Source organism: Rhodococcus sp. NPDC055112 (genome assembly GCF_053607505.1).
In genome coordinates this window covers 1-56,202 of record NZ_JBSGTR010000034.1, presented here as the reverse complement: position 1 = coordinate 56,202, position 56,202 = coordinate 1, and the positions used below count along the sequence as shown (strand labels likewise).

Here is a 56,202-nt window from a genome sequence, read left to right as displayed (position 1 = left end):
GCCTGGAGGCGCTCGTGCGCGCCGCCTTCGCGGACGCCGCGCTGCCTGACCCGCTGTGGTTCGAGACGACGGTCGAGGACCCGGGCGTCGGGCAGACCCGCGCCGCGCTCGCACGGGGCGCGGACGTCGTCGTCGCCGTGGGCGGGGACGCGGTCGGCGCGAGGATCAGGCCAATGCGGACGCGTGGTTGGACTCCCAGAGCTCGATCACCGGTCCGAACTCGGCCAGGAACGCGGCGACGTGCGGTGTGGAGCCGTGGTCGTCGAGCGCCTGACGCGACTGCCAGTGCTCGAAGCACAGGAACAGCGACGGATCGTCGTGATCGCGATAGAACTCGTAGGTGAGGCAACCGGGCTCGGCGAGCGTCGGCTCGACCAGCGCGAGCATGGCGAGCGCGGCGCGGTCGGCCGCGGCCGGGGCGACCTTCACGCGGATGAAAGCGGTGTGCACGGTGTGCCTTTCGGGTCGTCGGGCTGATCTCACGCGGAGACGTGGACCATCTGCACGTACTTGCGGGGCAGGTCCTCGAAGGCGATCTTCGTGACGCTCACCGGGCCGGATTGGTAGGAATCCTCGCCGCCGATGAGCCCGTCGGCGTCCACCGGCCACAGGATCAGCTGTCGGTTCACCACCAGGTAGTCGGCGCTCTCGTCGTCGACCTCGATGCCGACCGATGCGGCATACGCGCCGGGATAGATCTGCTTGAGGAAGCCCTCGGTGACCACACAGTGGTCGTCCACGACGAGCCGATCGAGCGCAAACTCGAGCACGTTCGTCTTGGTCCCGATGAACCAGCTGTAGTACGTCCGAACGGCGTCCGTGCCCTTGGGACCGACGTCCTTTCCTCCGTTCCAGAAGTGGTAGTCGGGGTCAGGGGCGAGGGTGCCGATCAACCGGTCGAGGTCGGGCTCCTCCTCGGCCTGCATGTGCTCCAGGACTGCGCCGAGTACCACGCGATGTCGCGGGTTGGTCGTGTCGGCCAGTCGGGTCTGCAACATCTCCCAGGTGCGGGTCGGGTCGATGATCGCCATGCGGGTCTCCAATCGTCGGGTCGATCGAATACTGCCCCGGACACCCGCCGCGGCAGGCGGAGTTCGCGCGGACCTCCCGCTGCGCGGGAGAGCTGCTGTCAGCCCTGCGGAGTGCCCCCTTAGCGTCGGCTGCAGACGTGGAAGGAGACACCGATGTCTCGTATGGCGGGCAAGGTCGCGCTCATCACCGGCGCAGGCAACGGAATGGGGCGCAGCCATGCGGTCCGTCTCGCCGAGGAGGGCGCGGACATCATCGCGATGGACCTCCCCGGTGCGGCGGCCGACCTGGCCGAGACCGCCCGGCTCGTGGGTGAGACGGGACGGCGCGCGGCGGTCGCAGGGGCGGACGTGCGCGATCTCGCCGCGGTGCAGGCGGGCGTGGACGCGGGTGTGGCCGAGCTGGGCCGGCTCGATGTCGTCGTCGCCAACGCGGGTGTCTGCGACAACCCGGGCCCGGCGTGGACCATCGACGCCCCGGTGTGGCAGCGCTCCCTTGACATCAACCTGACCGGCGTCTGGCACACGGTGAAGGCCGCGGCCCCGTCGATCGGCGCCGACGGCGGGTCGGTCGTCATCGTCAGCTCGACCGCGGGCATGAAGGCCGTCGCGGGCGCCGCCCACTACTCGGCGAGCAAGCACGCTGTGATCGGGCTGATGCGGACACTCGCAAACGAGCTGGGGCCGAAGTCGATTCGCGTCAATGCCCTGCTGCCAGGCGCGGTCGGTACCGCGATGACGCTGAACCCCGCCACCTTCGCCCGGCTGCGGCCCGACCTGGCGGACCCCACCGTGGAGGACGTGATGGAGGTCCTGGCGCGCAACCATCTGCTGCCGGTGCCGTGGGTGGAATCCGCCGACGTCAGCAACGCCCTGCTCTTCCTGGTATCCGACGAAGCCCGGTACATCACCGGAACCGAGCTGGTGGTCGACGCCGGCCTGACGCAGAAGGTGTGACGATGACGCGAGCGGGGACTACTCCGAGCGGGCGGGTGGCGGGCAAGGTCGCGCTGGTGACCGGCGCGGCCCGCGGCATCGGACGGGCGCAGGCACTGCGGTTCGCGCAGGAGGGGGCCGACGTGATCGCCGTCGACCTGTGCGGGCCGATCGACACGGTGGTCACGCCGCCGTCGAGCGCGGCGGACCTCGCCGAGACCGCGGCGCTGGTGCGCGAAACGGGCGGGCGGATAGAGACTTTCGAGGTCGACGTGCGCGATCGGGCGGCGCTGTCGTCCGCGGTGGACGCCGGGGTCGCGGCGTTCGGCGGCCTCGACATCGTCTGCGCCACCGCGGGGATCACCTCCTCGGCCCCGGCGCTCGATCTCGACGAGCAGACCTGGAACACCATGCTCGACGTCAACCTGACCGGGGTGTGGCAGACGTGCGCGGTGGCGGCGCCGCACCTGATCGAGCGGGGCGGCGGGTCGATGATCCTCACCAGTTCGATCGCCGGGCTGCGCGGCCTGGTCGGCGTCGCCCACTACACCGCCGCCAAGCACGGCGTCGTCGGGCTGATGCGTTCGATGGCAAAGGAATTGGCGCCGCACCAGGTCCGGGTCAACACCGTGCACCCCACCAACGTGGACACCCCGATGATCCAGAACGACGCGGTGCGCACGAAGTTCCGCCCCGATCTCGACCGGCCGCCGACGCGCGAGGAGTTCGCCGAGTCGGCCGCGACGATGAACATGCTCGCGATCCCGTGGATCGAACCGGTGGACGTCGCGAACGCCGCGCTCTTCCTGGCGTCCGACGAGGCGCGCTACATCACCTCGGTGTCCCTCCCGGTCGACGCGGGCAGCACCAGGCGCTAGGCGGCTGCGCCGCGGTCGTGCGCGGTTGAGGGGTCCCTGGACTCGTCAACCGCGCACGGGCGCGGAGCGCCTATTCGAACTGGATGGCGCCCGCGGGGGTTCCGCTGTCGATGAGCGCGCGCAGGGTGAAGCGCACCATCGCGGGGGAGCCGCAGACCAGCACCTGGTGGTCGGTGTAGGCGCCGTACGAGCTGACGACCTCGGCGAGGGTGCCCGCGATGATGTCGTCGGGGCCGAAGCCGATGTCGACCCGGGTGCTCTCGTGCCATTCGTCGGCCCACTCGGGGTCGTGCACGCTCTCGACGACGGGGACCACGGTCAGCCAGTCCAGTTGCTGGGCCAGGATCCACAACATGTCCGAGCCGTAGAGGTCGCGGGGGTGACGGCCGCCGATGAACAGGTACACCCGTGGCGGCCTCGGGCGCCGCGCGAGCTCCAGGATGATCGAGCGGAACGGGGCGAGCCCGGTGCCGCCCGCGACCATCACGATGTCCCGGCCGGAATCGTCCACCGAGAGGCGCCCGCTGGGCTCGCTGATCTGCCACTGGTCGCCGGGGGCGGTGTCGCCGACGATCGCGCCGCTGATCCAGCCGGCGGGCACCGTCCGGACGTGGAACTCGAGCTTGCCGTCGAGCGAGGGCGGGAGGGCGGGGGAGTAGCGCCGCGAGACCCGCGGGTTCTGCGGCACGGTCACCGAGACCGACTGCCCCGCGGTGAACGGGACGAACTCGCCCTCCAACCGGACGACCGCGAGATCGGTTCGTAGCCGGTGGTGCTCCACCACCGTCGCGGTCCAGACCTGCTGTTCGACACCCGTGTTCTGCATGCCCAGAGGGTATCGCGACGGCATTGACACCTGCACAAATGCAATTGCCACTAGAACATGTGTCAGTTTGCGTTCTAATGTGAGGCGTGCCACGCGCACGGCCGCGGCCCGCCAGCCGTGACCCCCAGTCAGAGCGGAGAAGAAATGACCACCGACGAGCTCGCCGACCTGCACCGCCCGCAGTACACCGCGGACCTGCTGATCACTGCGCTGGAGCGCAACGCGGACCGCCCCGCCCTCTACCTCGGGGACGTGGTGCTCACCGGTGGGCAGATGCGCGACCAGATCAGCTGCTTCGTGCAGGCTCTGCGGTCCCTCGGCATCGACACGGGCTCCACGGTCGCGATGCTCTCGAAGAACCGTCCCGAGGTGCTCATCAGCGTCGGGTCCACGATGATCCTCGGCTGCCGCAACACCGCGCTCGCGCCGATGGGATCGCTCGACGATCACCGCTACATCCTCGAGGACTCCGAGATCGAGACGCTGATCTTCGATCCCACTGCGTTCGAGGGGCGCGCGGCGGAGCTCAAGGCCTCGGTGCCGTCGCTGAAGAACCTCTTCTCGCTCGGCCCGTCCGAGGTGGGAGTCGACTTGCTCGCCCTGGTAGGGGATTTCGTCCCCGAGCGGCTGGTCGCCGCGAAGGTGGCCGGGTCCGACCCGAGCAGCATCGTCTACACCGGAGGCACCACCGGCAAGCCGAAGGGCGTGATCAACACCTTCCAGTCGGGCGTGACGCTGCCGCAGATCCAGATGGCCGAGTGGCAGTGGCCGGACGAGATGCGCTTCCTCGCCTGCACCCCGCTCTCGCACGCGGGCATGGCGTTCTTCGTGCCGACGCTGATGCGCGGCGGCGCGCTCGTGGTGCTGCCCGCCTTCGAGCCGGGCGCCGTCCTCGAGGCGATCGAGAAGCACAAGATCACCGTGACGATGCTCGTGCCGACGATGATCTACATGCTGCTCGACCACCCGGACCTGGCCAAGCGGGACCTGTCCAGCCTGCAGACGCTGTACTACGGCGCGGCGGCCATGTCGCCCGCGCGCCTGGTCGAGGGCATCGAGAAGCTGGGCCCGATCTTCTTCCAGTACTTCGGTCAGTCCGAGTGCGGCATGACCATCACCGTGATGCGCAAGGAGGAGCACGACCCCGCCAACCTCGAGCGGCTGGCCTCCTGTGGGCGTCCGGTGCCGTGGCTGGACGTGCGCCTGCTCGACGACGACCTGAACGAGGTGCCCCGCGGCGAGCTCGGCGAGATCTGCGTGCGCGGCCCGCTGGTGATGCAGGGTTACTGGAAGAAGCCGGCGGAGACCGCGGAGGCGCTGCGCGGCGGCTGGCTGCACACCGGTGACGTCGCCCGCGCGGACAAGGACGGCTTCCTGTACATCGTCGACCGCAAGAAGGACATGATCATCACCGGCGGCTTCAACGTCTTCCCCAGGGAGATCGAGGACGTCATCTCCGGTCATCCCGCGGTCGCCTCGGTCGCCGTCGTCGGTGTGCCGGACGAGAAGTGGGGAGAGGCCGTCAAGGCCTGCGTGGTGCTGCGCGAGGGCGCGACGGTGGAGGTCGCCGAGTTGGTCGAGCGGGTGAAGGCGGCGAAGGGTGCGGTGCACGCGCCCAAGACGATCGACTTCGTCGACGCGCTCCCGCTGACCCCGCTCGGCAAGCTGGACAAGAAGGCGCTGCGGGCGCGCTACTGGGAGGGCGCGGCGCGCGCGGTGTAGCGGCGATCGCGGGCGTAGCGTCGGCCCATGGCCACCTACGTCCTGATCCCCGGAGCCGGATCCGACTCGTCGTACTGGCAGTTCGTGACGCCGCCGCTGCGCGCGGCCGGGCACGACGTGGTGACGCCGGACCTGCCGTGCGACGACGATTCGGCCGGGCTCGCGGAGTACACCGACGTGGTGGTCGACGCGATCGGCGACCGCACCGGGCTGATCCTGGTGGCGCAGTCGATGGCCGGGTTCACCGCGCCGCTGGTCTGCGAGCGGGTGCCGGTGTCGCTGATGGTGCTGGTCGCGGCGATGGTCCCGGTTCCGGGGGAGGCGCCGGGCGACTGGTGGGCGAACACCGGGCAGAGGGCCGCCCGTCGCGCGCAGGACGTGGCGGACGGCCGTGACCCCGACGCCGAGTTCGATCCGGTCACGGTCTTTCTGCACGACGTGCCGCCGGAGCTGATCCCGGCGGTGATGGCGGGCGGGGCGCGGGAACAGTCCGAGACGCCGTTCCGGGCGCCCTGGCCGCTGCCGGCCTGGCCGGACGTGCCGACGCGGTTCCTGCTCTGCCGTCAGGACCGCATCTTCCCCGCGGAGTTCCAGCGCCGGGTGGTGCGGGACCGGCTGGGGATCACGCCCGACGAGATGGACAGCGGTCACCTGCCCGCGCTCGCGCACCCGGCGGAGTTGGTGGAGCGGCTCGAGCGGTACCGCGTCGGCCTCGGGCTGTGACCAGCGGCACCACGTCAGCCCCAAGATTCCCAAACTTGAGCGGAACAGACTCAACCTTTGGAGCGTTGGAACATGTGACAACGCCGAGTGGCCCTGCATAGGCTCGACGGCGACGACCGACGTCTTCCGAAGGGGTGACCAGTGGACTCGTTTTCTCCGACCACCAAGACTCAGGCGGCACTGACCGCCGCTTTGCAGTCTGCTTCCGCCGCGGGCAACCCGGACATCCGTCCGGCGCACCTGCTCGCCGCGCTGCTCGACCAGACCGACGGCATCGCCGCCCCGCTGCTCAAGGCGGTTGGCGTCGACCCGACCGCAGTGCACCGCGAGGCCCAGGCGATGGTGGACCGGCTGCCGCAGACGACCGGCGCGACCACCACGCCACAGCTCGGCCGCGAGGCGCTCGCCGCGCTCACCGCCGCCCAGCACCTGGCCACCGAGCTCGACGACGAGTACGTCTCCACCGAGCACGTCCTGGTCGGGTTGGCCTCCGGTGACTCCGACGTCGCGAAACTCCTTGTCGGGCACGGGGCCACCCCGGAGGCGCTGCGTGAGGCCTTCACCACCGTGCGCGGCAGCGCGCGCGTGACCAGCCCCGACCCCGAGGGCACCTATCAGGCGCTGGAGAAGTACAGCACCGACCTCACCGCGGCCGCGCGCGCAGGCAAGCTCGACCCGGTGATCGGCCGGGATACCGAGATCCGGCGCGTCGTACAGGTTCTCAGCCGCCGCACCAAGAACAACCCGGTGCTCATCGGCGAGCCCGGCGTCGGCAAGACGGCGATCGTCGAGGGTCTCGCCCAGCGCATCGTGGCGGGTGACGTCCCGGAGTCGTTGCGCGGTAAGACCGTCGTCTCGCTCGACCTCGGTTCGATGGTCGCGGGAGCCAAGTTCCGCGGCGAGTTCGAGGAGCGGCTCAAGGCCGTTCTCGACGACATCAAGAACTCGGCCGGTCAGGTGATCACCTTCATCGACGAGCTGCACACGATCGTCGGCGCGGGTGCGACCGGCGAGTCCGCCATGGACGCAGGCAACATGATCAAGCCGATGCTCGCCCGCGGTGAGCTGCGGATGGTCGGTGCCACCACCCTCGAGGAGTACCGCAAGTACATCGAGAAGGACGCCGCCCTCGAGCGCCGCTTCCAGCAGGTGCTGGTCGGGGAGCCGTCGGTGGAGGACACCGTCGGCATCCTGCGCGGCCTGAAGGAGCGCTACGAGGTGCACCACGGCGTGCGCATCACCGACTCGGCTCTCGTTGCGGCCGCGACACTCTCGGACCGCTACATCACCTCCAGGTTCCTGCCGGACAAGGCGATCGACCTGGTCGACGAGGCGGCGTCGCGGCTGCGCATGGAGATCGACTCACGGCCCGTCGAGATCGACGAGGTCGAGCGCACGGTGCGGCGGCTCGAGATCGAGGAGATGGCGCTCGAGAAGGAGACCGACGAGGCGTCCAAGGCCCGGCTGGTCAAGCTGCGCCAGGAGCTCGCCGACGACCGCGAGAAGCTGGGGCAGCTGAGCACCAGGTGGCAGAACGAGAAGCAGGCCATCGATTCCGTCCGCGAGATCAAGGAACAGCTCGAAGCGCTTCGCGGCGAGTCGGATCGGGCCGAGCGCGACGGCGACCTGGGCAAGGCGGCCGAGCTGCGGTACGGCCGGATCCCGGAGCTGGAGCGCAAGCTCGAGGCCGCGGTCGAGGCGTCCGGTGGCGCCAGCGACGGCGACGTGATGCTCAAGGAGGAGGTCGGGCCCGACGACGTCGCCGATGTCGTGTCGGCGTGGACCGGTATCCCCGCGGGCCGGATGATGGAGGGCGAGACCGCCAAGCTGCTCCGGATGGAGTCGGAGCTGGGCAAGCGGGTCGTCGGCCAGGACGAAGCGGTGATCGCGGTGTCCGATGCGGTCCGTCGCGCACGGGCAGGGGTCGCCGACCCGAACCGGCCGACCGGCTCGTTCCTGTTCCTCGGCCCGACCGGCGTCGGCAAGACCGAACTGGCGAAGGCGTTGGCGGACTTCCTGTTCGACGACGAGCGGGCGATGGTCCGGATCGACATGTCGGAGTACAGCGAGAAGCACTCGGTGGCGCGGCTGGTCGGTGCGCCTCCGGGGTACGTCGGCTATGACCAGGGCGGTCAGCTCACCGAGGCGGTCCGCAGGCGGCCGTACACGGTGGTGCTGTTCGACGAGGTCGAGAAGGCGCACCCGGACGTGTTCGACATCCTGCTGGCGGTGCTCGACGAGGGGCGCCTGACCGACGGTCAGGGCCGAACGGTTGACTTCCGCAACACCATCCTGATCCTCACCTCGAACCTCGGCGCCGGTGGCACCAGGGAGCAGGTGATGGACGCGGTGCGGCACGCGTTCAAGCCGGAATTCATCAACCGGCTCGACGACGTGGTGATCTTCGATCCGCTCTCGGAGCAGCAGCTGGAGTCGATCGTCGACATCCAGCTCGGGCAGCTGGCGAAGCGGCTCGCGGCGCGCAGGTTGAGCCTGGAGGTGTCGGGGCCCGCGAAGGAATGGCTGGCGCACCGCGGATACGACCCGCTGTACGGGGCGCGGCCGCTACGCCGGTTGATCCAGCAGGCGATCGGCGACCAGCTCGCGAAGCTGTTGCTGGCCGGGGACATCCACGACGGAGACACGGTGCCGGTGAACGTCTCGGTCGACGGTGATTCGCTGGTCCTGGGGTAGGTGTCCGACACACGACTGTGCGCGAGGTTCGTGGAGAACCTCGCGCACAGTCGCGTTGTGGCCGGGGTCGGGGTGCCGCGATTCATGGGCCGGGGGGCAGACCAGGAGCCGCGGCGCCGTCGAGCTCGGCGCCCACCCGGGTTCGGTCGCGTGAGGGGCGCGGCCGAGGGGACCGGGTGCGTTGGGGGTGGGATCAGCCGATGCTGAAGGGCTGGCCCCAGAGGGTGACGTTGCCGGTGACGTTGGCCGTGTTGACGGTGACCTTGACGTAGGAGCGGGCCTGCGCGTAGCCGGCGCAGCCGCTGACTCCGAGTGTGGAGTCGGCCCAGGTGACGCTGCCCTTGCCCTTGTAGGGGTTGGCGGCGCGGTGCTGTTCGGCGCCGAAGGGGTCGGCGAGCTCGAGGTCGAGGATCTTGTAGTCCACGGCCTGGCCGGGTCCGATCGAGACGTTGCCTGCGCTCTTGGCGGTCTGCTTGGCGGCGCCGTCGGGGTCGGCCCAGGTGGTGCTCATGCCGCCGTCGGTGCCGGTCTTGCCGCCGAGGGTGAGCTGGCAGGCGACGATGTAGCCGGGCTGGATGGTGCCGCTGCCGCCATTGGAGACCTCGACCTTGGTCGAGCCGGAGACCCACACGTTGCGGTGCAGCGGGGTCGAGCCCATCGACGGCGAGATGTTGGCGGTCTCGCCGGTGCGGGTGATGGTGACGACGGTGCCGTCGACGAGGGTCTCGGTGATCGAGCCGTCGGGCAGCGGGACGAGGGTGTCGGCGCTGGCGGCGCCCGCGGACAGGAAGCCGAGGGTGATGGCGGCGGCGCTGCCGACCGCGGCGGTCTTGAGCCCGCGACGCAGGCCGTTGGTGGTGACGTTCATGAATTCCCCTCTGAGGGTTCAGGTATCGAGTTCAGGTGCACGGGCGGCGGAGCCGCTATCCGATGCTGAAGGGCTGGCCGTACAGGGTGGTCTTGGAGTAGTCGTTGCCGACGATCTCGACCACGGTGTAGGAACGGGCCTGGGCGAACCCGCCGCAGTTCTGGATCTCGAGCTGGGTGTCCTGGTACTGGACGGAGTACTTGCCGTTCTTCTTGATGTCCTTGCCCGCGACGCCGACGAACTTGACCTGGCCTGCGGAGACCGGGACGGTCAGTGACCCCGACATCGAGGGGCCGGTCAGGTCCATCGAGGCGCCGATGGAGCCGCCGAGGCCGGTGATGTCGACCTGGCAGCCGACGATGTAGCCGGTGTTGATCCGGGAGATCCCGTGGGTGGAGGAGTTGTTGGTGCCGGAGGTGTTGGCGGCGCCGTTGAACGGTCCGGCCTCGCCTTCCTTGGTGATGCCGGTGACGTCGGCGGTGACGGTCCCGGAGACCCAGGCGGTGCGGCCTGCGCCGTTGGCGGCCAGCGACGGGGAGATCAGGGCGCTCTCTCCGGTGCGGGAGACGACCGCTCCCGGTCCGGCCTTCTGCCCGTCGGGCAGCGGCACGAAGGTGTCGGCATGGGCCGCACCGGTCGACATCAGGCCGATCGCCAGTGCGGCGGCGGCGCCTGCCATACGGGCGCCACGGCGCAGGCCTGACTTGCGGATCTCGCTCATTCGTTCCCCTCTAGAGGTGGTCAGTGGTGGTCGGAAGCGGTGCACGGGACCGGAGGCTGGTCAGATCGTGAGCCATGCTTCCGAACGCTGCGCACGAAACTATCCGCATCATTCGATTGAATGCAATGGACCACACCGAGACGGAAATGAGACTCATCTCACACCGGGTGGTTGGGTCGGGCGAGGCTCGTACAGTGCAGGACGGTTGTCCAGATTGGCCCCCCAACCCTGCGAATCATCTGTAGGATTCGGCCCCTGGGGGTTTTGTGCGGAATTGGCGGTTGTGCAGGGGGCGGAGCGATGGTGATGGACAGGGCGGATCGTCCGCAGAAGACGGCGATGATCATCGCCAGGCGGATCATTGCGGATATCGAGCGAGACGGCCTGCGGCCCGGTGACCGGTTGCCGCCGGAGCGGGTGATGCTCGAGCAGTATCAGGTCGGCAGGGGCACGCTCCGTGAATCGCTGCGATATCTCGAGCTGTCGGGTGCGCTCTCGATCAAGCCGGGGCCGGGCGGGGGTCCGACGGTGCAGAAGCCCGACGGCTCCCATCTGATGACCGGCCTCGGTCTGTTGCTGCAGTTCGAGGAGTCGCCCTTCGGCACGATCGCCGAGGCGCGCGTCGGCCTCGAGCCGTTGATGGCGCGGATGGCTGCCGAGCACCGAACCGAGGAGCATCGTCGTGTCCTCGCCGAGTCGGTTCGTGCGATGGAGGAGCACCTCGACGATCTCGATGCGTTCCTTGCGGCGAACCGCCGATTCCACAACACCATCGCGTGGGCGTCGGGCAACGCGCTGTTCGGCTATCTGGTCGATGCCATGGACGGGGTCTTCGTCGGGGCTGGGGTCGGGGTCGCCTATTCGGAGCGGTTGCGGTCCAGGGTGCTCGCGGACGACGTCGCCATTTTCACCGCGATCGCAGAAGGCGACCCTGACGCGGCGGAGACGGCGATGCGGGCGCATGTCGCGCAGTGGACGGCCTACCTGAAGGACAACTTCCCAGGCGAGCTGTCGCGGCCGATCGCCTGGAATGTGATGCGCTAGCCACCGTCGTCTTCAGCGCGGTCTCAGGTTCCGCCTCTATCCTGACGGGTCGGACTGAATTGACCAGCGGCGGGACCCACGATCGCCCGCGCAGAGAGCAGGCCCGAGACATGAACAACACGGACGATCCGCGCACACCGCAGGAGCGAACCGGCGACGGTACCGAGCCGTTCGACGCCGGCCCCGACCCCACCGCGGAGTGGGCTGCTGCGGCCGAGGGTGCCGCTCCGGACCAGCCGACCGAGGTCTGGGCCCGCGGCGCCGATCAGCCAACGCAGCAGTTCGACCGCTCGGCCGGGCCGGTGACGCCGCAATACACCACCGACCCGCACCAGGCCTACGGTCAGGTCCCGCCGAACGCGACGCAGGCGTACCCGACGTATCAGGGGTACGACCCGAACCAGGCGCCGAACGCGACGCAGGCGTACCCGACGTATCAGGGGTACGACCCGAATCAGCCGCCGAACGCGACGCAGGCGTACCCGACCTATCAGGGGTACGACCCGAACCAGGCGCCGAACGCGACGCAGGCGTACCCGACCTATCAGGGGTACGACCCGAACCAGCCGCCGACGCCACCGCCGACCGGCGGGTCCCCCTACCTCGACGGTGACCAGAAGAAGGGGCCGAGCAAGGGTGTGCTGGCGGTCGCCCTGGTCGTGGCGGGGCTGCTCCTCCTTGCGGTCGTCGGTCTCGGCGTCATGCTCATCGGCGGCGGCGGAGCGGACTCCCCGAGCAGCGCCTCGGCCCCGGTGACGAGCACCCTGCCCAGGGCCAGCACCGCGCCGCCGCGGACCTCCGAACCGCCGGCCACCAGTGCCCCCGACCTGTCGCAGATCCCGGGCGGTGTCGGCGAGGCGATCGGCGCGGCCGGTGCGGCCGTCGGGACCATCACCTCCAACGACGGATCCACGCTGATCCTCGACGGAATCGGCGGCTCCGCGGTCACGGTCGTCACCAACGGGTCCACCAAGATCATCTCGCTCAGCGGCGCGAAGGTCGGCGATCTCAAGCCCGGTGACACCGTCGTGGTCCAGGGTGAGAAGGGCGATGACGGGTCGGTCATCGCCAAGGTGATCGTGAACACCACGCTCCCGGATCTCGGGAACTTCGGGAACTGACGGCGGATCGAAGCAGATGATTTCGGTCCCCGTGCGAGCCGAGTGCCGCGCGGGGACCGTTCAGTCGATATTGTGACTGGCGATGACGCTTATCTGGTTCGGACTCTCAGCGATCGCGCTCGTGGGCGCGATCGTGCTCCTGTCCATCGATCGCAGCAGGCGCGACCAGTTCGGTCGCGTCAGGCAGATCTGGGCGAAGGCGCAGGGCTACACCTACAACGAGTCGGATGAGCACCTGCCGTCGCGTTGGCACCGGGCCGCGCTGGCCAAGCAGGAGTACCTCGGGGCCGTCGACGTGGTGCACGGCATCCGTCGCGGCGAGAACTTCGTGCTGTTCGACCTCGAGGAGACGACGACGATCGTCGCGGTCCAGCGCACGGTCGGCTCCGATGTCGACATCGATCTCCGGCTCCGGTCGACGCCGCCGCCGAAGGATGCGGACATGAACCTGCTCGGCTCGATCGGGCCGCGGGTGGTGTTCGCCACCGACCTGGAGATCGCCCGACGGGTCTGTGATCAGCGCATGGTGCATTTCACGGAGTCGGTTCCGCCGCATGTCCAGATGTTGTGGAGCGAGGGGGAGTGGACGCTCGGTTCGCTGCCGGTCACCAGCAACGGCCGTGAGTGGGACGCCGCGATCGACGCGGTCGCCCGGCTCTCCGGCATCCTGCACGTGCTGCCCCCCGTTCTCGACTCGGCACCTGAGGCGCCGCCGATGGCCGCCCCGGCCGCCCCCGCCCCCCGCGAGCTGCCGGACTGGGAGCGCTCGCCGTACCCGGCGCCGGGCGCGGACCAAGCCGCGCCGCCGAACGTTGTTCCGCTGGCGCGCACCGTAAATCACGATCCGGGACGTCCGTACCCGCACGAGGGTGACGTCGACCAGGACCCGCGCGGCTGAATCAGGCCCGGCGTACGGCCAGTGGGTGGACCCGGTGTGCGAGCGCCCCGGGGTGTGAGTAGATTGCACGCCTGTGACTCTTGTGACGGTTGTGGCGGTCGTTGCTGTTGTTCTTCTTGTGGCGTGGGCGGTGTCCGTGGTTCGACGCTTGCGTCGATTCGAGGGAAACCTCACCGCGAGCCGAGCCCTACTCGATGTGGAACTCGAACGACGGTGCGATCAGGCACCTGAGCTGATCGCCGCTGCCCGGGCCGCGGCGATGCCGTCCGAGATCCTGGCCCCGTTGGTCGGTGCACGGTCGCTGGCCGTCGCGCTGCGCGAGCAGGGCATGAGCCTCGGCGAGCAGGCCGGCTCCGAGAACGCGCTGTCCGTCGCGTTGCACCGGCTGATGTTCGAGGTGGAGTGCAACCCGAATGTCAAGCACGACTGGGCGATTCAGCGCCCCGCGCTCGAGCTCAAGGTGACCGAGCAGCGGATCATCGGAGCGGCCCGGGTGTACAACGACAGTGCCGCCGCGGTGAACCGGCTGGTGCGCTCGGTTCCCGCCGGGGTCGTGGCGCGGCTGGTGGGCGGGCAGCAGGTACCGCTGTTCGAGGCGACGGTCGTCGAATTGCCGATCGGTTCCGACGAGGCCGAGGCGCCCGCCCTGCAGGCTCCCCTGCACGACGACGCGGTCGCCATGACGGACCGGGACGCGGGCGTGCCCGGGGCCCTCCTCTAGGCGACTACGCTGGGGCGTCGAAACTGGACGCGAAGAGGAGCGGTCGAATGACGGAGAAGGCGGAGCTCGCAGGGCTCGTACGCGAGCTGGCTGTGGTGCACGGGAAGGTGACCCTGTCCTCGGGCAAGGAAGCCGACTACTACGTCGACCTGCGTCGCGCGACGCTGCACCACCGTGCCGCACCGCTGATCGGGAAGCTGCTGCGCGAGCTCGTCGCGGACTGGGACTTCGACGCAGTCGGAGGCCTGACCATGGGCGCGGACCCGGTGGCCATGGCCGTCATGCACGCAGAGGGCCGACCGATCGACGCCTTCGTGGTGCGCAAGGCAGCGAAGGCGCACGGCATGCAGCGCCAGATCGAGGGCCCCGACGTGGTGGGGAAGCGGGTGTTGGTCGTCGAGGACACCACCACGACCGGCAACTCCCCGCTGACCGCCGTGCGCGCGCTGCGCGAGGCAGGCGCGATCGTCGTCGGCGTGGCGACCGTGGTGGACCGCGCGACCGGAGCCGATGCCGTCATCGCCGCCGAGGGCGTGGAGTACCGCTCACTGCTCGGCCTCGAGGACCTGGGCCTGTAGCGCTTCGCCTCACGACGCCTGGCGCAGCACCATGCCGCCCATCGTGATGACGTACTCGTCCGCGGCGTCGTCGAACGTGACGGCGACGGTGGTGGGGTAGTAGCCGCTGCGCTGATAGGCCTGTGGCTGTTTGATGCTCCGCACGGTGTTCGGCTTGGTCAGCAACCACTCGCGGGTCGCCATCGGTTCCATGAAGGTGTAGTCGCCGTCCCAGGTTCCGTTGAGGAAGGCCAGCGTGAACTGGTAGGGGCCAGGGATCACCCCGTCGGTGACATCGAACCAGTGCACCCCCATCGCGGGGGATGCCTGCGGCACGAGCTTCGGCCCGAGCATCGGGAAGTAGTCGGGCGGGAGGTAGCGCGGGTCCGGCAGTCGCAGACCCTTCGCCTCGAAATCCGGCCTCGCCGGGTCGATCTCGGCCACCGCGGCCTCGTCGGCCATGTAGAAGTGGGTGTCGAAATGCGGCTTGTCGAACATGCCGCTGGGACCGTGACCGTGGTCGTTCCAGTCGAGGGTGGTGTGGTCGAAGACCGTCGCTGCGGCCTCGTCGGGTAGGTCGAGTTCGAAGGTCGCCACGTCGTGGGTCGCGGGCAGGTCGTACATCGCGCCCTCGGACAGCCGCATGCCCACCTCGGTGGGATTGCCCGCGGCGTCGAGGGTGACGAAGCTGTGGGCGGTCCCATCACCGACCCGAACCGCCGGGCCGTCGAACACGCCCGTGCCGTCGGGGACGCCCGCTCCACCGGTGGTGGGCTGGCCCGCCGGCGCGTGGGTACCCCCGGCCATGGTCAGCGCCGCACACGCGACGATCAGTCCGGCGGACAGGAACCTGCGGCGTGGACGCATCGTGCACCTCGGCTTCCGTGGTGATTCGCGTACCCGTCGATGCTAGTGCCGATGCACCGGGGCGGCGGCCCCTTTGGTGCCGCCTAGTCCGAACCGGCGGTGATGGCCGCGGCCTCGTCCACGCTGTGCGGCGCCGGGTCGTGGTCGTCGACGTGCGCGAGCACCCTGCGCCCGGTGGACAGCACCACGATGGCGGCGGCCGTGCAGAGCGCGCCGACCCAGAACGGCAGGTGCACGTTGCTCTCGCCGAGCTTGCCCGCCACCCACGGTGCGGCGGCGCCCCCGACGAACCTGACGAAGCTGTACGCGGCGGATGCGGTGGAGCGCTCGACCGGCGCGGAGATCATCACGGTCTCGGTGATCAGGGTGTTGTTCACGCCGAGGAAGAGGCCCGCAAGGACCACGCAGACGATCAGGACCGTCTTGTTCTCGGTGAACAGCGCCATCACCGCGAGGTCGACCGCGAACAGGGCCAGCGCGAGCATCATCATCGGCAGCGTGCCGAACGCCCGCTGCAGCCGCGGTGCCAGGAACACCGACGAGACCGCGAGCATCAGGCCCCAGCCGAAGAAGATGAAACCGATTGCGTAGGTTCCCATGTCGAGCGGGAACGGGGTGTACGCGAGCAGGGTGAAGAACCCGTAGTTGTACAGCAGCGAGGTGATCGCGACGGTGAGCAGGCCCCGATGCCGCAGCGCGAGGAACGGGGCGGACAGCGAAGTCCGGCCGGATTTCGGTGCGGGCGTGGCGGGCAACATCACCACGATCAGGATGAAGGCGGCGGCCATCAGTGCGGCGACGCCGAAGAAGGGGGCGCGCCAGCTGACGCTGCCGAGGACGCCGCCGACCAACGGCCCCACCGCGATACCGATGCCGAGCGCGGCCTCGTACAGGATGATCGCCTTCGCGACGCCACCGCTTGCCGCGCCGACGATCGTCGCCAGCGCGGTCGCGATGAACAGCGCGTTGCCAAGGCCCCAGCCGGCACGGAATCCGACGATCTGTCCTACGGTGCCCGACATCCCGGCCAGCGCGGCGAACACCACGATGATCGCCAGGCCCCAGAGCAGCGTCTTCTTCGGGCCGATCCGGCTCGACACCACGCCGGTGATCAGCATGGCGACACCGGTCACGAGCATGTACGAGGTGAACAGCAGCGACACCTGGGAGGGGGTCGCGTCGAGTTGTTCGCCGATCGGTTTGAGGATCGGGTCCACCAGGCCGATACCCATGAAGGCGATGACGCTCGCGAACGCGACCGCCCAGACCGCCTTCGGTTGGTGCAGGATGCTCTTGCTCTCGGTGCCGGCGCTGGTGGCCGTGTCGGTGACTGTCACGGGCTGTTCCTTTGTGTCGCTGGTTTCTCTCATCGCTGTGTTGACGCCTTGATGGCGGCCCGCAGGTCCGCCAGGCTCTGCGAAAGTCGTTCGATCTGTTCGGGTTCGAGTTCGCCGAGGTGGGCGGCGAGCGCGGTGCCGATCTCGGCGCGGGCCTCGCCGAGCCATCGACGCCCGGCCTCGGTCATCTCGACCACCACCGCCCGCGAGTCCGCGGGGTCGCGGTGCCTGCTGGCCAGTCCGGCATCGGTGATCTGCTTGAGCAGGGCGGTGGCCGTCGGCTGTGAGCAGCGATCGATCCTGGCGAACTCGCTGATGCGGAGCTCGCCGTACTCGTCGAGGTGCGAGAGCGCCCGCATCCAGGCTCGCGGCCGGTCGTCGGTCGCGATGGAGGAGGCGAGTCGGGTGAATCGCGACGTGTTGGTCACCAGCTCCGCGAGGACCTCGCGCAGGTGGCGCTCCGTCGGATGGTCGGATGCCATGAGCAATATTATTGCATAGGCAAACTATATATGTGAACCCTGTGGCCTGACATGCCGATGAGGCGCGTGGGGCACAATCTGTGCGGCGGCCAACACGGGTGAAGGGCAGGGACGAGATCCGATGACGATCCGGAGGACGGCGACGGCGCTCGCCGACGGCCGAGAGCTGATCTACTTCGACGACTCCGAGCCGTACGTCAGCGGGGCGGCGACCCGGCAACTGCACGACACCAGGGACCTGTCGCCGATCCGGGTGGAGTCGACGATGCGCTACGACGTGCTCTCCGGCGAGTGGGTGACGATGGCCGCGCACCGGATGGACCGGACGTTCCTGCCCGCGGCCGACGCCTGTCCGCTGTGCCCGAGCGGGGCAGGCCGCGCGCCGACGGAGATCCCAGCCGACGACTACGACGTCGCCGTCTTCGAGAACAGATTTCCGTCCCTGGCGACCGGCGCGGTTGCACCGCCGACGGACCACGTCGACGACGAGTCCCTGTGGCCGCAGCGGGCCGCAGCCGGCCGTTGCGAGGTCGTCTGCTTCACGAGCGACCACGGACGCAGCTTCGCGGAGCTGCCGGTGGGCCGGGTGCGCACGGTGCTGGGCGCGCTGGCCGACCGGACCAGGGAGCTGTCGGCGTTGCCGGGCATCGAGCAGGTCTACTGCTTCGAGAATCGGGGCGAGGAGATCGGCGTGACGTTGGCGCACCCGCACGGCCAGATCTACGCGTACCCGATGCTGCCTGCGAACACCGGCGCGCTGCTACGGCAATCCGAGCGGCACCTGGCACGGACCGGGCGATCGCTGCTGCGCGACGTGCTGGACGCGGAGCGACGTGCGGGCACCCGGGTGGTGCTCGAGGGCGAGCACTGGACGGCGTACGTGCCCGCGGCCGCGCGGTGGCCGGTGGAACTACACCTCGCACCGCACCGGGACGTCCCCGATCTGGCCGCGTTGGAGGCAGTCGAGCTGGACGAGCTGGCACACGTCTACCTCGACATCCTGGGCCGCCTGGATCGGTTCTTCGAGGGGGTGGAACGGCTTCCGTACATCGCTGGGTGGCATCAGGCGCCGGTCGGGGAGCAACGCGCGCTGGGCAGGCTCCACCTACAGCTGTTCTCGTTGATGCGGTCACCGCACCGGATGAAGTTCCTCGCGGGTTCCGAGTCGGGGATGGGGGCCTGGGTCAGCGACACCACGCCGGAGCGGATCGCGGCGCGCTTCCGGGAGATCGCGCCGTGATCGAATGGGTGGAGGCCGCGTCGGATTCGGCGTTGGCCGCTTCCGTCATCGACCGGTTCAGGAGCCAGTTCGGCGCGGAGCCGGAGGGCGTGTGGGCAGCGCCGGGGCGGGTCAACCTCATCGGCGAGCACGTCGACTATGCCCAGGGCCTGTCGCTGCCGATCGCGTTGCCGCACAGCACCGTCGTCGCGGTGGGGCGCCGGGATGACGGGATGCTGCGGTGCGGGTCCGGCCTGGGAACCTGGAGCGGCCGGGTCGAGGAGATCGCGCCGGGTAACCCGCAGTGCTGGGCGGCGTACCTCGCGGGCGTGGTGTGGGCGATGCGTCGAGACGGGCTGCTGGGCAGTGGTTTCGGCGGCGCCGACGTGGCGGTCGAGTCCTCGGTGCCGATCGGTGCCGGCCTCTCCAGCTCGGCCGCACTCGAATGCGCGCTGGCGCTCGCGCTGGCGGAGCTGACCGGGGCGCCGACCGACGACGCCGGTCGCGTCGCGCTGACGGGGTGCTGCGTGCGCGCGGAGAACGACATCGCGCTGGCCCCCACCGGCGGCATGGACCAGGCGATCTCGCTGCGCGCCGAGGACGGTCACGCGCTGCTCGTCGATTCGCGGGACGGCGGTGTTGCCCCGGTGCCGTTCGACCTGGCGGGGGAGGGGCTGGCGCTGCTGGTGATCGACACCCGCGCCCCGCACCGCTTGGTCGACGGCCAGTACGCGCAGCGCCGGGCATCGGTGGAGGAGGCGGCCGCCACGCTGGGTGCGTCGCTGCGCGAGGTGACCGACGTGTCCGCGCTGACCGATCAGGTGTTGCGGCGCCGCGCCCGGCACGTCGTCTCGGAGATCGGCCGGGTGCGGGAGGTGTTGTCGCTCATGGACTCCGGTCGCTACCGCGAGCTCGGCCCGCTGCTGACGGCGTCGCACGTGTCGCTGCGCGACGACTACGAGGTGTCCTGCCCGGAGCTGGACTGCGCGGTGGACTCGGCACTCGCGGCGGGTGCGCACGGAGCCCGGATGACCGGCGGCGGTTTCGGCGGATCGGCCATCGCGCTGATCGATGCCGGCGCGGCGGAGCGCGTCGCGACTGAGGTGCTGGCCGCCGCGCGGTCCCGCGGGCTCACCGAACCGCGCTTCCTGCGCCTGAACGCCTGTGCGGGTCCGGCCCGGCGGGTGGTCCGCAGATGACGAACGGGGGTTCGGCGGCCGGTTTCGCGTGAAACCAGGCCGGCGAACCCCCGCTCGGTGGGTGCTCAGTGGGCGCAGCGGATCAGGGAATGATCGCGTATGCCGAAACACCCATCGCCAGTTGCGGTCGGAGTTCGTTGTAGTACGGGCTGACAAACGTCGCATGGATGTTGAGTGAGGCGACGCCGGGGCCCGGGTTGATCTCGGTCCGGACCGACTCGCCGGGGCGTTCGCCGAAGTTGAGGTCGACGGTCTTGACCTGGTTTGCGAACGGGCCGAGGTTCCACGAGATGTCGGCCTTGATGCGGCAGACCGGATTGGCTGCCCACTCCGGGCCGACCCCGTGCATGCCGCGGGAGATGAGCACCACGGTGGCGAGGCCCGGGCGGGCGGGATCGGTCTCGATGAGGGTGTCGATGACGCCGTTGCAGAAGGCGTTCTGCCCGAGGACGGGCAGCGCCGCTCCGTTGGGTCCCATGTGCAGAATGGGCGCGGGTGCCGGCGCGGCCGAGGCCGGACCGGCCAGGCCGACCGCGGCGGCTGCGGCGACGGTGCCCGCACCGATCGCGCGCACGGCAAAGCTACGAATACTCATGTGAATCCCCCGTTGTGTGATGTGTCGTTCCCCCGGCCGTGACCCGGGCGTCGAAGCGCAACGGGTCGGCCGAGGCCATGCTCTCACAGACCGCCGCCCCGAAACCAACCGCACGGTCTGCGCGCGGCAACGGGAGGCCGCTGTCACGGGGCGAGTTCTCAGAGATCCCGGTCGGTGACGACGCCGCTCTGTAGCGCCCGCTTGGCGAGCTGCGCCCGCTTCTGATTCTGCGGCAGATCCTCCACGGCGAACTTCGAGAACAGCGTGCGCAGATGGGTTTTCACCGTCTCGACACTGACGAACAGGCGTTCCGCGATCTGTTGATTGGAGGCGGGGTTCGCGAACGCGGCCTTGTTCTTGTAGGGCCGGCAGAGCTCGATCACGATCGCCTGCTGGGCGGGCGTCAACGCGGCGCGAGTGGGCATGGCGTCGGCGATCCCGGTCAGGTCACCGCTGGGCGGTGTGAAGTGGAAGGTCAACACCGAGGATCCGATCCGGATGTTGTCGCCCGCCTGCAGGCGCCTGCGCCCGCTCAGCCGCTCGCCGTTGACGAAGGTGCCGTTGCGGGAGAGCCCGTCGTCGACGATGGTCCAGTGGGTGCCCATCCACTCGATCGCCGCATGCAGGCGGGAGACGTTGTGGTCCGACGCGAATGCGATGTCGGCCTGCGGAGACCGTCCCACGGTGAGGCGCGGCGAGTCCTCGACCAGTGCGAGTTCGCGATGATTCCCGTCATCGTCGGTGTAGCTCAGACGGGGCCCATCCAGTTGGCTCACGGCCACCCCAATGTGCACCTCGGTGGGCATGACGAAAATGCCCCTGCTCGCTCAGTCTAGTTCCGATTGCCGGTCGTTGGACCGCAGGAGTGAGCACTTTCCAACCTTGTGGTGACGTTTTCTGGCCTTCTACCAGCAAGAATAGTCGAGAGCCCAGCGGGATCTATTGTCCCGCCTTCGCACTGAGGGGAGACTGGGATGCAACGTGCGTGGAGCTGAGGAAGTGGTCCGGATGCCCCGACCAACACGCAAACGTCGGGTGGTGTTCGCGGTCCTGAGCCTATTGATCGCGGTCGGGTGGATGGCGTTGTTGGTCCCGGGGTCGCCGGTCGCGCCGGCTCAGGCGGCAGGGCAGGCACTCGCTGTCCCTGCAGTTGTGCCCGCGCAGCTTCCGGTCCCGCCGGTGCCGATCCAGCCGCAGCCGCCGCAGTACGTCCCGCCTGCCGAGGTCCCGCCGGTAGAGCCGCCCGTTGAGCCGCCGCAGTACGTGCCACCGGCCGAGGTTCCGCCGGTAGAGCCGCCGGATGTCCCGCCGGTTGAGGTCCCGCCGGTTGAGCCGCCGCCGGATGCCCCGCCGGTTGAGGTCCCGCCGGTTGAGGTCCCGCCGGTTGAGGTCCCGCCGGTAGAGCCGCCGCCGGATGCCCCGCCGGTTGAGGTCCCACCCGTTGAGCCGCCGTCGCATGTCCCGCCGGTAGAGCCGCCGCCGTTTGAGCAACCACAACCACAACCACAGCCACAGCCACAGCCGCCGGAGCAGCAGCAATCACCACCGCAGCAGCAGCAGCAACCGCCGCCGCCGCAGCAGCAGCAACCACCGCAGCAGCAGCAACCACCGCAGCAGCAGGAGCGACAGCCACCGCAGGAGCAACAGCAGCCACCGCAGGAGCAACAGCAACAGAGCTATGAGCAACAGCAACGGAGCTACGAGCAACGGCTCCAGGACTGCATGGCCGAAGGGGTGGGCTTCTGCGAGGACATCGTGAGGAAGGGCGAGCCGCAAAAGGGCAAGCAGAACACGGACGATCCAACGCGCGTGATCCTGGGGCCCCTATCGGGCACGAACGGAGGTTGCGTCACGCCGTCGGTTCAATGCCGGGAGAACCCGATGCCGAAGCCGAAGCCGGTGTGCCCTAATGCTCCTGGGTGCCCGACTAGCCCCGGCACGCCGACTATCCCCGTCATCGACGTGCTGCCGATGGAGTGCCCGTTGGTGCTGTCGAAGTGCCCGCCCGGCACGGCGACCCCCCGCGCTGACGCCGGTCGAGGTCTCGCGAACCCGGGCCTTCCCGCTCTTCCCGGCCTGCCGGGTGTCGCGGGACTGCCCGGTGTCGCGGGACTGCCTGCGCCCACCCCCGGGCAGCTCACCACGATGCCCGGCGATCCACGGCAACCTCAGACTCCGGGCGCCCCAGAACAGCCATTGCCGCCGGGCCTGTGGTTCAGCGTCCCCGCGGCGGCACCCGGCGAGCCGGTGACATTGACAGGGGCGGGATGTCCGCCCGACTCCGCGGTTCGGGTCTCCGTCGGTGGCGCCCCGGCTGGTGAGGCCGTGTCCGACGCGTCCGGTGAGTTCCGGGTGCCACTGACCTCCGGCGCCGAGGTCGGGCGTTACGAGGTCGCGGCCGACTGTGGACCGGTGCTGACCGCGCCGCTCGAGGTGGTGCTAGTCAGCGAGGCCGGTGGGTCCACGTCCAGCGTGGTCATCATCGTGTTCTTCCTGGCGATGGGCCTGCTGATCTACCGGCGACGACTGCTTCCCGTATCCAACTGAGGTTGAGGAGCACTGATGAAGACCTGGCTGATCGTGGTGCCGGTGGCAATTCTCGGCATCCTCGGACTCTCGGTGACCTCCGCCGTCGCCCAGACGGAATCGGCGGTGGGGGTGGCGGCGAGCGTGAACGGACAGGATGTCTCGTTCGTCGACCAGGACCACCCCGTTCATCTCGACCCCACCGGTGCGGCGGAGGTCGAGATCGTGCTGGTGAACAACTCGGCGGAGGCCGTGAGCGTCAGCGCGGTCGACCTCTCCGGTCACGTGCTCGGACTGAGTTTCTTCGACTATCACAGCTCGATGGCGGCCACCGTCGCGCCAGGGGAGACCCAGACGATCGCCTACTCGGTCGACCTGTCCGGTCTGGACGGCCAGGCCACAGGACTCATCAACGGCTCGCTGACCCTGCTCGACGGCAACGGCCAGGTGATCGTCGACATCCCGATCGTCACCGATGTGCGCGGTTCACTGATGTCTGTCTATGGCCTGTTCGGACTGGCCCTGGCTGTCCTCACCGTCCTCGCGCTGCTCGACACCGTGCTGGCCATCGCCCGAAATCGGATGCCGCAGAACCGGTGGCGGCGCGGGCTGCGGTTCCTCACCCCGGGGATCGGCATCGGATTGGTGCTCGTGTTCACCCTGTCCGCGTTGCGGGTGTGGGTTCCGACGACCGAGCGCTGGCTGGTCGTCGCGGCAGCCTTCGCGGTGGGGTTCTTCTTCCTCGGCTATCTCACACCGACGCCCCTGGATGAGGACGAATTGGGTGAGGACGAGGAGGACTACGAGGGTGAGCTGGACGAGGCGGAGTGGCGCGAGGACGCGGAGCCCGTCGGCCAGGCTCGGCCCACGGTACCCACACAATCGGCACAGACCACGCTCCGCGACACCGACCGGAAGTGAGTCAGAACCATGGACCCCGACACGGACCGGGTAAGTGAATCCCTTCCGGCCTACGACATCGGCGGAGAACTCGGGCGGGGAGGCTGGGGAGTCGTCCTGTCGGGGCATCACCGTGCGCTCGGGCGGCCGGTGGCGATCAAGCAACTGCCGCCGGCTTTCGCGTCCGATCCGGTTGTCCGCCACCGCTTCACGGCCGAGGGGCGACTGCTCGCCTCATTGGATCATCCGCACGTCGTTCCTGTGTACGACTACGTCGAGCACGACGGACTCTGCCTGCTGGTGATGGAGCTGCTGCCGGGAGGGACGGTCTGGAACCGGTTCGCCGGGACCGGGCTCAACTCGCACTCGGCCGTCGCGGTGGTGCTCGCCTGTGCGGCCGGCCTCAAGGCCGCGCACGAACGGGGAATCCTGCACCGGGACATCAAGCCCGAGAACCTGATGTTCGCCGCATCGGGGGCGGTCAAGGTGACGGATTTCGGGATCGCGAAGGTCGTCGGCGGCGACGAGACGCTCGCGACGAGAGAGGGCGATGTCATCGGGACCCCGTCATATATCGCGCCAGAGCAGGCCCGCGGCGGTGAATTGTCGCCGGCAACAGACGTTTACGCCATGGCGACGATGCTGTACGAGCTGCTCTCCGGGTCGCTGCCCTTCCCGCCCGCGGACGAGCCGATGGCGATCCTGTTCATGCACGCCTTCGATCAGCCGACGCCGCTGAGCGAGACCGCGCCGACCGTTCCGGAGCAGATCGCCGAGGTGGTGATGCGCGGGTTGGCCACGGATCCGCAGCAGCGCTACGCGACGGCCGAGGAGTTCGGGATTGCCCTCGCCGCGGCCTCCACCGGGCGGTGGGGGCCGGGTTGGCTTGCCACCGAGGGGATTCCGGTGATGGGTGCGGACACGATCGTGACCGCCGCCGGGATGGGCACCGCGCCGCCGCCGACACTGGTGGACGGGGAGCAGCCGCCGCTGCCGGTGACGCGGCCGCTGGCCAGGCCGGCGACCGGGACATCGACGGTGGGGGAGGTCGGTGAGCCGACCGTTGCCGGGGTCGGCGAGCCGACGGTTGCCGGGGTCGGCGAGCCGACGGTTGCCGCGGTGGGTGAGCCGACGGCGACGGGGTCGGTCCCCCCGCGGACCGCGCCGTTGCCGGGCTCGCCCGTGCCGTCGCAGACGCCGCCCACGGTGCGCCCGACGATATCCGTGCACGCTCGGGGCGTGCGACTGATCGACGTCGCGGACACGGACCTGGTGCCGGTGCGGTCGGTGGTTGACGTTCCGTCGCCGACCGTGCCCTACCGCATCGCGGCCGTGATCGCGGTGCTCACGATGGCGGTGGCGCTGCTGGGACTCGGATCAGCGGTCGGCGGACCGACCCCGCCGCCCGGGACCGTGACCGTCGCTGGGGCGGACCCAGGGACCGTCGATCCGGTTCGCATCGATCTGGTGCAGCCGGTGCCGGTGTCCGCGGCCGGTCAGGTGCCCGCCGACGCGGTGAGCATGACCCTGAAGGCGCTCGGGCAGCCGGTGAAGCAGGTGCGGACCGCGCCGCTGGTGCCCGTGGACGGCGGCGTCGCGGCCACCCTGCCCTCGCTCGGCGGTCAGTACCTCGTCGCAGGCGAGCTCACCGGCGAGCTGTCCTTCCTGCAGGCGGGCCGGGTGACAGAGACCTGGCAGTTCCCGGTGCGCACCGAGCAATCGGCGATGACGACGGTCGTCGCGGTCGGCGTCGCGGCGTTGTTCCTGTTCGGGATCGCGTACGTGGAGTCGTTTGTCCGCTCGTTGCGCCGGGGGCGTCGACGGATCTCCGGGAGCATCGGTCTCCCGTTGAGCGTGGGCGTCCTCGCGGTGGCCGTCGTCGGCGCGGTCTGGGTGCTGTTGGGCCGGCAGCCCACCGTCGCCACCGTCGTGGTGTGTGCGGTGCTCGGCGTTCTCGCCGGGGTGGCAGTGACCGTCGGTGCCGCGCGGGTGGGTCGGCGTCGCCGCTACCGCCGGGCGCGCTGGGAGGAGGATCGCGGGCCCGATCAACGGCGAGCCCGACGCGCCGCGGTCCGCTGACGGGTGCGGGATCGCCGAGCCGCTCGCTAGCCGCGTCCGCGCACAGCGGTCACGAATGCCGCCATCAGTTCCTGGTCCTTCACGCCACGGCTCGACTCGATGCCGCTGGAGACGTCGACGCCCCAGGCGCCGCTGGCGTCCAGCGCGTGCGCGACGTTGTCGGGGGCGAGCCCGCCTGCGAGGATCCACCGACCGCTCGGCAGCAGGGACCTGTCCTGCCAGTCCCAGGTGACGCCCGCTCCGGCGACGGCACCGTCGACGAGCAGGAAGTCCTCGCCGAAACCGGTCGCCGGATCGCCGGAGCTACCGGTGTTCAGTGCCCGCACGACCCGGAGCCCGGCGTCGTGCAGTGCCGCGACCTCGTCGGCGGAGCGCAGGTCGTGCACCTGCACGACGTCGATTCCCGCGGTCTTCGCGGCGGAGACGATGTCGGCGATCCCGATCCCGGTGAACACCCCGATCGCCAGGACGTCCTCCGGGACACGCTGCCTGAGCTGCGCGGCGGCCTCCGGGGTCACCTGGCGCGGGCTCCGCGCGAAGACGAATCCCACGGCGTCGACGCCGAGCTGCACGGCGCGGTCCACCGTGGCCTCGTCGCGCAGGCCACACATCTTGATGAATGTCATTGAGATCGCCGATCCTCCGTGTGCTCGTCCACACGAGGATAGGGGCAGGCCGGGGGATCCCGGCTATCGCTCAGATGTCACCGATAGAGCTGATCGACGATCCAGCCGGCCGTGTCCGGGCTCGACCGAAGGCTCGAGTGGTCCACCGCGGGGCTGCCGGGGAAGGCGTCCTCGAAGAAGACGTTGGTGACACCTGGCTCGGTGATGAAGGAACACGTGCCGGGCGGCGTCGCGACCTGATCGTTCTTCGTCGCCATCACGGAGTAGCTGACGCCGGGTTGAGCGATGGGCCCGTCCATGAGGGTCCGATAGACCTCGGACACCGGCGTCAGTTGGAGTGCCGAGGCCATCCCGGGTACCAGCGCCGCCAGCGCCGGTGCCAGGAAGGGCAGCGCCTCCAGCACCTGTACCGGGGTGACCGGCAAGTCCTTGATCCCGTACTGGGCCAGGAACCCGGCGCCGTCGCAGCCGCGGGCCTCCGGCGTGAGCAGCACCATGTCGTGCACGTCCTGCGCGCCGCCGAGCACCTTGACGAAGTAGTTCGCGACGACGGAGCCCGCAGAGTGGGCCACGATGTCGACCTGGGGCGCCCCGGTGGTGTCCTTGACCCTCGCGACGAAATCCGCCAGCTGGCGGGCCGCGCCGGTCATGTCTCCGGCCCACCGCCTGCCGTCGACCACCCCGCCCTGGAACACCAGGGCGCAGGCGCCCTGGTGTCGCAGCGTCGAGACGACCACCTCCCACTGGGATGCCGTGTCCGCGATGGTGCCGTCCGCGCCGGGCAGAATCAGCACGGGACGGGGCCTGGCGCTGCTGGGTCGGCAATCGATCGCGGGCTCGACCACCGTTCCTGCCGGGAGAGCCGGCGCAGCCGAGCCGCTGTCGGGCGCGGCGCTGGCAGGCACCGCCGATATCGCGAGCACCCCCGCGAGCGCGACGCCGAGGACCCCCAGCCGCATAGACATCAATCGGGCACCATGCTTGATCGCCATCTGTGAAACGCCCCCCTGTGAGCCGACCCGACCGGCGAAATCCGATCGCGATCAAGGCCTTCGATCACATGGCAACAGACTCCGCGATTGCCGTCAAGACGAACCGCCGGTGCCGGGCCGGCTCGTGTGCAGGCCCGACCGTCACCCTGGTGCCGCCGCCGCTCCGACCCCGATCGGGCACCCGATACGCTCGAGCCACACGTCAACCGTCACCGAAAGAGGTAGAGATGCGGCTCGAGCATGCGGTGTTCCTCGGCGCGACCGGAGCCACGGTGCTCGGTGCGGTCATCGGGAACGAACGGCTGCAGCAGATCGCCAAGCCGCTGATCGCGCCTTCCCTCGCGGTCCGGGTGCTGCGCAAGCGCTCCGACACCGATGCCGCCGACACCGCGCTGCTCGTCGGCGGTCTCGCCGCCGCGACCGTCGGCGACGTCTTCATGATCGACCCCGACAACGATGCGCGCCTGGTGCGCGGTGCTTCGTCGTTCGCCGTCATGCAGGCCAGCTACACGACGCTGCTGCTGCGCCGCGGGGCCCGCCCCACCTTGCCCGCCCTGGTTCCACGAAAGCTGGGCTGGCTCGGGGCGGCCGGGCTGCTGCGGGCCAGGGCTCGCACGGTCTCCACCCCGCTCACCGCGTACGGTGCGGCGCTGGCCACGACGTCCACGCTCTCGGCCGACCCGGCGCTGGCCCCCGGTGCCACCACCACCGCGGGTATGGCGCTGCCGAACGCGGACCGGCGGAGCTGGCTCGGGCTCGGTGGGCTGCTGTTCACCGGCTCGGATGGCCTGATCGTGGTGCGGCGACTGTTCGTGCGCTCGGAGTCGGGCCGCCGGGCTGCCGAGGGCGTGGTCCTTGCGAGCTACGCGGCCGCGCAGTTTCTCCTGGTCGAGGGCATGCTCGCGCTCGGGCGGAAGAACCGCACTGGCTAGGTCCGGGCCGCTGAACCCCCGAACCCCTGAACTGATCAGGGACAGAGCACGATCCGGTCCCGATTGTGGGGGTCGACCCGGATCGGCACCGTCCTGCCGGGCACGAATCGCTCACGCATCGACGCGGGCACCTCGTAGACCACCCGGCCCGAATATGACTCTTCGCCAGGGACGGTGAGGGCGAGCCGCAGCTCGGTGAGTTGTCCGTGATCGGCGGTCTCCGCGAGCCGCTGCGTGCTCTCGATCTTGGCCCAGCCCTCCAGCCCTCGCCGCTCCAGCTTCCGGTCCGCCCTGGTCGGCCGGTCGGCCCACATCATCCCGAGCCCCAGCGCCGAACCGTACGCGGCCAGCAGCCCGCCGATCTGGTACGGCACGGTGCCCGGCGGTGTGTGCTGGACGAGCCAGCCCAGCCAGATCGCCAGGATGATCAGGTAGCCGACGGTGATGGTCAGCACCGTGCGGACGATGCGCTCGTGAAACATCGGATCCTCCACCCCCCAGGGTAGGCGCACCGCCTACCCTGGCGACATGGCGAAGCAGGCAGTGGTAATCACCGGTGCGGCGGCAGGAATCGGCAGGGCGACCGCGTTGGAGTTCGCGAGGGCCGGATACCTCGTCGGTGCCTTCGACATCGACGAGACCGGACTCGCGGACCTTGCGCGGGAGATCCGCGCGGGTGGCGGCGAGGTCTCGACCGGGCTGCTGGACGTCACCGATGCCGAGCAGTGGGATGCCCGGCTCGCCGAGTTCGCGGAGGTGGCCTCGCACCGCCTCGACATCCTGGTGAACAACGCTGGGGTTCTCTCCTCGGGCCCGTTCGAGGAGATGTCGCCTGCCGAGCATCGGCGGATGGTCGACATCAACGTCGGCGGCGTCGTGCTCGGCAGCCGGGCGGCCTTCCCCTACCTGCAGGCGACGCCCGGTTCGCAGCTGGTCAACCTGTGTTCGGCCTCGGCGATCTACGGCCAGCCCGAGCTTGCCACCTACAGCGCCACCAAGTTCGCCATCCGGGGCCTCACGGAGGCGCTGGAACTGGAGTGGCGGCGGTACCGCATTCGGGTGCTCGCCGTCTGGCCGCTGTTCGTGAACACCGCGATGACCGGGAACCTGGACATGCGCAGCGCCGACTCGCTCGGCATCAAGCTGACCTCGATCGACGTCGCGAAGGTCATCGTCAAGGCGACCGGGCGCTCGCACCGGATGCTGGCGAAGGTGCACTACCCGGTGGGCAGGCAGGCGGGCGCGATGATGCTGGGGTCGAGGTTCTCCCCGGCCTGGCTGACCAGGGAGATCAACCGGCGGATCAGCCACAGCTAGCGCCGATCGCTTTGCCCGCGGAGCCCTCGGTCCGTCGGCCACTAGAGTTCTTGGCGACCGTCGAGGAAGGGTGTGCGTGTGCGTTCAGGTCGGGTTGTAGCAGCGGTGTTCGGGGTCGCGGCGGTGTTCGGAGCGGCCGCCTGCGGCACCTCCGAGGCCGGTCAGGCACCGCCGACCAGTCTCGCGGTGCCCACGACCACCGCCTCCGCGCCAACCACCACCCTCGCGCCGACGACGACAACGAGTGCGCCGCCCACGACGACGACGACCACCACCAGCAGCGCGCCGCCCTCGACGACCGCCGTCGAGTACGCGCGCAACGAGGCGGTCTACTTCAGCTCGCCGGTGGGTGGCTTCGAGTGCGGCATCATCTCGCTGCCCACCCGGACCGAGGCCGGCTGTCAGGGCGCCACCACCCCGATCCCGGCCAGGCCGGAGAACTGCATGGTGAACTGGGGCAACGGGATCAGGGTGACGGGCAACGGCCCGGGGGAGTTCCTGTGCTCCGGCGGCCCCGTCTACACCTCCGGCGTCTCGGCGGCGGATTCCGTGCTCCCGGTCGGGGACAAGGTGAGCTCGTTCGGGTTCACCTGTAAGTCCGAGGCGAAGGGCGTGACCTGTGTGAAGGATGACACCGGGCACGGGTTCCGAATCGCGACCGACTCCAACGAGACGTTCTGAGCTAGACGGAGCCGGGGAGGTGTCCCTCCCCGGCTCCGTCTAGTTCGGCCGTGCTCAGTGCGCGGTGTCGTCCAATGCGAGGGCGATTTCCTCGGCCGTCCGCAGGCCCATCCGGATCGCGCCGTCCACGTGCTGGTATCCGGCGCCCGCGATGTCGGAACACGAGAAGTGGATCGGCCCGACGGGGGTGCGCTGGTCGCGCCCGTATCGGTGGAGACCGCCCAGATCGAAGCTGGCGGCGTAGGCGCCGCGGGTCCACTCCTCCGAGCCCCAATCCGATTCGTAGTACACCACCGGCTCGGCGGCCCGGGGACCGAGGAAACGCGCGATGGACTCGAGGATCCTGCCCTTGCGCTCAGCCGCGGACAGCTCGAACATCGCGTCGGCCTTCTCGTCGGAGACGAACGCGACCAGGGTGCCGCGGGTGTCTCCGTAGTTGGTGTTGTCGTACACCTCCTGCACCAGTTCGGCTGCGCTGAAACCGGTTCCGGACAAACCGTCCTCGCGCCAGAACGGGGTGTCGTACACGGCGTGCACCTTGATGACGAGGCCGAGGGACTGGTGCTGGTGCATCTGGTGCTGTCGACGGGGCAGCGGCGGGTCGAACGACATCCGCGTGTACAGGTTGGGCGGCACCGCCAGCACCACGCGCCGGGCCCGCACTCGCAGATCCCCGTCCGCGAGAACCGTGACCCCGTCGGTTCCCCATGTGATCGTGCGGACCGGTGAGTTCAGGAAGACGTTGTCGCCCAACGACTCCGCGAGGCCGAGTGAGACCTGCTGCATGCCGCCGATGACGCGGCGGTCGAGGATGAAGTCCTCGTTGACCAGGTTGCTGAAGGAGCCGGCGGACGCCGCCATCAGTACCGCCTGCAGCGCGGAGAACGCGTGCGCAGGCTTGGTCAGCATGCCGCCTGCCACGAACAGGCTGATGTTGTTGCGGGCCTCCTCGTCGTCGCTGTGCGTTGCCAGCCACTGCCGGAAGGAGACGGTGTCGAGCTCGCGAGCACGGGGGTGTGCCCACGGCTCCTCGGCGCCGATCTCGGCGGTGAGCTCGTCCAGGAGCGCGACGAGCCGGTCCATCTCGGCGCGGGTGTGCTCGCTGACCGGGAAGGAGTCGCCGGAGTACGCGGTGCGGGCGCCGTCGGGTGCGATGTAGACCGAGTCGCCCTCGCGGTACCGGTCGAACGTCTTGAGGCCCAGCGTCTCCAGCGTGGCGTAGAGCGCCGACTGGTCGGGGGAGACCCACTGGCCGCCGATCTCCAGCATCGCGCCGTCGACGGTGTCGGTCCAGGTCCGGCCGCCGACGCGATCGCGGGCCTCGAGCACCGTGACGGACAGCCCGGCCTTCCTCAGCTCGGTGGCGGCGGTCAGGCCGGACGGACCGGCTCCGACGACGACGACATCACGGGTGATTTCGGGCAAGGGAACTCCTTGGTCGAAGGTGGGTGGGTTCGATTCTGTTTCCCAGGGCACACTTGCGCGGGTGCCGATGCGTCGAATCTCGCATCGGCACCCGCGCCACTATGGCGCGCTGGGCTGGTTCTGGGTGATGCAGTGGATGCCGCCGCCGCGCGCGAAGATCGGTCGGGCGTCGACGCCGACCACCTGCCGACCGGGATACGCGTCGGCCAGGATGGCCGCGGCTTCCGCGTCGTTCTCGTCGCCGAAGGCGCACGCGACGACGACGCCGTTGGCCACGTAGTGGTTGAGGTAGCTGAAGTCGACGAAACCCTCGGCGTCGGTGAGCGTGCGGGGCGCGGGCACAGGGACGATCTGCCATGGCCTGCCCGCCGCGTCGGTGGTCCCGGAGAGCAGGTCGATGATCTCGCGGCTGACCGCGTGGTCGGGGTGCTCCGGTGCGCGCTGGTCGTGCACCAGCACGACGCCGGGCGCGGTGATGGCCGCGACGATGTCGACGTGCCCGCGGGTGCCGTAGCGCTCGTGGTCGCGGGTGAGCCCGCGCGGCAGCCAGATCACCGTGGTGGCGCCGATGGTGCGGGCGAGTTCGGCCTCCACGTCCGCCTTGCTCATGCCGGGGTTGCGGCCGGGGTCCAGCTGCACGGTCTCGGTGACCAGTACCGTCCCCTCGCCGTCGACCTGGATGCCGCCGCCCTCGTTCACCAGCGGCGAGTCGATCAGCTCCACGCCTGCCCGATCCGCGACGAACGCGCCGATCTTCGAGTCCCGGTCCCAGCGGGCCCAGTCCTGGCCGCCCCAGCCGTTGAAGACCCAGTCCACCCCGCCGACGCGGCCGTCGTCCGAGACGACGAAGGTCGGACCGATGTCGCGCATCCAGGCGTCGTTCAGCGGTGCCTCGACGATCTCGACGGCACCGCTCAGGTACCGCTTGGCCGCTTCCACCTCGGCCGGGTCGACGACCACCGTGACCGGCTCGAACTCTGCGACCGCGTTCGCCACCGCGGCCCAGGCCGACCGGGCCTCGTGGTGTTCCTCCGCGGTGTCGCCGAGCGAGTAGCCCTCGCTCGGGTACGCCATCCAGGTGCGCTCGTGTCGGTCCCGCTCCGCGGGCATCCGCCAACCCATCACGACCTGCCCATGGGGTGTGCGGTCTCGACCGGGGCGATAAGGCGGCCGTAGGTGTCGGGACGCCGGGTGGCGAGGAACGGGAACAGGGTCAGCCAGTCCTCCCGCTGCGCGAGGTCGAGATCGGCCACCAGGACCGCGGACTCGTCCCGCGGGGCCTGCACCAGGACCCGTCCGTACGGGTCGGAGATGAACGAGGAGCCGTAGAAGGTGATCACACCCTCATCGCCGTACCGATTGGGGACCACCATGAAGGTGCCGTTGGCGATGCCGTTGCCGACGATGACCTGCTGCCACAGCGGCTGGGTGTCGAAGTCGGGGTGGTCCGGCTCGGAGCCGATGGCGGTGGGGTAGACGATGATCTCCGCGCCGCCCAGCGAGTACATGCGGGCGACCTCGGGGAACCACTCGTCCCAGCAGGTCGGCATGCCGATGCGGGCGCCGTCGAGTCGGTCGGGGGCGTGCACGCTGTACGCCTCGTCGGTGGCAGGGCCGCCACGGAAGTAGGTGTCCTCGTAGTAGCCGGCTGTCACCGGGATGTGCAGCTTGCGGGTGCGGGCGACGAGTTCGCCGCTCGGCGCGACGAGGATCGCCGTGTTGAATCCGAGCCCGTCGGCGTAGTGGGTGCCGTCCTCCTCGCTGCTCCGCTCGTAGAGCGAGGCGTGCACCAGCACGCCGTGCTCGGCGGCGGCCTTCGCGGCGAAGGTGAAGGTAGGCCCGGTGAGCAGGTCCTCGGCGTGATCGCCGGGGGTGTCGCCGCCGGGGGCGAAGGCCGGATAGCGGCTCAGCGTCAGCTCGGGCAGGAACACCACCCGCGCGCCGTGGCGGGCGGCCTCGGCGATGCCGTCCTGCAGTTCGGCGCGCAGCGCGTCCTCGTCCTCATTCCAGCGGTGCTGGACGAGGGCCACGCGCAAGGGCGGGCGGGAGGGCTCCTGCACACGGGCGGGGGAGTTCGGGGGTGTGAGTGAGGTGATGGTCAACATCGGTGTCCTGGGGTGTGATCCGGGGATAAAACGAATGTGATTCGTTAAGTATGGTGATTTCCTGCCCCGTTGACAAGGGGGGAGAGTGTGATCGGCCAGATGTGGCCGGAGAAGGAGGACGGATGCCGCGCCCGCCGCAGCGCCTGCTATCGGCGCAGATCATCGTCGATGCGGCGCTGAAGATGGTCGATGCCGCAGGCGATTTCACGATTCCGGGGCTCGCCGAGCGCCTGAACGTACGTCCCTCATCGCTGTACAACCACGTCTCGGGCCGCGCCGAGATCATCGAGTTGATGCGGGCCAGGGCGATGGCATCGATCCGCCTCGACGAGCACGGCGCGGCCGCCGACCGCTGGATCGACACCGTGGCATCGCTGGCCCGCGAGTACCGGCTCAGCTACTCGAAGCACCCGCGGCTGATCCCGCTGCTCACCGCGCACACGGTGCAGACCGAGGTTGCCTTCGAGATGTACAACGCGCTGGCGACGGCCTTCACCGCGGGCGGGTTCTCCCCGGCCGAGGTGCTGCATGCCATCACCGCGCTCGACAGTTTCGTGCTCGGGTCGGCGCTGGATCTTGCTGCGCCCCAAGAAGTGTGGGCGAACACGCCGCGAGCGAATGAGCCGATGCGCGCCGCGCTGGCCGCGGCGGGTACCGCGCCGAATCGTGCCGACGACGCCTTCGATTTCGGCCTGCGCGTGCTCATCGCCGGACTGCGAGCCGAGGCGGCGTCGGCACCGTGACGAGACCACGCGCGGGCCGGATCAGCTGACCTTCGCCGCCGCTGGGAGTTCGGCGGGAAGGTCGTCGGTGAGGGCGGGTGTGGAACGGGTCAACGTCTCGCCCCGGAAGAACGCGGGATTGCGCGCGCGCATCACCAGCATCAGGACCGCCCCGAGCACCAGGAGCCCGAAGCCCAGGTAGAACACCAGGCCGATGCCGCCGATCGCCGTGCCGCTGCCGTTGTCCGGGTTCATGCTCTCCCCGACGGAGATCACGAACACGACCAGCAGCATGATGCCGCCGAGCAGCGGGAAGAGGAACTTGAAGGCGATATTGCGGGCACTGCTGAACAGTTCGTGGCGGAAGTACCAGACGCAGGCGAACGCGGTGATGCCGTAGTACCAGCAGATCATGATGCCCAGCGCCGCGATGGTGTCGAGCAGCGTGCGCTCGGAGAGGAACGTCGTGATCGTGTAGAAGGCGGCGGTCACCGCGCCGGCAACGATCGCGGCGAACGAGGGCACCATGAAGCGGGGGTGGATCTCGGCGAGCTTCTTCGGGAAGGCGCCGTACGCGCCCATCGCGAGCATGGTGCGCGCCGCGGGCAGGAACGTGGTCTGCAGGCTGGCGGCCGACGAGGCCAGCACGGCGAGGAACAGCACCAGGCCGCCCCATGGTCCGAGCACCGACTCGCCGAGTGCACCGAAGACGTTCTCCGCGTTGTCCGGGTTGCCCAGACCGACGCCGGTGTCGCCGACGCCCGCGTACATCATCGCCGCGACCGCCACGAGCAGGTAGGTCACCAGGACGGACAGCACGCACAGCAGGCCTGCGCGGCCAGGGGTCCGTTTGGGGTCCTTGCTCTCCTCGCCGAGGGTCAGGCAGGTGTCCCAGCCCCAGAAGGCGAAGATCGACCCGGTGAGGCCGACCGCGAACGCGGCGATGGTGACGCCGGTGAACGGGTTGAACCAGTCCAGGCTGAAGTTCAGGTGTGCGGGTGCGTCGCCCGCGGCGACGTGCCAGAGGGCGACACCCGCGAACGCCAGCAGCACCGTCATCTGGAATCCGACCAGCACGAACTGGACGCGCTCGCTGGTCGTGATGCCGCGGCTGGACACCCAGGTGGCGATCGCCAGGAACACCAGCGTCGTCCCGACGTTCACGAACTTGTTGTCGGAGAGGTCGGCGATCTGCGGTGCATCGAACAGTCGCGCGATGAACAGGTAGAAGAACTGCACCGCGATCGCGGCCAGGTTCGACAGCACGATGATCGTCGCGATGACCATGCCCCAGCCGCACATCCAGCCGACGTAGGGCCCGAAGGCCTTCGTCGACCAGGTGAACGAGGCGCCGCAGTCCGGTGATTCGGAGTTCAGCTCGCGGTAGGCATAGGCGGTCAGGAACATCGGGATGAAGCCGGCGATGAAGATCGCAGGCATCTTCAGCCCCACCGCCGCGACGATCAGCCCGATGCTCGCCGTGAGCGTGTATCCAGGTGCCACCGAGGAGATCCCGAGGATCGCTCCAGAGAGCGTGCCGACCTTGTTGGACGCCAGTCCCTTGGCCACGAGGCCATCGGTCGGCGGCGCGGCCGTGAGTTGTTTAGCCATGGTCCAGCTCCCTGGGTCAGTGTCCTTCGCCTTGTCGGGCGGGCACGGATGGGTCAGTCATCGAGGTGGCGGTCCGAATTGGGGACGACCACCATGGGCACCGGGATCACGCGCAGCATCTTCGCTGCGGTCGACCCGAGGAAAAGTCGTTGGTGTTGAGCGAGTCGGCTGGACCCGACCAGGATGAGATCGCCCTCGTGCCAGTCGAGGGTGCTCACGGCGGATTCGACGGAGTCGCCGTCGGCCACGAGGGCCGTCGTGGCAACACCATGATCGAGCCGAGACCTGGCTTCCTCCAGCATGTTCCTGGCATGGGTGAGCGCGCGCTCGCGGACCTCCCCAGGCTCGCCGCGCAGATCGTGATGAGGTTCGATCGACACCAGCGACACCAGTCGCAGCGGGGTCTGCATGCGCCCGCAGCTGCGGACCGCGGTGCGCAGCAAGATATCTGCGCCGGCCCGCGTGCCGACCGCGCAGGTGACCTCGCGCACGCGCGGGGTGTGGTGGTAGCGGGTTCCGCGCGGCGCCAGGGCCACCGGCACGGGGGAGCTGTGCAGCAACTCACTGGTCACCGTGCCGATGGCGTGCCTGCCCAGCAGACCGTCGCGGGCAGCGCCGACCACGATGGCCTGGGCATGCAACCGCGCCGCCTCGTCTAGCAGGCCCTGGGAGAAGGACTCGTGGAAGCTCAGATGAGCGGTCGCGCTCACGTCCTCGGGAACGGACCCGAGCGCGTCGGCCAACCATTGGTGGGCCTGCTCGACCAGCGCGTCGTCGTAGCCGGGATCGTCGGGCAGCCGGATCGGCAGCGTCCGGTCGGGGGGAATCACCATGCAGATGCTCAGGCTCGCGTTCAGGCTACGGGCGAGCCGAATGCCAAGCGCGAGACCATCATCCCCGCTCGGGGTGGCGAGATAGCCGACGACCAGGTGCATGGTGATCCTCCGAGTTCTCTACAGCGGTGACGTGGTCAGGCGGACAGCGCGATGTACTTGGTGCTGAGGTATTCCTCGATGCCCTCGGTACCGCCCTCGCTGCCGAGGCCGGACTGCTTGACCCCGCCGAAAGGTGCCGCGGGATCCGAGATCACGCCGCGGTTCACGCCGACCATCCCGGACTCGAGCGCAGCGGACACGCGCATGGCCCGGTCGAGGTCGCGGGTGTAGAAGTAGGCGGCGAGCCCGTACTCGGTGTCGTTGGCAGCGGCGATGGCCTCGGCCTCGGTGTCGAAGCCGGTGATCGCGGCGACCGGCCCGAAGATCTCCTCGCGCACGATCCGTGCGCCTACCGGGACCTCGTCGAGCACGGTCGGCTCGAAGAAGTACCCCGGACCGTCCACGACGTGCCCGCCCGTGCGCACCCGGGCGCCCGCGTCCACCGCGTCGGCGACGAGCGCCGCCACGGCGCCGCGTTGCCTGTCGTTGATCAGCGGTCCGAGGTCGGTTCCGTCCTCGTGGCCGGGACCGACGCGCAGCGCGGCGATCCGCTCGGTGAGCTTGGCGGTGAACTCCTCGCGCACGGCGTTGTGCACGAGGATCCTGTTGGCGGCCGTGCAGGCCTCGCCGCCGTTGCGCATCTTCGCCGCCATCGCGCCGGTGACCGCGTCGTCGACGTCCGCGTCGTCGAACACGATGAACGGGGCGTTGCCGCCGAGCTCCATCGAGGTGCGCAGCACCTGCTGGGCGGACTGCTCGATGAGCAGCTTGCCGACGCGGGTGGACCCGGTGAAGGTCACCTTGCGCAGGCGCGGATCGGCGAGCAGCGGCTCGGTGACGGTGGCCGCATCCGAGGTGGGCAGCACCGAGAGCACCCCGGCGGGCAGCCCGGCCTCGGCGAGGATCTCGGCGAGCAGCAGCATGGTCAGCGGGGTGTCCTCGGCGGGCTTGACGATCATCGTGCACCCGGCGGCGAGGGCGGGGCCGATCTTGCGGGTGCCCATGGCCAGCGGGAAGTTCCACGGCGTGATCGCCAGGCACGGTCCCACCGGAGCCTTGGTGACCAGGATCCGCCCGTTGCCGGACGGTGCCTCGGTGTAGCGGCCGCCGATCCGCACGGCCTCCTCGCTGAACCAGCGCAGGAACTCGGCGCCGTAGGCCACCTCGCCGCGGCTCTCGGCCAGGGTCTTGCCCATCTCGACGGTCATCAGCAGCGCCAGGTCCTCGGTGCGCTCGACGACCAGTTCCCACGCCCGCCGCAGGATCCGCGAGCGTTCCCGCGGCGCGGTCGCCGCCCACTCGTCCTGCACCCGGCACGCGGCGTCGAGAGCCAGGAGGGCGTCCTTGCCGCGCGCGTCGGCGACCTCGGCCACCACCGCGCCGGTGGCGGGGTTCACGACGGAGAAGTGGCCGCCGTCAACGGGATCGGTGTCGGCGCCGTCGATCCAGAGGCGGGTGGGAACGGTGGCGAGGAGGCGGTCGATGCTGCTCATGGGCGGTCCTGTTTCGGCGAGGTGGATGGGTCAGGCGGCAGCGACGCGGATCGCCTGCTCGAGGACGGTGAGTGCGTCGTCGAGCAGGTCGTCGTCGATGACCAGGGGCGGCAGGAGGCGGATGACGTTGCCGTAGGTGCCGCAGGTCAGCACGATGACGCCCTGTTCGAGCGCCTTGGCGGCGATGGCCTTGGTCAGGTCGGCGTCGGGCTCGGTGGTGCCGGGGCGGACGAGTTCGATCGCGATCATGGCGCCGCGGCCGCGGACCTCGCCGATGGCGGGGACCTGGGCGGCGAGGGCGCGCAGACGGGTGGTGGCGGTGTCGCCGATGTGGCGGGCGCGGGCGGGCAGGTCGAGTTCGCGCATGGTCTCGATGGTGGCGAGGGCGGCGGCGCAGGCGATGGGGTTTCCGCCGTAGGTGCCGCCGAGTCCACCCGGGTGCACGGCGTCGAGCAGGTCGGCGCGGCCGGTGATCGCCGAGAGGGGCAGGCCGCCCGCGATGCCCTTGGCCATGGTGATGATGTCGGGGACGATCTGCTCGTCGTCGCAGGCGAACCAGGAGCCGGTACGGGCGAACCCGGTCTGCACCTCGTCGGCGATGAACACGATCCCCTGCTCGCGGGCCCATGCGGTGAGGGTGGGCAGGAATCCCGGTGCGGGGACGATGAATCCGCCCTCACCCTGGATGGGTTCGAGGATGACCGCGGCGACGCTGTCGGCGCCGATCTGCTTCTCGATCTGGGTGATGGCGCGGCGGGCGGCCTGCTCGCCGGTCAGCCCCTGCTCGTCGCGGAACGGGTACGACATCGGCATCCGGTAGACCTCGGGGGCGAACGGGCCGAAGTTCGTCTTGTAGGGCATCGACTTCGCGGTCAACGCCATCGTGAGGTTGGTGCGGCCGTGGTAGGCGTGGTCGAACGCCACGACGGCCATCCGGCCGGTTGCCAGGCGGGCGACCTTGATCGCGTTCTCCACGGCCTCGGCGCCGGAGTTGAACAGCACGGTGCGCTTCTCGTGGTCACCGGGGGTCAGGGCAGCCAGTTCCTCGGCCACCCGGATGTAGCTCTCATAGGGGGTGACCATGAAGCAGGTGTGCGTGAAACGCGCAGCCTGCTCGGAAACCGCTTGGGCAACACGGGGATCGGAGGCGCCGACGCTGGTGACCGCGATGCCGGCGCCGAGGTCGATGAGAGAGTTGCCGTCCACGTCCACGATCACGCCGCCGTCCGCGTCGGCGGCGTAGACGGGCACGCTGGATCCGACTCCTGCCGCGACCGCGGCGCGCCTGCGGATGCCCAGCTCGGTCGACTTCGGGCCGGGCAGCTCGGTGACCAGCGCGCGCTTCTGGGGGAGACGGTAGGAAATGGTGCTCATGTCAGGGGTCCTTCGGGGTGGGTGGTTCGATGCCGGGTACGTCGGCCGCGGATCAGTCGTGCGAGCTCATGACGTGCTTGAGCCGCGTGTATTCCTCGACCCCGTAGGCCGAGAGGTCCTTGCCGTAGCCGGACTGCTTGAAGCCGCCGTGCGGCATCTCGGCCACCAGCGGGATGTGGCAGTTGACCCAGACGGCGCCCGCGTCGAGCGCGGCGGACACCCGCTGAACGGTGGCGTGATCGCGCGTCCACACGCTCGCGGCGAGGCCGTAGTCGACGTCGTTGGCGAGGGTGACGGCCTCGTCCTCGTCTGAGAAGGACTGCACGGTGAGCACCGGGCCGAACGTCTCCTCCTGCACGATCGGGTCGTTCTGCTCGACCCCGGTGATGACGGTCGGGGCGAAGAAGTACCCGGTGTCGCCGACGCGGGTGCCGCCGGTGCGGACCTTGGCCGACGGCGGCAGGGCAGCGATCTTCTCGGCGACCCGGGTGAAGTGCCCGGCGTTGTTGAGAGGCCCGTAGAACGCGTCCGGGTCGTCGGGCAGACCGGGCCGGATGGTCTCCGCCTTGCGGACGAGGGCGTCGACGAGGGCGTCGTGGATCGACTCGTGCACGAGGACCCTGGTCGCGGCGGTGCAGTCCTGCCCGCCGTTGAAGAAGGCGGCCTCGGCGATCCCGGTCGCTGCCCGCTCGACATCGACGTCGCCGAACACGACGGCAGGCGCCTTGCCGCCGAGTTCGAGGTGCGCCCGCTTGAGCTGCTTGGCCGCCGCGACCGCCACCGCGATCCCAGCCCGCACCGACCCGGTGATCGACACCAGACCGAGGGCCGGGTGTTCGACCAGGCTCGCACCGGTCTGCGCATCGCCGAGGACCACGTTGAACACGCCGTCCGGCAGGATCCCCTTCGACAGCTTCGCCAGCACCAAGGTGCTCTCCGGGGTGGTGTCGCTCGGCTTGAGCACGATCGTGTTCCCGGCCGCCAACGCCGGACCGATCTTCCAGATCGCCATCATCAGCGGGTAGTTCCACGGCGTCACCTGACCGACAACGCCGATCGGCTCACGCCGTACGTACGAGGTGAAACCCTCCATGTACTCGCCGGCCGACTTGCCCTCGAGCATCCGGGCCGCGCCTGCGAAGAACCGCAGCTGATCCGCCCCGGCCTTCACTTCCTCCGACGCGACGGCAGCCTTCGACTGGCCGGTGTTGCGGCACTGCGCCTCCACCAGTTCGTCGCTGTGCGTCTCGACGGCGTCGGCCAGCGCCAGCAGCGCCGCCTGCCGCTGCCCGGGCGTGGTCTTGCCCCACGTCAGGAAGGCGCGCTGCGCCGCGGCGACCGCGGCGTCGACGTCCGCCGTGGTCGACACGGGGGCGCGCCCGACGACCGTCTCGTCGACCGGGCTGATCAGGTCGATCACCTGGGCGGATGCGGATTGCGTGAATTCGCCGTCGATGTAGTTCTTCAGAAGTGCTGACGTCGGCACCGGGGGTCCTCTCGATCGGGGGCTTCCCCAATGTGCTCCCCCTCACATCTCGCGTCATCTGCCAAAATGGCGGGTGCCAGAGTCAATCGTTCGCCGGATCGGCGCATTGCCCGACGCGCGGACCGAACCGCCACAGTGCTGGAGTGTCAGATGAACCTTCCCGTCCGCTGGCTGTTGTCGCAGCCTGAGTTGGCACTCGAACTCAGGGCGGGTGCTGCCGGACTCGGTCGAGAGATCACTTTTGTCTCGACCACCGAGCTGAGCGATCCATCGCAGTGGCTCACCGGCGGTGAGTTGATCCTGACCACCGGGATCGGGCTGCCGGGGGCCTCGGGTGATCGAAGGCGCTACGTGCGTGAGCTCTCCGAAAGTGGCATTGCCGCACTGGGTTTCGGTACCGGTCTGTCGCACGCCGCGGTGCCGGAGGACTTGATCTCCGCGGCAGAGGAGTTCGCGCTCCCGTTGCTGGAGGTGCCGCTGCCGACCCCGTTCGCCGCCGTCGCCAAGAAGGTGATGGGCCGGCTCGCCGAGCAGGAGTACGAGGCCGTCCTGCGGGCGTCGCGGGCGCAGCCGCGGATGACCCGCGCGGCGATCCAGGGTGGGGCAGGCGCGACGATCCGCGAGCTGGCGGTGGCCTGCTCGGCGACCGTGCTGCTGCTCGACACCGGCGGGCGGGTGATCGAGGCCTACCCCGATCGCGTCGATCCGGCCGTGCTGACCGAGATCACGGGGTTGATCGCCGCCGGTTCGGGGTCCGCGGTGAGCAGCGCGGCGCTAGGCCGGGGTGGGGCCACCATCGCGGTGCAGACCATCGGCATCGGGGCGGTGGTGCACGGCCACCTGGCGGCAGTGAGCCCGACCGCCCTCAGCCACCTCGACCAGGTCCTGCTGGGTCACGCGAACTCGTTGCTGGCCTTGGATTTCGAGAAGCCACGCCGACTGCGGGCCGCGCAGAACCGGCTCAACAGCGAGGCGCTCGGCTTGCTGCTGTCCACGGAGCTGGACCTGGGCCCGGCGCGAGGCCAGGTCGGCCAGGCCGCCGACGACCGCGGGCTGCTGCGGGCGATGGTGGTCCTGTGTGAGACCGGGGACCTGGTGGCGCGGGTCGAGTCCGTCGTGGACGCGCAGTGTGGTGGCGCCGCCCGCCAGCTGTTCGCGCGCCGCGACGGTGCCCGGCTGACGGTGCTGCTGCGCGGCGGCGACGACATCGACTTCGCGCTCAGGCTGCTCGAGGGGGTGCGTTCACCGGACCGCAAGGGGATGCGGGTCGGCCTCAGTGCCGCGCACCGGGTGGAGGAGGTGGCCGCGGCCGTCGAACAGGCCAGGCTGACCGCCTCGGCGGCCGAATTCGGCGGTCGCCCGATCGAATTCGCCACGCTCGCGGGCAGCGCGCTCCTCACGTTCCCGGATTCCCGCCGGGTGCTCGATGCCGTCGCGGACACGTTGCTCACGCCGCTGGCCGACCACGACGCTCGTCAGGGCACCGAGCTGCTCACCTCGCTGCGGGCGTACCTCGAGGCGAACGGGCACTGGGAATCGGCCGCGGCCACGCTGGGCGTGCACCGGCACACCCTGCGCAGCCGCATCGCACGGATCGAGACGATCCTCGGCTGCGACATGGACGTCGCCCGGGTGCGCGCCGAGTTGCTCCTCGCGATCATCTCCCGCGGGCGCTGACCGTCACCCCCGGACGGCCAGCGCGAGCTCGGCGTTGACGACGCAGCCCCTGGCCCCGTTCACGTGACCGCCGCGCCGCAGGTCGCCGACCAGGCTCACGAGGCGAGCGGAACCGGTCGGGTGGGCCGAACGCCACCGATCGATGGCGTCCGGCGCCGACGCGTCGGGCCCCGCGTCGCGCAACACCATCGCGACCAGTGCGTGCCAGCGTTCGTACAGGTCGTCCTCGATCGCGTCAGCCGCCATCGAGTCCCAATAATCCGCGGACGCGTCGGCGGGAATCGCCTCGGCCAGCCAGTCGAGGCCGAGGGCCTGTCCGATCTCGCGGTACACCCGGCTGACGTAGGTCACCGGACGCCCGGACCGGTCCGTGGTCTCACCGAGCGCCGGTGCCTGGGACAGCTCGCGCAGCGACGTGAGGTCCTCGTCGAGCCCGCCACCCAGCGGCGGCAGGTCCGCGGCGAGCGCTGCCACCGTCGGGGTGAGGCGGGCGACCTCCGCTCCTGGATCGGCGGCCGGGTCGCGGTGCCGCAGCAGCCATGACGTCGCCCGCTCGATGAGGTCCTGTACGCCGGACAGCAGCCCGAACCGCGTGTCCTGGTCGATGTCCGGCAGCGTCAGGATTCGGTGCCACAGGCGGTCGACGCCGAACGCCGCGCGCACCACCGAGTACGCGAGCACGATCTGTGGCGTGCTCACGCCGAGCCGCTCCTCGAGCCGGTGGATGAATCCGGGACCGACCCGGTCGATGATCTCGTTGGCCAGGATCACCGCGACGATCTCGCGTGCGACCCGGTGTTTGCGCAGCCCCGCGCCGAGGCGGTCCCGGATCGGTCCGGGGAAGTAGTCGAGCAGCACGTCCTCGAACACCGGATCGTCGATCGACGACGAGTCGAGGAGTTCGCTGCGGACCAGGTTCTTCGACATCGCCAGCAGCACCGCGATCTCCGGCCGCACCAGGCCGGTGCCCGCGCGCTGACGGGCGGCGAGCTCGGCGGCCGTCGGTAGCACCTCCATCGCCCGGTCCAGCCCGACCGACTGCTCGAGGTTCTCGATCAGCCGTTCGTGCTTGCTGAGCAGGAAGGAGGCGTTGGCCTCGGCGAGGCTGATGGCGAGCGACTGGCGGTCGCAGTCGGCGAGCACGGCATCGGCGACGTCGTCCTCGAGCGCCGCGAGCAGCGGATCGCGGTCGCCTGTGGGCAGGTCGCCGGAGCGAACGGCGGCATCGAGGGCGATCTTGAGGTTGACCTCCAGGTCGGAGGTGGCCACGCCCGCCGCGTTGTCGATGAAATCGGCGTTGACCTTGCCGCCCGCGAGCGCGAACTCCACCCGCGCGCGCTGGGTCAGCCCGAGGTTGCCGCCCTCGCCGATCGCGCGGCAGCGCAGCGTGGCCGCGTCCACCCGGACGGTGTCGTTGGCAGGATCGGCTGCGTCCGCGTTCGTGTCCGAGGATGCCTTCACATAGGTGCCGATGCCGCCGTTCCACAGCAGGTCGACCCGGGCGCGCAGGATGGCCCGGATCACCTCGTGCGGAGGCAGTTCGGTTGCCTCGATGCCCAGCCTGCGCCGGGCCTGAGGGGACAGCGGGACCACCTTCGCGGTGCGCGGCCAGACGCCCCCGCCCGGCGAGATCACGGTGCGGTCGTAGTCGTCCCAGCTGCTGTTCGGCAGCGTCGCGAGCCGTTCGCGTTCGCGGTACGCCGGTTCCGGTTCCGGATCGGGGTCGAGGAACACGTGGCGGTGATCGAAGGCGCCGATCAGGCGGAGCTGCCGGGACAGCAGCATCCCGTTGCCGAACACGTCGCCTGACATGTCACCGATGCCGACGACGGTGACGGGATCGGTGTCGACCGCCAGGCCGATCTCTGCCAGGTGCCTGCGAACCGAGCCCCACGCCCCGCGCGCGGTGATGCCCATCCGCTTGTGGTCGTAGCCGCTCGACCCGCCGGAGGCGAACGCGTCGCCGAGCCAGAATCCTCGCTCGGTCGAGATGTCGTTGGCGAGGTCGGAGAACCGGGCGGTGCCCTTGTCCGCCGCCACCACCAGGTAGGGATCGGCGGTGTCGTGGACGACGGTGTCCGCGGGGTGCACGGTACGGCCGTCGACGATGTTGTCGGTCACGTCGAGCAGCGCGCCGATGAAGTCGCGGTAGGCATGCCGGACCTGTTCGGGGGTCGGGGCGGCGGCGCGCACGACGAAGGCGCCCTTGGCGCCCATGGGCACGATCAGCGAGTTCTTCACGGTCTGGGTCTTCATCAGACCGAGCACCTCGGTGCGGAAGTCGTCGGGGCGGTCCGACCACCGCAGCCCGCCCCTGGAGATCGGGCCGCCGCGCAGGTGGCTGCCCTCGAGGCGCGGGCCGTGCACGAAGATCTCGCGAAACGGCGTCACCGCTGCCCGCACGGTCAGCAGGGAGGGATCGATCTTGAAGGCCGCGGGACCACCCCGCCGGGTCCCGTCCTGAAACCAGTTGGTCCGGAGGGTGGCGGTCACGAACGACCACAGGGCGCGCAGCAGGCGGTCCGCGCTGAGGGTCGAGGTCTCCGCGACGGTGCGGGTCAGCTCCGCGGTGGCCCGGTCCGCGAGGACCTCTCTGGAGTCGGCCGTGGGATCGAGGCGGGCGTGGAACAGTGCCACCAGGGCGCGGACGAACTCGGGCTGTGCGACCAGGAGGTCGATGATCGTCGGCTCGGACAGTTCCAGGCCGACCTGACGCAGGTACCGGCTGGCCGCTCTGACCAGCACCGCATCGGTCCACGGCAGTTCCGCGGCGGCGACCAGTCGCAGGAAGCCGTCGACCTCGACCGCACCGGTGGCGGTGGCGGTGAAGGCCTGCGCCACCAGCTCCGCGGTCGTCGGAGTCCAGGGAAAATCGGTGGGGCAGAAGGTGAATCGGTGTTCGCCGGTCACGGGGGCCTGGTCGTCGCCGCACGCCAGTTCGTGGGTGGCAACGACCAGACCCATGTGAGCGAAGGTCTCCACCAGGTCGGCGAGCAGCGGGGCGCCGTGTGGCCAGCTCAGCGTGGCGATCAGCTCGCCGGAACCGACTCCGTCCGCGGGTGTGAAGCGCAGCGTGGCGGGTGGCGACGCCGGGTCGTCCGATCGGATGTCCGGGGCCTTCCGGCCGGCTACCGTCGCGACATTCCCCATCGATACTCCCTACTTCGTTGTAGATCGTCTGACGTGGACCAGTGTGTGGGAGAGAGACCTGGGCCACATCCGCCAGAACGGCGTGCAGCCACCCGTCCGCCACGCCCTTTTGGAATTGCCCGGCCGACTGGTCCCGGAGGTCGGGGGACGTCAGACCGGGCGGCACAATGGAGCCGTGAGTGACAACCGCGTCGGCGACGAAGAGCCGGGCCCCACCGAGTGGGGGGAGCATCCCAACGGGGTGGGGCCCTGGGACACCGAGCGGGACGGCCCGCTTCCGACCGATCCCCGCTACGACCAGGAGTTGCTCGCGCTCGGTGACCGCCGCAACGTGGTGGACGCGTACCGGTACTGGACCCGCGAGGCGATCGTCGCGGACATCGACGGCAGGCGGCATCCGTTCCACGTCGCGATCGAGAACTTCGGGCACGACTCGAACATCGGCACGGTGGTCCGCACCGCCAACGCCTTCGCCGCCGCCTCGGTGCACATCGTCGGCAGGCGTCGCTGGAATCGCCGCGGGGCCATGGTGACGGACCGGTATCAGCACCTCGTCCACCACCCCGACGTGGAGACCCTGTTCGAGTACGCGGCCCGCAGCGACCTGGCCGTGGTGGCCGTGGACAACACGCCTGGCTCGGTGCCGCTGGAGACGGCGAGCCTGCCGCGCGAGTGCATCCTGCTGTTCGGCCAGGAGGGCCCCGGCGTCACCGACCACGCGAAACGGTCGGCGGAGATGACCGTCTCGATCGCCCAGTTCGGATCCACCAGGAGCATCAACGCAGGCGTCGCCGCTGGCATCGCGATGCACGCGTGGATTCGCCAGCACGCCGACCTGGGGCGTGCCTGGTAGCGATTCGTCACATATATAGGCAAGATCAATTGTTATGCAGCATCAGTGGGCGGAGCGCGCCGACGCCGCCGAGGAAGCAATGGTCTCCCGGCACGTGCGCCGGTTGTGGGCCCTGCCCGGCACCGCCCTCGGCGTGGTTGCCTGGCCGCCGGTGCGTCGTGAACGGCTCTTCTTCAGCTGGCACTACTGGTGGCAGGCGCACCTCCTCGACTGTGTCGTGGATGCGGCGCTGCGCGATCCCACCCCCAAGCGTCGCCGTCGCATCACGAAAATTGCCCGGGCACATCGAGTCCGAAACATCGGCGGATGGACGAACAACTACTACGACGACATGGCCTGGCTCGGGATCGCACTCGAGCGTGCGCAGCGACTGCACCACCTCGACTACCGGAACGCCATCCAGGACCTGGAATCCCAGCTCTTCGACGCGTGGGCCCCTGACCAGGGCGGCGGCATCCCGTGGTGCAAGAGGTCCGACTTCTACAACACCCCGGCGAACGGTCCAGCGGCGATCATGCTGGCCCGGACCGGACGGCTGTGGCGGGCGCAGGCCATCGCGGACTGGATGGACGAGAAGCTCCGGGACCCGTTCACCGGCCTGATGTTCGACGGCATCCGGACCGACGGCCCGGACTCCCCTGGGGAGCTCGACCGCGAGATCTACAGCTACTGCCAGGGCGTGGCGCTGGGGACCGAGACCGAGCTCGCGGTGCGGCTCGGGGCGCCCCGGCACCGGCACCGGGTGCACGCGCTGGTCGAGGCCATCGACAAGCGGCTCACCGAGGACGGCCTGATCGTCGGCGGTGGGGGCGGGGACGGCGGCCTGTTCAACGGGATCCTCGCGCGCTACCTGGCGCTGGTCGCCGCCGAGCTGCCTGGCGATCGCGCGGCCGATGTGCGAGCCCGCCGGACCGCGGCGCAGATCGTGCTGGACTCCGCGGAGGTCGCGTGGGAGAACCGCCTCCAGGTCGAGGGACTGCCGCTGTTCGGGCGGGACTGGACGGCTCCGGCTCACCTGCCCGGACTCGGCGACGGGATCGCCACCTTCACCGGCGGCACCGTGCGGTCCTCCGACATCGCCGAGCGGGACTTCTCCGTGCAGCTCGGCGGCTGGATGCTGATGGAGGCCGCGTACGTGGCGTCGGGAGCGATCTAGTTCCCGTCGTCAGCCCTCGGCCTTGATGACGCTGGTGACGGCGTCGATGAGCGCGAGGTGGGTGAACGCCTGCGGGAAGTTGCCGAGATGCCTGCCGCTGGAGGACTCGATCTCCTCGGCGTAGAGGTGCAGGGGGCTGGCGAACGAGAGCAGCTTCTCGCACAGCATCCGTGCCCGGTCCACCTCGCCGATCAGCGCGAGGGCGGACACCAGCCAGAACGAGCAGATCGTGAACGTGCCCTCCTCTCCGGAGAGGCCGTCGTCCGTCTCCTCCGGCCGGTAGCGCAGGACCAGCCCGTCGGCGGTCAGCTCGTCGGCGATCGCCAGCACCGTCGCCCGGACCCGATCATCGTCCGGGGGAAGGAAACCCATGATCGGGATCAGCAGGGTGGCGGCGTCGAGGGTGGTGGTGTCGTAGTGCTGGACGAACACGCCGCGATCGTCGACCCCGTTCGCGCAGACATCGGCGTGGATCTCGTCGGCGGCCCGCCGCCATTTCTGGGCGAGCTCGTCCTGGCCACGATCGGCGGCCATGATCGCGCCGCGGTCGGCCGCCACCCAGCACATGACCTTCGAGGCCGTGAAGTGGCGGGGTTCGCCGCGCACCTCCCAGATCCCTCGATCGGGCTTGGGGTAGACGTCGATCGCGCCGTCGACGAGCTGGGTGACCAGGGCCCACGCGGGAGGGCCGAGCTGGCTGGCGTGCTTGACGTGGGTCGCGACCGATTCGATCAGCATTCCCCACATGTCGTGCTGGCGCTGGTTCCATGCGCCGTTGCCGACGCGGACCGGGCGGGCGCCGTCGTAGCCGGCCAGGTGGTCGAGGGTGTGCTCGGTCAGGTCTCGTTCGCCGTCGAGGCCGTACATGATCTGCAGCGGTCCGCTGGCAACGGCGTCGATCAGGAACGCGAAGTACTCGAAGGCCACCCAGTCGTAGCCGAGCTCGAACAGGGCCCGGAGCATGAAGGCGGAGTCCCGCACCCAGGTGTACCGGTAGTCCCAGTTCCGTTCGCCGCCAGGTGTTTCCGGCAGCGAGGTGGTCGCGGCGGCCATCAGCGCTCCTGAGGGGGCGTAGGTGAGCCCCTTGAGGGTGAGCGCGCTGCGCTCGAGGTACGGCCGCCATCGGTGGTCGGGAAAGTTGCCCTTCCTGAGCCAGTCGCGCCACATCCGGTCGGTTCCGTCCAGGAGTTCGGTGGCCTCGTCGACATTCGCGACGGTGTGTCCGTCCCAGCAGAGGGCGACGAAAGCGGTTTCCCCCGCAGACAATTCGGTCCGGGCTCCCGCCCTCGCCGCGCCGAAGGTGAGCCGGAGGTTGCTGGTCAGCGTCAGGGTGAGTTCCCCGGCGGCGCAGGTCGCGCTCTCATAGCCCTCGCCCGAGTAGGCCCACGCGCCCGTCGACATGCCGTACTCGAAGAGCGGCATGCAATTGACGGTGATCTCGACACTGCCCTCGGTGCACTCGGCGGTGCGCACCAACATGTCCTGCGCCACGTGGTCGCCGGGTGGCCGCCGGTACTCCTCCGACCGGGTGGTGCCGTTCCACGGGCCCATGACCAACGCGTCGCGCACCACCAGGGTGCCGGTCGGTAGGCACCAGGTCGTCTCGAGGACCATCGACCCCGGCAGGTACCGGCGTTGCGAGGGCACCTGGGCGTGGGTCGGGCCGAGTTGGAAGGACCCCGCCGACCGGTCCAGCAGCGCGCCGAAGACGCTGGGGGAGTCGGGCCGGGGAATGCACATCCACTCGACCGATCCGTCTGGGGCGACCAGCGCCGAGGTCTGGCAGTCCGACAGGAAGGCGTAGTCGGCGATCGGGGGGAATTCGGACATGACCGCCGTCCTTCGTCTCGTGTCCTGTGGTGCGCCTGTGCCCTGTGAAGGTACGCCGGAGCTCGGCGACCGTGCGTGATTTGTACCCCCATCGGGGTGCCACTCGGACGCAGGGCGGCGAAGCAATTTAAAACGATAACCATTACCATTAGTGGATGACCTCAGCCCCGACAAAGAAACTGCCCGTCACCGTCCTGTCCGGATTCCTCGGCGCGGGCAAGACCACCCTGCTCAACCACGTGCTCGCCAACCGCGACGGCCGCCGCGTCGCGGTGATCGTCAACGACATGAGCGAGGTCAACATCGACGCCGCCCTGGTCGCAGGCCAGGGGCACCTCGACCGGACCGAGGAGAAGCTGGTCGAGCTGACCAACGGCTGCATCTGCTGCACCCTGCGCGAGGACCTCATCGAGGCGGTCGGGGAGCTGGCCAGGGACGGCCGGTTCGACCAGCTGATCATCGAGTCGACCGGCATCTCCGAGCCGATGCCGGTCGCCGCGACCTTCGACTGGGAGTTCGAGGACGGGTTCAGCCTCGGCCAGATCGCGCAGCTCGACACGATGGTCACCGTCGTCGACGCGTCGACCTTCCTCGGTGAGCTCACCCGCGGTCAGCGCCTCGCCGATCGCGGCGAGGTCGCCGGGGACGGCGACGAGCGCAGCATCTCGGACCTGCTCGTCGACCAGGTCGAATTCGCCGATGTCCTGCTGCTCACCAAGACGGACCTCGTCAGTGAGAAGGGCGCCGGGACGGTGGAGGCCACGCTGCGCAGGCTGAATCCGTCCGCGCGGCTGCTGCGCACGGTGGCAGGCGTCGTCGACCTCGACGAGGTCCTCGAGACCGGGCTCTACGACCCCGAACTCGCCGCCCGGGCGCCCGGCTGGGACGACGAGCTCGCCGGTGGGCACACCCCGGAGACCGAGGAGTACGGCATCCGCAGCGTCACCTACCGGGCCGACCGGCCGTTCCATCCGGCGCGCCTCGAGGTCGCGCTTGCCGAGCTGAAGGGGTTGCTGCGCAGCAAGGGGTTCTGCTGGATCGCCAGCAGGCCCGAGGTCGCGGCGATCTGGTCGCAGGCGGGGCCGAACCTGACGATCGAGCCCGCGCAGCTGTGGTCGAGCACCGAGGTGCCGCCGGGGCAGGAGCTCGTGTTCATCGGTGTCCGCCTGGACGTGCACGCACCGAAGCGGATCCTCGACACCGCCCTGCTGACCGACGACGAGTTGGCCGCCGGCCCGCGGGCGTGGGTCGGTTACCCGGATCCGTTGCCCGCGTGGGAACTCGACGACCACGAGCACTGAGGCAGACGGCTCCCGGTGCCACTCGAATCGACCCCGTGGCTGCGCCGCAGCCACGGGGTCGGCCGCACGCCTACGGGAGGATCATCGTTCGTTCGAAGGCCGCGGCGCCCTTGTCGTCGACGAAGACGAGTCTCACGGTGTCCATCTGTGGATCGAAGGTCAGGAACGGCACGTGTGGGGTCCCGCTCTTCCACACGAACTGCCGGTCTGGAAGAAGCATCCATCCGGGGTTGGTATTGCCTGACGTGCAACAGATTTCCCACATCTGCCCGGCGAGCGACCCGTCGTCGGCGGGCAGCTCCATCTGGCCCGTGTAACACATGTGAATGTCGCCGGTGACCCAGAGAACCTTGCGGATGTTCTTCTCGTTGATGAATGCCTTCACCCGGTCGCGCTCGGCGCCGTACCCCTCCCAGCGGTCATCTTTCGACGGGAGATGGTTGACCCGTGCGAAGGGCACGGAGGTGACCACGCACTTGAAATGACAAGGCGACTGCTCGAGGCGCTGCAGGAGAAAGTCGAGCTGCGCCTCGCTCATCATGCGATCGGCGGTCCGCTCCTGACGGCAGTCGAGGACGATGAACTCGACCGTGTTGCCCCAACGGAAGCTGCGCCACAGCGGCGTCTCTTCGGGGTCGTCGGCTTCGAGCGCCTGCACGCGGTAGTAGGCGCGCTTGGCGTTGTCGATCTTCTGCCGCTCCGCCGGGTTGCTGGTCCAGGGAACGACAGTGCCACTGTCGGTGACCTCGTGATCATCCCAGGTGGCGTAGATCCCCGACCGCGGGAAGAGGTCGCGATAGCCGCCGGCGTGATACGCCCCCCATCCGGCCAGATAGCCCTCATACGTGCCACCGTTGGCGTACACCAGGTCCATGTAGCCCTGGTCCCCGAGCGTGATGAAGGCGTCGAAATCGCGTTCGGCGGCCTTGCTGAGCAGGGGCCAGTGGAAGGGGGTGAGGCTGAGCGGGTTCGCGTAGTCGGGTAGGACAGTGCCCTGGCCGACGCAGGAGCTGACGCCGACCGTGACGGGCGCGAGGCTGCCTTCGGGGAGCGCGGTGCGCACGCGGCCGATGAGTGAGCGAAGTGTCGCGGTCTCGGCCGTTCCGTCGAAAAGGCCATAGGAGTACCAGGTTCCCGCCTCCAGGTTCTCGACCTTGGTCTTCGAAAAGCCGTCCGCGTCCGGGACCACTTCCGACTCGAAGGCGACTTCGACCGTCTCCGGCGTCGCGCCCGCCCGCCACACGACGAGGCGCTTGGGCGCCTTGTCGGCCATGTAACACGCGACGACCATCGACGTCGGACGCATGTCCCCTGCGATCACGGTGCGCGGGAAGACCGCGGTCGATTCGGGCACCGCCGCCGGCTCCCAGGACCGCACGGTGACGGAGGACGGGGCGGCATGGGTCGATCTGCCCGTCCCGGCAACCGCTCCGCCCTGCCCCGTGTCGGGCTGCGCCTCGAGGACGGCGGCATCGGCTTCGGCGGCGCAGCCCACAGCGAGCGCCGGGACGCTGACGGCAAGGGTCTTCAGAAATTTCCGGCGAGCAAGCTCGGGCGGGATGAAAGGGGCGGAGCCGCCTTTCGTGTGTTCGGCCTTGAATGATTCCTTCGACAACGGGGTCCACCTTGAGCGTCAGAAAGATACCGATGAGTCGGTGGGACCTTATGTCCATCTGATCGTTGCCGGAGCGGGAACGCGGCATCGGCATCGGATGCGAACCGGATCCGGGTCGCGCCAGGTCGCATCCGTGTCGTGTTGCCGCCGGAACGGGGCCCGAAGATCAGTCGACGGTGTAGTCGACGGGCGGCTTCGCCATCTCCTGCCGGTAGTGCCGGATGCCGAGCACGGTGCCGACGACCAGGCACACCACCATCACCGCGAGCACCGCCGGCATCAGCCACGGGACACGCTTGAGGAACTCGCCCGCATAGAAGCCGATCAGCAGCAGCACCGGCGCCCAGGCCAGGGCCCCCAGGCTGCTGGCCACCGTGTACATGCGGTGGTTCATCCCCGCCGCGCCCGCGACCAGCGGACACAGGGTCCGGACGAACGGAATCCAGCGCGCCACCAGAACCGACAGGAAGCCGTGCCGGTCCAACAGGACGTTGACCTTGTGCAGGTTCTCGGCCGTCACGTAGCGGCCACCGCGGCGCGCCACCAGGTGGTGACCGGTGCGCAGGCCGATCCGGTACCCGACCTGGTTGCCCGCGATGGCGGCGACCGCGGCGCCGGCGGACAGCGCCCACACGTGGACCGAGCCCGAGGAGTGGCCTGCCAGCACGATGCCCGCCGTGATCAGCAGCGAGTCCCCTGGCAGGAACAGCCCGATGATGACGGCGCACTCGAGAAAGACGAAGGTGAGGACGATCAGCCACACCACCGCCGGTCCGGCGGTTTCCAGTGGCGCAAAACTGCCGGCGGCGAGCGTCATCCGGCTAGGGCGTCGGGTCGTCTTGGGTCACGGAAACCTCGGGCGCTGTCGCTGCGACCGGTTCGCGGCGCGAGGCCAGCACCTTCTTGGCGACCGCGGCGATGCCCGGCAGGATCGAGATGAAGACGATGAGCAGGAAGATGGCCTCGACGTTGTCGCGGATGAAGGCGACATTGCCGAGGAAGTAGCCCAGGATCGTGACGCCGCCGCCCCACAGGATGCCGCCGACGATGTCGTAGCCGAGGAAGGTGCGGTAGTTCATCTTCGAAACCCCCGCGATCACGGGGGTGAAGGTGCGCACGATCGGCACGAAGCGGGCCAGGATGATCGTCTTCGGCCCGTGCTTCTCGAAGAAGGCGTGCGACTCGGTCACGTACTCCTTCTTGAAGAAGCGCGAGTCCTCCTTCTTGAAGAGCGCAGGGCCGATCTTGCGACCGATCCAGTACGCGGTCTGGTCGCCGAGGATCGCGATCACCGGCACGGCGACCATCAGCACCCAGATGTTGACCGGCGGATTCGGCTGGGCGGCGAGCAGGCCGCCGGTGAACAGCAGCGAATCGCCAGGTAGGAGCGGGAACAGCAGGCCCGTCTCGATGAACACGATCGTGAGGATCGCGGGCAGCACCAGGTTCTTGAGCCACGACTCCGTCAGGAGGTACATCGGGTCCATCCACTGGGGCATCAGGGCTAGGTTGGTCACGGACTCCGAGGCTGCCTGCACAATCACGCGGCCCAGAGTACCGGCGATCCGAGGGTGCTCGCCCGCCCGCGCCCCCGCGGCCGGTCGGCGAATGCAGCGACGCACGCGGCCGTGGCGGTAATCGTGAGGTCGTTGGGGGCGGTGAGGGTCAGGAGTCGGCGGGGAGGTGCGGCGGCGTTTGCAATACTGCATGTACCCCCGGCGCCCCTGACATCAAGGGATGCGCCCCCTCGACTCTTTAAATGGAGGTCAGTTCCGTGCCGATCGCAACTCCCGAGGTCTATGCCGAGATGCTCGGTCGGGCCAAGGAGCACTCCTTTGCCTTCCCCGCCATCAACTGCACCTCTTCCGAGACCATCAACGCCGCCATCAAGGGCTTCGCGGACGCGGGCAGTGACGGCATCATCCAGTTCTCGACCGGCGGCGCGGAGTTCGGTTCCGGCCTCGGCGTCAAGGACATGGTCACCGGCGCCGTCGCGCTGGCCGAGTTCGCGCACGTCATCGCCGCGAAGTACGACGTGACCATCGCGCTGCACACCGACCACTGCCCCAAGGACAAGCTCGACGGCTTCGTGCGCCCGCTGCTCGCGATCTCGCAGGAGCGCGTCAACGCGGGCCAGAACCCGCTGTTCCAGTCGCACATGTGGGACGGCTCGGCCATCCCGATCGACGAGAACCTGGAGATCGCCAAGGAGCTGCTCAAGCTGTCGGCGGCCGCGAAGATCATCCTCGAGGTGGAGATCGGCGTCGTCGGCGGCGAAGAGGACGGCGTCGAGGCCGAGATCAACGACAAGCTCTACACCTCCAGCGAGGACTTCGAGAAGACCGTCGACGCGCTCGGCGTCGGCGAGAACGGCAAGTACCTGCTGGCCGCCACCTTCGGCAACGTGCACGGCGTCTACAAGCCGGGCAACGTCAAGCTGAAGCCCGCCGTGCTCGAGGAGGGCCAGAAGGTCGCGGCCGCGAAGCTCGGCCTCGCCGCCGGCTCGCAGCCGTTCGACTTCGTCTTCCACGGCGGCTCGGGTTCGCTGAAGTCGGAGATCGAGGACTCGCTGAACTTCGGCGTCGTGAAGATGAACGTCGACACCGACACCCAGTACGCGTTCACCCGCCCGATCGCCGGACACCTGTTCGCCAACTACGACGGCGTCCTCAAGATCGACGGCGAGGTCGGCAACAAGAAGGTCTACGACCCGCGCAGCTACCTCAAGAAGGCCGAGGCAGGCATGACCGCTCGCGTCATCGAGGCCTGCAACGACCTCAAGTCGGCCGGACGTTCCGTCTCCGGCAGCTAGTTCGCTCGCACGAAAGTGCAGCTACCGGCTCGGCCTCTCGGCCGATGCCCCGGTAGCTGCACTTTCGTCGTTTCCGGGCTAGGTGTACTGCCCAGGGACGTTAGTCAAACGGCTGAAGGGAACGTTCCTGCCGATGGCGGAGTGTTGCCGATGGTGATTGTAGGTGTG

The 56,202-nt window shown here is 69.5% G+C and carries 53 protein-coding genes; 25 read left to right on the top strand and 28 right to left on the bottom strand.

Going from position 1 to position 56,202, the window contains the following annotated elements; genetic code table 11:
* Positions 1–165 precede the first annotated feature (165 nt).
* Both ACWFRB_RS16035 and ACWFRB_RS16030 read right to left on the bottom strand, forming a co-directional pair.
* Complete coding sequence (locus tag ACWFRB_RS16035) at positions 166–450, bottom strand: putative quinol monooxygenase (RefSeq protein ID WP_452642127.1); 285 nt, start codon at positions 448–450, stop codon at positions 166–168.
* Positions 451–479: 29 nt separating this feature from the next.
* Complete coding sequence (locus tag ACWFRB_RS16030; RefSeq protein ID WP_452642126.1) at positions 480–1,031, bottom strand: nuclear transport factor 2 family protein; 552 nt, start codon at positions 1,029–1,031, stop codon at positions 480–482.
* Positions 1,032–1,184: 153 nt separating this feature from the next.
* Here ACWFRB_RS16030 and ACWFRB_RS16025 point away from each other — a divergent pair, with 153 nt between their 5' ends.
* Together ACWFRB_RS16025 and ACWFRB_RS16020 are read left to right on the top strand one after the other, a co-directional pair.
* On the top strand, positions 1,185–1,985 hold the full coding sequence (locus ACWFRB_RS16025) for a mycofactocin-coupled SDR family oxidoreductase (RefSeq protein WP_452642125.1): 801 nt from the start codon (positions 1,185–1,187) through the stop codon (positions 1,983–1,985).
* 2 nt (positions 1,986–1,987) lie between these two features.
* Complete coding sequence (locus ACWFRB_RS16020) at positions 1,988–2,842, top strand: mycofactocin-coupled SDR family oxidoreductase (RefSeq protein WP_452642124.1); 855 nt, start codon at positions 1,988–1,990, stop codon at positions 2,840–2,842.
* Between the two features lie 70 nt (positions 2,843–2,912).
* Here ACWFRB_RS16020 and ACWFRB_RS16015 read toward each other — a convergent pair whose 3' ends face one another.
* Entirely contained in the window at positions 2,913–3,668 is a 756-nt protein-coding gene (locus tag ACWFRB_RS16015; RefSeq protein WP_452642123.1) for an FAD-binding oxidoreductase, read from the bottom strand.
* Positions 3,669–3,812: 144 nt separating this feature from the next.
* Here ACWFRB_RS16015 and ACWFRB_RS16010 point away from each other — a divergent pair, with 144 nt between their 5' ends.
* From ACWFRB_RS16010 to clpB, 3 genes are all read left to right on the top strand, one after another.
* Entirely contained in the window at positions 3,813–5,390 is a 1,578-nt protein-coding gene (locus tag ACWFRB_RS16010; RefSeq protein WP_452642122.1) for an AMP-binding protein, read from the top strand.
* A gap of 27 nt (positions 5,391–5,417) precedes the next feature.
* Positions 5,418–6,113, top strand: a complete 696-nt coding sequence (locus ACWFRB_RS16005; RefSeq protein ID WP_452642121.1) for an alpha/beta hydrolase — start codon at positions 5,418–5,420, stop codon at positions 6,111–6,113.
* 141 nt (positions 6,114–6,254) lie between these two features.
* Positions 6,255–8,807 carry an ATP-dependent chaperone ClpB gene (gene clpB / locus ACWFRB_RS16000; RefSeq protein WP_452642120.1) on the top strand — a complete coding sequence of 851 codons (2,553 nt, stop codon included), beginning with the start codon at positions 6,255–6,257 and terminating at the stop codon, positions 8,805–8,807.
* A gap of 193 nt (positions 8,808–9,000) precedes the next feature.
* Here clpB and ACWFRB_RS15995 read toward each other — a convergent pair whose 3' ends face one another.
* Positions 9,001–9,675, bottom strand: a complete 675-nt coding sequence (locus ACWFRB_RS15995) for an MspA family porin (RefSeq protein WP_452642119.1) — start codon at positions 9,673–9,675, stop codon at positions 9,001–9,003.
* Positions 9,676–9,730: 55 nt separating this feature from the next.
* Positions 9,731–10,396, bottom strand: a complete 666-nt coding sequence (locus tag ACWFRB_RS15990) for an MspA family porin (protein WP_452642118.1) — start codon at positions 10,394–10,396, stop codon at positions 9,731–9,733.
* Positions 10,397–10,702: 306 nt separating this feature from the next.
* On the opposite strand from ACWFRB_RS15990, the gene ACWFRB_RS15985 reads away from it, so the two are divergent.
* The 5 genes from ACWFRB_RS15985 to pyrE all read left to right on the top strand — a co-directional run bounded on the left by ACWFRB_RS15985 (position 10,703) and on the right by pyrE (position 14,758).
* Complete coding sequence (locus ACWFRB_RS15985) at positions 10,703–11,440, top strand: FadR/GntR family transcriptional regulator (RefSeq protein WP_452642117.1); 738 nt, start codon at positions 10,703–10,705, stop codon at positions 11,438–11,440.
* A 110-nt stretch (positions 11,441–11,550) separates the two neighbouring features.
* Positions 11,551–12,561: a DUF5666 domain-containing protein gene (locus tag ACWFRB_RS15980; protein ID WP_452642116.1), complete on the top strand. Its 1,011-nt coding sequence runs from the start codon at positions 11,551–11,553 to the stop codon at positions 12,559–12,561.
* 91 nt (positions 12,562–12,652) lie between these two features.
* Positions 12,653–13,459 carry a hypothetical protein gene (locus ACWFRB_RS15975; protein WP_452642128.1) on the top strand — a complete coding sequence of 269 codons (807 nt, stop codon included), beginning with the start codon at positions 12,653–12,655 and terminating at the stop codon, positions 13,457–13,459.
* Between the two features lie 148 nt (positions 13,460–13,607).
* Complete coding sequence (locus tag ACWFRB_RS15970; RefSeq protein WP_452642115.1) at positions 13,608–14,180, top strand: LemA family protein; 573 nt, start codon at positions 13,608–13,610, stop codon at positions 14,178–14,180.
* Positions 14,181–14,227: 47 nt separating this feature from the next.
* Entirely contained in the window at positions 14,228–14,758 is a 531-nt protein-coding gene (gene pyrE, locus ACWFRB_RS15965; protein WP_077040452.1) for an orotate phosphoribosyltransferase, read from the top strand.
* A 9-nt stretch (positions 14,759–14,767) separates the two neighbouring features.
* Here pyrE and ACWFRB_RS15960 read toward each other — a convergent pair whose 3' ends face one another.
* From ACWFRB_RS15960 to ACWFRB_RS15950, 3 genes are all read right to left on the bottom strand, one after another.
* Entirely contained in the window at positions 14,768–15,604 is an 837-nt protein-coding gene (locus ACWFRB_RS15960; RefSeq protein ID WP_452642114.1) for a DUF5602 domain-containing protein, read from the bottom strand.
* Positions 15,605–15,687: 83 nt separating this feature from the next.
* Positions 15,688–16,974, bottom strand: coding sequence for an MFS transporter (locus ACWFRB_RS15955; RefSeq protein ID WP_452642113.1), 1,287 nt, complete (start codon positions 16,972–16,974; stop codon positions 15,688–15,690).
* Positions 16,971–17,423 carry a MarR family winged helix-turn-helix transcriptional regulator gene (locus ACWFRB_RS15950; RefSeq protein WP_452642112.1) on the bottom strand — a complete coding sequence of 151 codons (453 nt, stop codon included), beginning with the start codon at positions 17,421–17,423 and terminating at the stop codon, positions 16,971–16,973. The genes ACWFRB_RS15955 and ACWFRB_RS15950 overlap by 4 nt, the downstream gene beginning before the upstream one ends.
* 121 nt (positions 17,424–17,544) lie before the next feature.
* Here ACWFRB_RS15950 and galT point away from each other — a divergent pair, with 121 nt between their 5' ends.
* Positions 17,545–18,663 carry a galactose-1-phosphate uridylyltransferase gene (gene galT / locus ACWFRB_RS15945; RefSeq protein ID WP_452642111.1) on the top strand — a complete coding sequence of 373 codons (1,119 nt, stop codon included), beginning with the start codon at positions 17,545–17,547 and terminating at the stop codon, positions 18,661–18,663.
* Positions 18,660–19,841 carry a galactokinase gene (gene galK, locus ACWFRB_RS15940; protein ID WP_452642110.1) on the top strand — a complete coding sequence of 394 codons (1,182 nt, stop codon included), beginning with the start codon at positions 18,660–18,662 and terminating at the stop codon, positions 19,839–19,841. Before galT ends, galK begins: the two co-directional genes overlap by 4 nt.
* Before the next feature lie 82 nt (positions 19,842–19,923).
* Here galK and ACWFRB_RS15935 read toward each other — a convergent pair whose 3' ends face one another.
* The 4 genes from ACWFRB_RS15935 to ACWFRB_RS15920 all read right to left on the bottom strand — a co-directional run bounded on the left by ACWFRB_RS15935 (position 19,924) and on the right by ACWFRB_RS15920 (position 22,143).
* On the bottom strand, positions 19,924–20,436 hold the full coding sequence (locus ACWFRB_RS15935) for a hypothetical protein (protein WP_452642109.1): 513 nt from the start codon (positions 20,434–20,436) through the stop codon (positions 19,924–19,926).
* 158 nt (positions 20,437–20,594) lie between these two features.
* The gene (locus ACWFRB_RS15930) at positions 20,595–21,212 is read right to left on the bottom strand and encodes an FHA domain-containing protein (RefSeq protein WP_452642108.1); all 618 of its coding nucleotides are present in this window, start codon (positions 21,210–21,212) and stop codon (positions 20,595–20,597) included.
* Between the two features lie 280 nt (positions 21,213–21,492).
* Positions 21,493–21,975 carry a hypothetical protein gene (locus tag ACWFRB_RS15925; protein WP_452642107.1) on the bottom strand — a complete coding sequence of 161 codons (483 nt, stop codon included), beginning with the start codon at positions 21,973–21,975 and terminating at the stop codon, positions 21,493–21,495.
* Positions 21,976–22,143 carry a hypothetical protein gene (locus ACWFRB_RS15920; protein ID WP_452642106.1) on the bottom strand — a complete coding sequence of 56 codons (168 nt, stop codon included), beginning with the start codon at positions 22,141–22,143 and terminating at the stop codon, positions 21,976–21,978. It abuts the gene before it with no gap.
* 255 nt (positions 22,144–22,398) lie between these two features.
* Between ACWFRB_RS15920 and ACWFRB_RS15915 the strand changes: the two genes are divergently transcribed.
* The 3 genes from ACWFRB_RS15915 to ACWFRB_RS15905 are packed head-to-tail and all read left to right on the top strand — an operon-like array spanning position 22,399 to position 25,941.
* Entirely contained in the window at positions 22,399–22,983 is a 585-nt protein-coding gene (locus tag ACWFRB_RS15915) for a hypothetical protein (RefSeq protein WP_452642105.1), read from the top strand.
* Between the two features lie 15 nt (positions 22,984–22,998).
* On the top strand, positions 22,999–23,883 hold the full coding sequence (locus tag ACWFRB_RS15910) for a hypothetical protein (protein ID WP_452642104.1): 885 nt from the start codon (positions 22,999–23,001) through the stop codon (positions 23,881–23,883).
* Positions 23,884–23,892: 9 nt separating this feature from the next.
* Complete coding sequence (locus tag ACWFRB_RS15905; protein WP_452642103.1) at positions 23,893–25,941, top strand: protein kinase domain-containing protein; 2,049 nt, start codon at positions 23,893–23,895, stop codon at positions 25,939–25,941.
* Between the two features lie 26 nt (positions 25,942–25,967).
* On the opposite strand, the gene ACWFRB_RS15900 is transcribed toward ACWFRB_RS15905, so the two are convergent.
* Entirely contained in the window at positions 25,968–26,567 is a 600-nt protein-coding gene (locus ACWFRB_RS15900) for a phosphoribosylanthranilate isomerase (RefSeq protein ID WP_452642102.1), read from the bottom strand.
* Positions 26,568–26,644: 77 nt separating this feature from the next.
* Positions 26,645–27,532 carry an esterase/lipase family protein gene (locus ACWFRB_RS15895; protein WP_452642101.1) on the bottom strand — a complete coding sequence of 296 codons (888 nt, stop codon included), beginning with the start codon at positions 27,530–27,532 and terminating at the stop codon, positions 26,645–26,647.
* 254 nt (positions 27,533–27,786) lie between these two features.
* Between ACWFRB_RS15895 and ACWFRB_RS15890 the strand changes: the two genes are divergently transcribed.
* Positions 27,787–28,491, top strand: a complete 705-nt coding sequence (locus ACWFRB_RS15890; RefSeq protein ID WP_452642100.1) for a lysoplasmalogenase family protein — start codon at positions 27,787–27,789, stop codon at positions 28,489–28,491.
* Between the two features lie 35 nt (positions 28,492–28,526).
* Here the strand turns inward: ACWFRB_RS15890 and ACWFRB_RS15885 are convergent, their stop codons facing one another.
* Entirely contained in the window at positions 28,527–28,973 is a 447-nt protein-coding gene (locus ACWFRB_RS15885) for a hypothetical protein (protein ID WP_452642099.1), read from the bottom strand.
* A gap of 46 nt (positions 28,974–29,019) precedes the next feature.
* Between ACWFRB_RS15885 and ACWFRB_RS15880 the strand changes: the two genes are divergently transcribed.
* Together ACWFRB_RS15880 and ACWFRB_RS15875 are read left to right on the top strand one after the other, a co-directional pair.
* Positions 29,020–29,808 carry an SDR family oxidoreductase gene (locus ACWFRB_RS15880; protein ID WP_452642098.1) on the top strand — a complete coding sequence of 263 codons (789 nt, stop codon included), beginning with the start codon at positions 29,020–29,022 and terminating at the stop codon, positions 29,806–29,808.
* A gap of 72 nt (positions 29,809–29,880) precedes the next feature.
* On the top strand, positions 29,881–30,489 hold the full coding sequence (locus ACWFRB_RS15875) for a hypothetical protein (RefSeq protein ID WP_452642097.1): 609 nt from the start codon (positions 29,881–29,883) through the stop codon (positions 30,487–30,489).
* Positions 30,490–30,543: 54 nt separating this feature from the next.
* Here the strand turns inward: ACWFRB_RS15875 and ACWFRB_RS15870 are convergent, their stop codons facing one another.
* The 3 genes from ACWFRB_RS15870 to ACWFRB_RS15860 all read right to left on the bottom strand — a co-directional run bounded on the left by ACWFRB_RS15870 (position 30,544) and on the right by ACWFRB_RS15860 (position 34,019).
* Positions 30,544–31,914, bottom strand: coding sequence for a flavin monoamine oxidase family protein (locus tag ACWFRB_RS15870; RefSeq protein WP_452642096.1), 1,371 nt, complete (start codon positions 31,912–31,914; stop codon positions 30,544–30,546).
* A gap of 99 nt (positions 31,915–32,013) precedes the next feature.
* Positions 32,014–33,036 (bottom strand): agmatine deiminase family protein, encoded by a 1,023-nt coding sequence (locus ACWFRB_RS15865; RefSeq protein ID WP_452642095.1) that lies wholly within the window; start codon positions 33,034–33,036, stop codon positions 32,014–32,016.
* A complete protein-coding gene (locus ACWFRB_RS15860; RefSeq protein ID WP_452642094.1) occupies positions 33,036–34,019 on the bottom strand; it encodes a nitrilase-related carbon-nitrogen hydrolase in 984 nt (327 codons plus the stop codon). Before ACWFRB_RS15860 ends, ACWFRB_RS15865 begins: the two co-directional genes overlap by 1 nt.
* Before the next feature lie 122 nt (positions 34,020–34,141).
* Between ACWFRB_RS15860 and ACWFRB_RS15855 the strand changes: the two genes are divergently transcribed.
* Complete coding sequence (locus ACWFRB_RS15855) at positions 34,142–34,762, top strand: TetR/AcrR family transcriptional regulator C-terminal domain-containing protein (RefSeq protein ID WP_452642093.1); 621 nt, start codon at positions 34,142–34,144, stop codon at positions 34,760–34,762.
* A gap of 21 nt (positions 34,763–34,783) precedes the next feature.
* Here the strand turns inward: ACWFRB_RS15855 and ACWFRB_RS15850 are convergent, their stop codons facing one another.
* Genes ACWFRB_RS15850 through ACWFRB_RS15830 form a run of 5 tightly spaced genes read right to left on the bottom strand, consistent with a single transcriptional unit; the run spans position 34,784 to position 41,640 of the window.
* Positions 34,784–36,352: an APC family permease gene (locus ACWFRB_RS15850; protein WP_452642092.1), complete on the bottom strand. Its 1,569-nt coding sequence runs from the start codon at positions 36,350–36,352 to the stop codon at positions 34,784–34,786.
* A 53-nt stretch (positions 36,353–36,405) separates the two neighbouring features.
* Positions 36,406–37,287 carry a universal stress protein gene (locus ACWFRB_RS15845; protein WP_452642091.1) on the bottom strand — a complete coding sequence of 294 codons (882 nt, stop codon included), beginning with the start codon at positions 37,285–37,287 and terminating at the stop codon, positions 36,406–36,408.
* Positions 37,288–37,322: 35 nt separating this feature from the next.
* Positions 37,323–38,780, bottom strand: coding sequence for an NAD-dependent succinate-semialdehyde dehydrogenase (locus tag ACWFRB_RS15840; RefSeq protein ID WP_452642090.1), 1,458 nt, complete (start codon positions 38,778–38,780; stop codon positions 37,323–37,325).
* Between the two features lie 30 nt (positions 38,781–38,810).
* Positions 38,811–40,154 (bottom strand): 4-aminobutyrate--2-oxoglutarate transaminase, encoded by a 1,344-nt coding sequence (gabT, locus tag ACWFRB_RS15835; protein WP_452642089.1) that lies wholly within the window; start codon positions 40,152–40,154, stop codon positions 38,811–38,813.
* Positions 40,155–40,206: 52 nt separating this feature from the next.
* Positions 40,207–41,640 carry an aminobutyraldehyde dehydrogenase gene (locus ACWFRB_RS15830; RefSeq protein ID WP_452642088.1) on the bottom strand — a complete coding sequence of 478 codons (1,434 nt, stop codon included), beginning with the start codon at positions 41,638–41,640 and terminating at the stop codon, positions 40,207–40,209.
* A 150-nt stretch (positions 41,641–41,790) separates the two neighbouring features.
* On the opposite strand from ACWFRB_RS15830, the gene ACWFRB_RS15825 reads away from it, so the two are divergent.
* Positions 41,791–43,317, top strand: coding sequence for a PucR family transcriptional regulator (locus ACWFRB_RS15825; protein WP_452642087.1), 1,527 nt, complete (start codon positions 41,791–41,793; stop codon positions 43,315–43,317).
* A 3-nt stretch (positions 43,318–43,320) separates the two neighbouring features.
* Here ACWFRB_RS15825 and ACWFRB_RS15820 read toward each other — a convergent pair whose 3' ends face one another.
* Positions 43,321–46,467: an NAD-glutamate dehydrogenase domain-containing protein gene (locus ACWFRB_RS15820; protein ID WP_452642086.1), complete on the bottom strand. Its 3,147-nt coding sequence runs from the start codon at positions 46,465–46,467 to the stop codon at positions 43,321–43,323.
* A 175-nt stretch (positions 46,468–46,642) separates the two neighbouring features.
* Here ACWFRB_RS15820 and ACWFRB_RS15815 point away from each other — a divergent pair, with 175 nt between their 5' ends.
* Both ACWFRB_RS15815 and ACWFRB_RS15810 read left to right on the top strand, forming a co-directional pair.
* Positions 46,643–47,320: a TrmH family RNA methyltransferase gene (locus tag ACWFRB_RS15815; protein ID WP_452642085.1), complete on the top strand. Its 678-nt coding sequence runs from the start codon at positions 46,643–46,645 to the stop codon at positions 47,318–47,320.
* Positions 47,321–47,354: 34 nt separating this feature from the next.
* On the top strand, positions 47,355–48,476 hold the full coding sequence (locus tag ACWFRB_RS15810) for a glycoside hydrolase family 76 protein (protein ID WP_452642084.1): 1,122 nt from the start codon (positions 47,355–47,357) through the stop codon (positions 48,474–48,476).
* Positions 48,477–48,485: 9 nt separating this feature from the next.
* On the opposite strand, the gene ACWFRB_RS15805 is transcribed toward ACWFRB_RS15810, so the two are convergent.
* Positions 48,486–50,432 carry a glycoside hydrolase family 15 protein gene (locus tag ACWFRB_RS15805; RefSeq protein WP_452642083.1) on the bottom strand — a complete coding sequence of 649 codons (1,947 nt, stop codon included), beginning with the start codon at positions 50,430–50,432 and terminating at the stop codon, positions 48,486–48,488.
* Between the two features lie 29 nt (positions 50,433–50,461).
* Between ACWFRB_RS15805 and ACWFRB_RS15800 the strand changes: the two genes are divergently transcribed.
* Positions 50,462–51,607, top strand: coding sequence for a GTP-binding protein (locus tag ACWFRB_RS15800; protein ID WP_452642082.1), 1,146 nt, complete (start codon positions 50,462–50,464; stop codon positions 51,605–51,607).
* Positions 51,608–51,677: 70 nt separating this feature from the next.
* On the opposite strand, the gene ACWFRB_RS15795 is transcribed toward ACWFRB_RS15800, so the two are convergent.
* Complete coding sequence (locus ACWFRB_RS15795; RefSeq protein ID WP_452642081.1) at positions 51,678–52,880, bottom strand: alkaline phosphatase D family protein; 1,203 nt, start codon at positions 52,878–52,880, stop codon at positions 51,678–51,680.
* Between the two features lie 126 nt (positions 52,881–53,006).
* Between ACWFRB_RS15795 and ACWFRB_RS15790 the strand changes: the two genes are divergently transcribed.
* Positions 53,007–53,210, top strand: a complete 204-nt coding sequence (locus ACWFRB_RS15790; protein ID WP_452642080.1) for a hypothetical protein — start codon at positions 53,007–53,009, stop codon at positions 53,208–53,210.
* A 178-nt stretch (positions 53,211–53,388) separates the two neighbouring features.
* Here ACWFRB_RS15790 and ACWFRB_RS15785 read toward each other — a convergent pair whose 3' ends face one another.
* Positions 53,389–54,039, bottom strand: a complete 651-nt coding sequence (locus ACWFRB_RS15785) for a DedA family protein (RefSeq protein WP_452642079.1) — start codon at positions 54,037–54,039, stop codon at positions 53,389–53,391.
* Between the two features lie 4 nt (positions 54,040–54,043).
* Positions 54,044–54,721: a VTT domain-containing protein gene (locus ACWFRB_RS15780; RefSeq protein WP_452642078.1), complete on the bottom strand. Its 678-nt coding sequence runs from the start codon at positions 54,719–54,721 to the stop codon at positions 54,044–54,046.
* A gap of 275 nt (positions 54,722–54,996) precedes the next feature.
* Between ACWFRB_RS15780 and fbaA the strand changes: the two genes are divergently transcribed.
* Positions 54,997–56,034 (top strand): class II fructose-bisphosphate aldolase, encoded by a 1,038-nt coding sequence (gene fbaA / locus ACWFRB_RS15775; protein ID WP_027502545.1) that lies wholly within the window; start codon positions 54,997–54,999, stop codon positions 56,032–56,034.
* Positions 56,035–56,202 lie beyond the last annotated feature (168 nt).

Coding starts and splice junctions, on each gene's coding strand:
- ACWFRB_RS16030 (WP_452642126.1), bottom strand. CDS start 1,031: ATGGCGATCATCGACCCGACCCGCACCTGGGAGATGTTGCAGACCCGA.
- ACWFRB_RS16025 (WP_452642125.1), top strand. CDS start 1,185: ATGTCTCGTATGGCGGGCAAGGTCGCGCTCATCACCGGCGCAGGCAAC.
- ACWFRB_RS16020 (WP_452642124.1), top strand. CDS start 1,988: ATGACGCGAGCGGGGACTACTCCGAGCGGGCGGGTGGCGGGCAAGGTC.
- ACWFRB_RS16015 (WP_452642123.1), bottom strand. CDS start 3,668: ATGCAGAACACGGGTGTCGAACAGCAGGTCTGGACCGCGACGGTGGTG.
- ACWFRB_RS16010 (WP_452642122.1), top strand. CDS start 3,813: ATGACCACCGACGAGCTCGCCGACCTGCACCGCCCGCAGTACACCGCG.
- ACWFRB_RS16005 (WP_452642121.1), top strand. CDS start 5,418: ATGGCCACCTACGTCCTGATCCCCGGAGCCGGATCCGACTCGTCGTAC.
- ACWFRB_RS15995 (WP_452642119.1), bottom strand. CDS start 9,675: ATGAACGTCACCACCAACGGCCTGCGTCGCGGGCTCAAGACCGCCGCG.
- ACWFRB_RS15990 (WP_452642118.1), bottom strand. CDS start 10,396: ATGAGCGAGATCCGCAAGTCAGGCCTGCGCCGTGGCGCCCGTATGGCA.
- ACWFRB_RS15985 (WP_452642117.1), top strand. CDS start 10,703: ATGGACAGGGCGGATCGTCCGCAGAAGACGGCGATGATCATCGCCAGG.
- ACWFRB_RS15980 (WP_452642116.1), top strand. CDS start 11,551: ATGAACAACACGGACGATCCGCGCACACCGCAGGAGCGAACCGGCGAC.
- pyrE (WP_077040452.1), top strand. CDS start 14,228: ATGACGGAGAAGGCGGAGCTCGCAGGGCTCGTACGCGAGCTGGCTGTG.
- ACWFRB_RS15960 (WP_452642114.1), bottom strand. CDS start 15,604: ATGCGTCCACGCCGCAGGTTCCTGTCCGCCGGACTGATCGTCGCGTGT.
- ACWFRB_RS15955 (WP_452642113.1), bottom strand. CDS start 16,974: ATGAGAGAAACCAGCGACACAAAGGAACAGCCCGTGACAGTCACCGAC.
- ACWFRB_RS15950 (WP_452642112.1), bottom strand. CDS start 17,423: ATGGCATCCGACCATCCGACGGAGCGCCACCTGCGCGAGGTCCTCGCG.
- galT (WP_452642111.1), top strand. CDS start 17,545: ATGACGATCCGGAGGACGGCGACGGCGCTCGCCGACGGCCGAGAGCTG.
- ACWFRB_RS15935 (WP_452642109.1), bottom strand. CDS start 20,436: ATGAGTATTCGTAGCTTTGCCGTGCGCGCGATCGGTGCGGGCACCGTC.
- ACWFRB_RS15910 (WP_452642104.1), top strand. CDS start 22,999: ATGAAGACCTGGCTGATCGTGGTGCCGGTGGCAATTCTCGGCATCCTC.
- ACWFRB_RS15905 (WP_452642103.1), top strand. CDS start 23,893: ATGGACCCCGACACGGACCGGGTAAGTGAATCCCTTCCGGCCTACGAC.
- ACWFRB_RS15900 (WP_452642102.1), bottom strand. CDS start 26,567: ATGACATTCATCAAGATGTGTGGCCTGCGCGACGAGGCCACGGTGGAC.
- ACWFRB_RS15895 (WP_452642101.1), bottom strand. CDS start 27,532: ATGTCTATGCGGCTGGGGGTCCTCGGCGTCGCGCTCGCGGGGGTGCTC.
- ACWFRB_RS15890 (WP_452642100.1), top strand. CDS start 27,787: ATGCGGCTCGAGCATGCGGTGTTCCTCGGCGCGACCGGAGCCACGGTG.
- ACWFRB_RS15885 (WP_452642099.1), bottom strand. CDS start 28,973: ATGTTTCACGAGCGCATCGTCCGCACGGTGCTGACCATCACCGTCGGC.
- ACWFRB_RS15880 (WP_452642098.1), top strand. CDS start 29,020: ATGGCGAAGCAGGCAGTGGTAATCACCGGTGCGGCGGCAGGAATCGGC.
- ACWFRB_RS15865 (WP_452642095.1), bottom strand. CDS start 33,036: ATGGGTTGGCGGATGCCCGCGGAGCGGGACCGACACGAGCGCACCTGG.
- ACWFRB_RS15860 (WP_452642094.1), bottom strand. CDS start 34,019: ATGTTGACCATCACCTCACTCACACCCCCGAACTCCCCCGCCCGTGTG.
- ACWFRB_RS15855 (WP_452642093.1), top strand. CDS start 34,142: ATGCCGCGCCCGCCGCAGCGCCTGCTATCGGCGCAGATCATCGTCGAT.
- ACWFRB_RS15850 (WP_452642092.1), bottom strand. CDS start 36,352: ATGGCTAAACAACTCACGGCCGCGCCGCCGACCGATGGCCTCGTGGCC.
- ACWFRB_RS15845 (WP_452642091.1), bottom strand. CDS start 37,287: ATGCACCTGGTCGTCGGCTATCTCGCCACCCCGAGCGGGGATGATGGT.
- ACWFRB_RS15840 (WP_452642090.1), bottom strand. CDS start 38,780: ATGAGCAGCATCGACCGCCTCCTCGCCACCGTTCCCACCCGCCTCTGG.
- gabT (WP_452642089.1), bottom strand. CDS start 40,154: ATGAGCACCATTTCCTACCGTCTCCCCCAGAAGCGCGCGCTGGTCACC.
- ACWFRB_RS15825 (WP_452642087.1), top strand. CDS start 41,791: ATGAACCTTCCCGTCCGCTGGCTGTTGTCGCAGCCTGAGTTGGCACTC.
- ACWFRB_RS15820 (WP_452642086.1), bottom strand. CDS start 46,467: ATGGGGAATGTCGCGACGGTAGCCGGCCGGAAGGCCCCGGACATCCGA.
- ACWFRB_RS15810 (WP_452642084.1), top strand. CDS start 47,355: ATGCAGCATCAGTGGGCGGAGCGCGCCGACGCCGCCGAGGAAGCAATG.
- ACWFRB_RS15800 (WP_452642082.1), top strand. CDS start 50,462: ATGACCTCAGCCCCGACAAAGAAACTGCCCGTCACCGTCCTGTCCGGA.
- ACWFRB_RS15795 (WP_452642081.1), bottom strand. CDS start 52,880: ATGGCCGACAAGGCGCCCAAGCGCCTCGTCGTGTGGCGGGCGGGCGCG.
- ACWFRB_RS15790 (WP_452642080.1), top strand. CDS start 53,007: ATGGGTCGATCTGCCCGTCCCGGCAACCGCTCCGCCCTGCCCCGTGTC.
- ACWFRB_RS15785 (WP_452642079.1), bottom strand. CDS start 54,039: ATGACGCTCGCCGCCGGCAGTTTTGCGCCACTGGAAACCGCCGGACCG.
- ACWFRB_RS15780 (WP_452642078.1), bottom strand. CDS start 54,721: ATGCCCCAGTGGATGGACCCGATGTACCTCCTGACGGAGTCGTGGCTC.